The organism is Micromonospora sp. NBRC 110038, from assembly GCF_020884815.1.
In the GTDB taxonomy this organism is placed as follows: domain Bacteria; phylum Actinomycetota; class Actinomycetes; order Mycobacteriales; family Micromonosporaceae; genus Micromonospora; species Micromonospora haikouensis.
In genome coordinates this window covers 793,888-851,558 of record NZ_BBOL01000001.1, presented here as the reverse complement: position 1 = coordinate 851,558, position 57,671 = coordinate 793,888, and the positions used below count along the sequence as shown (strand labels likewise).

At 73.0% G+C, this 57,671-nt stretch carries 39 protein-coding genes, 1 pseudogene and 2 CRISPR repeat arrays (2 of these 42 only partly in view); of the genes and pseudogenes, 10 read left to right on the top strand and 30 right to left on the bottom strand.

Features of this window, described 5'->3' with window-relative positions; all coding sequences use genetic code 11:
* From LPU61_RS03590 to LPU61_RS03550, 9 genes are all read right to left on the bottom strand, one after another.
* On the bottom strand, positions 1-2,332 hold the 5' portion of the coding sequence (locus tag LPU61_RS03590; protein WP_229404113.1) for a SpoIIE family protein phosphatase. It extends 1,400 nt beyond the left edge of the window; 2,332 of the gene's 3,732 nt are visible here — the first part of the coding sequence; it begins with the start codon at positions 2,330-2,332; its stop codon lies beyond the left edge, outside the window.
* A gap of 150 nt (positions 2,333-2,482) precedes the next feature.
* Positions 2,483-3,031, bottom strand: a complete 549-nt coding sequence (locus tag LPU61_RS03585) for a pyridoxamine 5'-phosphate oxidase family protein (RefSeq protein ID WP_091277450.1) — start codon at positions 3,029-3,031, stop codon at positions 2,483-2,485.
* A 93-nt stretch (positions 3,032-3,124) separates the two neighbouring features.
* Positions 3,125-3,892 carry a 3-oxoacyl-ACP reductase gene (locus LPU61_RS03580; protein ID WP_043962399.1) on the bottom strand — a complete coding sequence of 256 codons (768 nt, stop codon included), beginning with the start codon at positions 3,890-3,892 and terminating at the stop codon, positions 3,125-3,127.
* Position 3,893: 1 nt separating this feature from the next.
* Positions 3,894-5,240: an aldehyde dehydrogenase gene (locus tag LPU61_RS03575; protein WP_043962398.1), complete on the bottom strand. Its 1,347-nt coding sequence runs from the start codon at positions 5,238-5,240 to the stop codon at positions 3,894-3,896.
* A 135-nt stretch (positions 5,241-5,375) separates the two neighbouring features.
* Positions 5,376-6,740 carry a glutamine synthetase family protein gene (locus LPU61_RS03570; protein WP_229404112.1) on the bottom strand — a complete coding sequence of 455 codons (1,365 nt, stop codon included), beginning with the start codon at positions 6,738-6,740 and terminating at the stop codon, positions 5,376-5,378.
* A 23-nt stretch (positions 6,741-6,763) separates the two neighbouring features.
* Positions 6,764-8,356, bottom strand: coding sequence for an amino acid permease (locus tag LPU61_RS03565; RefSeq protein WP_043962395.1), 1,593 nt, complete (start codon positions 8,354-8,356; stop codon positions 6,764-6,766).
* Between the two features lie 67 nt (positions 8,357-8,423).
* Positions 8,424-8,708 carry a hypothetical protein gene (locus LPU61_RS03560; RefSeq protein ID WP_043962394.1) on the bottom strand — a complete coding sequence of 95 codons (285 nt, stop codon included), beginning with the start codon at positions 8,706-8,708 and terminating at the stop codon, positions 8,424-8,426.
* On the bottom strand, positions 8,701-8,973 hold the full coding sequence (locus LPU61_RS03555; protein ID WP_043962393.1) for a hypothetical protein: 273 nt from the start codon (positions 8,971-8,973) through the stop codon (positions 8,701-8,703). The genes LPU61_RS03560 and LPU61_RS03555 overlap by 8 nt, the downstream gene beginning before the upstream one ends.
* The gene (locus LPU61_RS03550; RefSeq protein ID WP_144420198.1) at positions 8,970-9,200 is read right to left on the bottom strand and encodes a hypothetical protein; all 231 of its coding nucleotides are present in this window, start codon (positions 9,198-9,200) and stop codon (positions 8,970-8,972) included. Before LPU61_RS03550 ends, LPU61_RS03555 begins: the two co-directional genes overlap by 4 nt.
* Positions 9,201-9,464: 264 nt before the next feature.
* Between LPU61_RS03550 and LPU61_RS03545 the strand changes: the two genes are divergently transcribed.
* Positions 9,465-10,274 carry a helix-turn-helix transcriptional regulator gene (locus LPU61_RS03545; protein ID WP_229404558.1) on the top strand — a complete coding sequence of 270 codons (810 nt, stop codon included), beginning with the start codon at positions 9,465-9,467 and terminating at the stop codon, positions 10,272-10,274.
* Positions 10,261-10,449 (top strand): DUF397 domain-containing protein, encoded by a 189-nt coding sequence (locus LPU61_RS03540; RefSeq protein ID WP_043962390.1) that lies wholly within the window; start codon positions 10,261-10,263, stop codon positions 10,447-10,449. Before LPU61_RS03545 ends, LPU61_RS03540 begins: the two co-directional genes overlap by 14 nt.
* A 144-nt stretch (positions 10,450-10,593) precedes the next feature.
* Positions 10,594-10,867: direct repeats of the CRISPR family, unit length 29 nt; unit sequence CTGCTCCCCGCGCACGCGGGGGTGATCCC.
* 128 nt (positions 10,868-10,995) lie between these two features.
* Positions 10,996-11,328: a CRISPR direct-repeat array (repeat unit 28 nt; unit sequence GGATCACCCCCGCGTGCGCGGGGAGCAG).
* A gap of 786 nt (positions 11,329-12,114) precedes the next feature.
* On the opposite strand, the gene LPU61_RS03535 is transcribed toward LPU61_RS03540, so the two are convergent.
* From LPU61_RS03535 to pcaF, 4 genes are all read right to left on the bottom strand, one after another.
* Entirely contained in the window at positions 12,115-12,615 is a 501-nt protein-coding gene (locus LPU61_RS03535) for a DUF456 domain-containing protein (RefSeq protein WP_043962389.1), read from the bottom strand.
* Positions 12,612-14,807 carry a bifunctional diguanylate cyclase/phosphodiesterase gene (locus LPU61_RS03530; protein ID WP_229404557.1) on the bottom strand — a complete coding sequence of 732 codons (2,196 nt, stop codon included), beginning with the start codon at positions 14,805-14,807 and terminating at the stop codon, positions 12,612-12,614. The genes LPU61_RS03535 and LPU61_RS03530 overlap by 4 nt, the downstream gene beginning before the upstream one ends.
* A 105-nt stretch (positions 14,808-14,912) precedes the next feature.
* Complete coding sequence (locus LPU61_RS03525; protein WP_043964169.1) at positions 14,913-15,725, bottom strand: SAM-dependent methyltransferase; 813 nt, start codon at positions 15,723-15,725, stop codon at positions 14,913-14,915.
* 180 nt (positions 15,726-15,905) lie between these two features.
* Positions 15,906-17,111: a 3-oxoadipyl-CoA thiolase gene (gene pcaF / locus LPU61_RS03520; RefSeq protein ID WP_043962388.1), complete on the bottom strand. Its 1,206-nt coding sequence runs from the start codon at positions 17,109-17,111 to the stop codon at positions 15,906-15,908.
* A gap of 337 nt (positions 17,112-17,448) precedes the next feature.
* On the opposite strand from pcaF, the gene LPU61_RS03515 reads away from it, so the two are divergent.
* Complete coding sequence (locus LPU61_RS03515) at positions 17,449-18,792, top strand: dicarboxylate/amino acid:cation symporter (RefSeq protein ID WP_229404556.1); 1,344 nt, start codon at positions 17,449-17,451, stop codon at positions 18,790-18,792.
* Positions 18,793-18,813: 21 nt separating this feature from the next.
* Entirely contained in the window at positions 18,814-19,881 is a 1,068-nt protein-coding gene (locus LPU61_RS03510) for an NADH:flavin oxidoreductase/NADH oxidase (protein ID WP_043962387.1), read from the top strand.
* A 59-nt stretch (positions 19,882-19,940) separates the two neighbouring features.
* On the opposite strand, the gene LPU61_RS03505 is transcribed toward LPU61_RS03510, so the two are convergent.
* A complete protein-coding gene (locus LPU61_RS03505; RefSeq protein WP_229404110.1) occupies positions 19,941-23,474 on the bottom strand; it encodes an ATP-binding cassette domain-containing protein in 3,534 nt (1,177 codons plus the stop codon).
* A 131-nt stretch (positions 23,475-23,605) separates the two neighbouring features.
* Positions 23,606-24,445: a GNAT family N-acetyltransferase gene (locus LPU61_RS03500; RefSeq protein ID WP_043964165.1), complete on the bottom strand. Its 840-nt coding sequence runs from the start codon at positions 24,443-24,445 to the stop codon at positions 23,606-23,608.
* Between the two features lie 173 nt (positions 24,446-24,618).
* Between LPU61_RS03500 and LPU61_RS03495 the strand changes: the two genes are divergently transcribed.
* Entirely contained in the window at positions 24,619-25,224 is a 606-nt protein-coding gene (locus tag LPU61_RS03495) for a PadR family transcriptional regulator (protein WP_043962385.1), read from the top strand.
* Positions 25,225-25,300: 76 nt separating this feature from the next.
* On the opposite strand, the gene ispG is transcribed toward LPU61_RS03495, so the two are convergent.
* The 6 genes from ispG to LPU61_RS03465 form a co-directional block, all read right to left on the bottom strand.
* The gene (ispG, locus tag LPU61_RS03490) at positions 25,301-26,473 is read right to left on the bottom strand and encodes a flavodoxin-dependent (E)-4-hydroxy-3-methylbut-2-enyl-diphosphate synthase (RefSeq protein ID WP_043962384.1); all 1,173 of its coding nucleotides are present in this window, start codon (positions 26,471-26,473) and stop codon (positions 25,301-25,303) included.
* A gap of 9 nt (positions 26,474-26,482) precedes the next feature.
* Positions 26,483-27,733 carry an RIP metalloprotease gene (locus tag LPU61_RS03485; protein WP_043962383.1) on the bottom strand — a complete coding sequence of 417 codons (1,251 nt, stop codon included), beginning with the start codon at positions 27,731-27,733 and terminating at the stop codon, positions 26,483-26,485.
* Entirely contained in the window at positions 27,733-28,992 is a 1,260-nt protein-coding gene (dxr, locus tag LPU61_RS03480; protein ID WP_229404108.1) for a 1-deoxy-D-xylulose-5-phosphate reductoisomerase, read from the bottom strand. The genes LPU61_RS03485 and dxr overlap by 1 nt, the downstream gene beginning before the upstream one ends.
* A gap of 52 nt (positions 28,993-29,044) precedes the next feature.
* Positions 29,045-29,665: a Uma2 family endonuclease gene (locus LPU61_RS03475; RefSeq protein ID WP_229404106.1), complete on the bottom strand. Its 621-nt coding sequence runs from the start codon at positions 29,663-29,665 to the stop codon at positions 29,045-29,047.
* 124 nt (positions 29,666-29,789) lie between these two features.
* Positions 29,790-30,197: a hypothetical protein gene (locus LPU61_RS03470; protein WP_229404104.1), complete on the bottom strand. Its 408-nt coding sequence runs from the start codon at positions 30,195-30,197 to the stop codon at positions 29,790-29,792.
* Between the two features lie 227 nt (positions 30,198-30,424).
* On the bottom strand, positions 30,425-30,850 hold the full coding sequence (locus LPU61_RS03465; RefSeq protein WP_229404101.1) for a GNAT family N-acetyltransferase: 426 nt from the start codon (positions 30,848-30,850) through the stop codon (positions 30,425-30,427).
* 51 nt (positions 30,851-30,901) lie between these two features.
* Here LPU61_RS03465 and LPU61_RS03460 point away from each other — a divergent pair, with 51 nt between their 5' ends.
* Positions 30,902-31,741, top strand: a complete 840-nt coding sequence (locus LPU61_RS03460; protein WP_229404099.1) for a YhjD/YihY/BrkB family envelope integrity protein — start codon at positions 30,902-30,904, stop codon at positions 31,739-31,741.
* A 72-nt stretch (positions 31,742-31,813) separates the two neighbouring features.
* Here the strand turns inward: LPU61_RS03460 and LPU61_RS03455 are convergent, their stop codons facing one another.
* Together LPU61_RS03455 and LPU61_RS03450 are read right to left on the bottom strand one after the other, a co-directional pair.
* Entirely contained in the window at positions 31,814-31,993 is a 180-nt protein-coding gene (locus LPU61_RS03455; RefSeq protein WP_229404555.1) for a DUF397 domain-containing protein, read from the bottom strand.
* Positions 31,994-31,997: 4 nt separating this feature from the next.
* Positions 31,998-32,879 (bottom strand): helix-turn-helix transcriptional regulator, encoded by an 882-nt coding sequence (locus LPU61_RS03450; protein WP_229404097.1) that lies wholly within the window; start codon positions 32,877-32,879, stop codon positions 31,998-32,000.
* A 467-nt stretch (positions 32,880-33,346) separates the two neighbouring features.
* Between LPU61_RS03450 and LPU61_RS03445 the strand changes: the two genes are divergently transcribed.
* The gene (locus LPU61_RS03445) at positions 33,347-33,616 is read left to right on the top strand and encodes a hypothetical protein (RefSeq protein ID WP_229404095.1); all 270 of its coding nucleotides are present in this window, start codon (positions 33,347-33,349) and stop codon (positions 33,614-33,616) included.
* Positions 33,617-33,796: 180 nt separating this feature from the next.
* On the opposite strand, the gene LPU61_RS03440 is transcribed toward LPU61_RS03445, so the two are convergent.
* From LPU61_RS03440 to LPU61_RS03430, 3 genes are all read right to left on the bottom strand, one after another.
* Positions 33,797-34,123 carry a hypothetical protein gene (locus tag LPU61_RS03440; protein ID WP_144420196.1) on the bottom strand — a complete coding sequence of 109 codons (327 nt, stop codon included), beginning with the start codon at positions 34,121-34,123 and terminating at the stop codon, positions 33,797-33,799.
* A gap of 285 nt (positions 34,124-34,408) precedes the next feature.
* A complete protein-coding gene (locus LPU61_RS03435; protein WP_229404094.1) occupies positions 34,409-34,723 on the bottom strand; it encodes a hypothetical protein in 315 nt (104 codons plus the stop codon).
* On the bottom strand, positions 34,720-42,477 hold the full coding sequence (locus LPU61_RS03430; RefSeq protein WP_229404092.1) for a ricin-type beta-trefoil lectin domain protein: 7,758 nt from the start codon (positions 42,475-42,477) through the stop codon (positions 34,720-34,722). The genes LPU61_RS03435 and LPU61_RS03430 overlap by 4 nt, the downstream gene beginning before the upstream one ends.
* A gap of 520 nt (positions 42,478-42,997) precedes the next feature.
* On the opposite strand from LPU61_RS03430, the pseudogene LPU61_RS31790 reads away from it, so the two are divergent.
* Positions 42,998-44,533, top strand: a pseudogene (locus LPU61_RS31790) (hypothetical protein); the annotation flags it as partial.
* 1,698 nt (positions 44,534-46,231) lie between these two features.
* On the opposite strand, the gene LPU61_RS03420 reads toward LPU61_RS31790, so the two are convergent.
* Both LPU61_RS03420 and LPU61_RS03415 read right to left on the bottom strand, forming a co-directional pair.
* Positions 46,232-47,416, bottom strand: a complete 1,185-nt coding sequence (locus LPU61_RS03420) for an alkaline phosphatase PhoX (RefSeq protein WP_043962375.1) — start codon at positions 47,414-47,416, stop codon at positions 46,232-46,234.
* Between the two features lie 66 nt (positions 47,417-47,482).
* Positions 47,483-49,708, bottom strand: coding sequence for an efflux RND transporter permease subunit (locus tag LPU61_RS03415; protein WP_229404090.1), 2,226 nt, complete (start codon positions 49,706-49,708; stop codon positions 47,483-47,485).
* Positions 49,709-49,818: 110 nt separating this feature from the next.
* Here LPU61_RS03415 and LPU61_RS03410 point away from each other — a divergent pair, with 110 nt between their 5' ends.
* Together LPU61_RS03410 and LPU61_RS03405 are read left to right on the top strand one after the other, a co-directional pair.
* Positions 49,819-50,577, top strand: a complete 759-nt coding sequence (locus tag LPU61_RS03410) for a TetR/AcrR family transcriptional regulator (RefSeq protein WP_043962373.1) — start codon at positions 49,819-49,821, stop codon at positions 50,575-50,577.
* Positions 50,578-50,588: 11 nt separating this feature from the next.
* Positions 50,589-52,214 (top strand): NAD(P)/FAD-dependent oxidoreductase, encoded by a 1,626-nt coding sequence (locus LPU61_RS03405; RefSeq protein WP_043962371.1) that lies wholly within the window; start codon positions 50,589-50,591, stop codon positions 52,212-52,214.
* A gap of 45 nt (positions 52,215-52,259) precedes the next feature.
* Here LPU61_RS03405 and LPU61_RS03400 read toward each other — a convergent pair whose 3' ends face one another.
* A complete protein-coding gene (locus LPU61_RS03400) occupies positions 52,260-56,228 on the bottom strand; it encodes a CHAT domain-containing protein (protein ID WP_229404089.1) in 3,969 nt (1,322 codons plus the stop codon).
* On the bottom strand, positions 56,225-57,671 hold the 3' portion of the coding sequence (locus LPU61_RS03395; RefSeq protein ID WP_229404087.1) for a caspase family protein. Its footprint extends 536 nt past the window's final position; only the last 1,447 of its 1,983 coding nucleotides appear in the window; its start codon lies off the right edge, out of view; its stop codon occupies positions 56,225-56,227. The genes LPU61_RS03400 and LPU61_RS03395 overlap by 4 nt, the downstream gene beginning before the upstream one ends.

Below are 57,671 nucleotides of genomic sequence, written 5' to 3'. Positions count from 1 at the left end.
GGGCCCGCAGCCGCCGGATGATCTGCCCCCGGAGCTGGCCCAGCTCGACGTTGGCCCGGACCCGGGCGATCAGCTCCTCGCCGGAGAAGGGTTTGGTCAGGTAGTCGTCCGCGCCGACGGCGAGGCCGGCGACGGCCTCCGCCGAACCGGCCCGGGCCGACAGCAGCACGATGGGCACGTGCCGGGTACGCGGGTCGGCGCGCAGCGCGGTCACCAGGCCGAAGCCGTCGAGCCGGGGCATCATCACATCGGTGAGCACCAGGTCGAAGGGTGCCTCCACGGCCCGGCGCAGCGCCTCGACGCCGTCCGGCACGGCCACCACCTCCCACGACGGGCGCAGCAGCCGGGTGACGTGTTCGCGCAGGTCGGCGTTGTCGTCGGCGAGCAGGATGCGGCCCGCCGCGGCCCGCTCGCCGCCGGTCGACCCGGCCGCCTCCCCGGCTCCGGGCCGACCCGGCGCGCCGGTCCACAGCGCGGTCTCGGCCGCGAAGAGCCGGGCCTGCCCCAGCTCCGGCGGCGCGGCCGGCGCGTCGGCCGCGACCCGGTCGGCGGGCAGGTGGGCGGAGCCGAACGGCACGGTCACGGTGAACGTGCTGCCCCGGTCGGCGACGCTGGTGGCCTCGGCCCGGCCGCCGTGCATCTCCACCAGCTCGCGGACCAGCGCCAGCCCGATCCCGGTGCCCTCGTGGGTGCGGGAACGGACGCCGGGCACCCGGTGGAACCGCTCGAAGACGTGCGGCAACTCTTCGGGCGCGATGCCGACGCCCGTGTCGGCGACCTCCAGCCGGGCCGCGCCGTCCACCGCCCGGACGCGGACCCGCACCTCGCCGTCGAAGGTGAACTTCACCGCGTTGGCGACGAGGTTGAGCACGATCTTCTCCCACATGTCCCGGTCGACGTACACCGGCGCGGGCAGCGGCGGGCAGTCGACGACCAGTCGCAGGCCGGCGCGTTCGGTGGCCGAGCGGAAGGTGCTGGCCAGCCGGGCGGTGTAGTCGGCGAGGTCGGTGGGCTGGTAGTGGGCGGCCAGCCGGCCGGACTCCAGGCGGGAGAAGTCGAGCACGGTATTGACCAGCTTGAGCAGGCGCAGCGCGTTGCGGTGCATCATGGTGAGCCGGTCGAGGTGGGGATCGGGCAGCGTCGGGTCGGCGAGCAGTTCCTCCAGCGGGCCCAGCACGAGGGTCAGCGGGGTGCGGAACTCGTGGCTGACGTTGGCGAAGAAGTTCGTCTTGGCGCGGTCGAGCGCGGCCAGTTCGGCGGCCCGGTCCCGCTCCTGCTCGTAGGCCCGCTGCCGGCCGACGGCGCGGGAGAGCTGGGCGGCGATCAGGTCGAAGAAGGTGCGGTACTCGTCGGTGAACGGCAGCCGGGCGGAGACGCCCACGACGAGCGCCCCCACCGGCTCGTGGGTCGCGGTGACCGGCAGCACCAGCGCCTGCGCGGCGGCGCCGGCGTCGAGATGCGGCAGCAGGTCGGCCACGTCGATGGTGGTGGCGGACCCGCCGTCGGCGACCCGGCTCACCGTCGCGGTGGCCGCCTCGCCGAGCGGCAGCGGCGCGACCGCCCCGTCGGCGTCGTCGGCGCCGCCGCGCCCGGCGGGGGCGGGCAGCCCGGTGCCGCTGCGCCCGGCGAGGGTGAGCTGCCCGGCGTCGTCGCGCAGGTAGAGCAGGGCGAACGGCACGTCCGCCCGGTGCCGGTCGAGCACCCCGGCGGCGGCCCGGCCCAGGGCCGCGACGTTCTCCGCCTCGGCCAGGTCGGAGCCCAGCTCGGCCAGGGCGCGCAGCCGGCGCTCGCCGAGCACCCGCCCGGTGGTCTCGTTCACGAGGCAGAGGACGCCGTCGATGCCGCCGTCGGCGGCGCGGATCGGGTCGTACGAGATGTCGAAGTAGACGTCCTCCAGGAAGCCGTGCCGGTGCAGCACGAAGGGGTGGTTCTCGCCCCGGTACGGCTCGCCGGTCTTGTGCACCGAGTCCAGCAGGGGCCCGAGCACGTCCCAGGTCTCCCGCCAGTGCTCGTTGGCGGGCTGGCCGATGGCGTGGGGATGCTTGTCGCCGATGGTGGGCAGGTAGGCGTCGTTGTAGAAGGCGCGGTGCTCGGGGCCCCAGAACATGACGATCTGCGCCCGGGAGGAGAGCATCATGGCGACCGCGTGGCACAGCGCCGGCGGCCAGCCGGACGGGGCGCCGAGCGGGCTGGCCGCCCAGTCGAAGCGGAGCAGGCGTTCGCCCATCTCGCCGCCGGCGGCGCACGCGGCCGTGAGCAGCGGCGGGAACGTCTCCGCGACGGTCCCGACGGACGGATGCTGCCCGTCCTCGCCCCCCTGGGCCGAGCTCATGCATCCTCCCGCGCCGGCCGTCACCCCCGGCGACCGCATGATCGCCGCCGCCGTGCCCCGCCTTGTACCCAGACGGACCAGCAACGTAACGCATCCCCGCCGTGATGCGCTGGTTACCCGCGTCTCATCCGCACGGGACGCCGCCGGGGGTCAGAAGACCGACAGGCCGTCGATGCTCGCGGCGTTCTTCGTGGCCCGGTAGGTCACCAGGTCCTCGGCGGTGCGGCGGGAGTGCGCGCGGATCAGCAGGTCCCGGTCGCCCTCGTACCGCATCAGGGGGACGGCGTACCCGCAGGAGTCGCTGACCCGGTCGACGTCGACGGTGATCACCGCGCGGGCGGAGTGCAGGTCCGGCGGGTCGGGGAAGTCGGCGAGCCGCTCGGCGAAGCCGGCGTCCTCCACCGTCACCGCCGTGCCCCGGCCGTGCAGCCGGACGATGTTCGGCGGCCCGGCGAAGGCGCAGAACATCAGCGTGATGCGGCCGTTCTGCCGCAGGTGGGCGATCGTCTCCGCGCCGCTGCCGTGGAAGTCGATCCACGCCACCTGGTGCGGGCCGAGGATGACGAAGGTGCCGCGCATGCCCTTCGGCGAGACGTTGACGTGCCCGTCGGCCCCGGAGGGCGCGGTGGCGACGAAGAAGACCGGCTGCTCCTCGATGAACTCGCGCAGCCGCCCGTCGATGGCCTCGTGAACCTTCATGTCGCCATCCTGGCACCGCCTACCGAAAAGTGGGACAGCACTTCCCGCATGACGGGACGGCGGGGCCGGGACGCGTGCCGGCCCCGCCGCGCCTCACAGCGGGGTGACGTACGCGCCGGTGATCCCGCCGTCGACCACGAACTGCGCCGCCGTCATGAACGAGGAGTCGTCGCTGGCCAGGAACGCCACCGCCGCGGCGATCTCCTCCGGCTGGCCGAACCGGCCCATCGGCACGTGCACGAGGCGGCGGGCGGCCCGCTCCGGGTCGGCGGCGAACAGCTCCATCAGCAGCGGGGTGGCGATCGGCCCGGGGCACAGCGCGTTGACCCGGATGCCCTCCCGGGCGAACTGCACGCCCAACTCCCGGGTCATCGCCAGCACCCCACCCTTGCTCGCCGTGTACGCGATCTGCGAGGTGGCCGCCCCCATCAGCGCCACGAACGACGCCGTGTTGATGATCGAGCCCTTGCCCTGCCGGCGCATGTGCGGGATGGCGTACTTGCAGCACAGGTAGACGCTCGTCGTGTTGACCCGCAGCACCCGCTCCCAGGCGTCGAGCCCGGTCTCCAGGATCGAGTCGTCGTCGGGCGGGGAGATGCCCGCGTTGTTGAACGCCACGTCCACCCGGCCGTGCCGCTGCGCCACCCCGTCGAACAGCTCCCGCACGGCCGCCTCGTCGGCCACGTCGCAGGCGACGAACTCGCCGCCCACCTCCTGCGCGGCCCGCTCGCCCGCCGCCGCGTCGACGTCGACGCAGACCACCCGCGCCCCCTCGGCGGCGAACCGCCGCGCCGTGGCCAGCCCGATCCCGCTGCCCGCACCGGTCACCACCGCGACCCGGTCCTGAAGCCGTCCCTGCATCTCACTCCTCCGTGCTGATGAACACGTTCTTGACGTCGGTGAAGGCGTGCAGCGCGTCCGGGCCCAGCTCGCGGCCCAGCCCGGAACGCTTCATCCCGCCGAACGGGGTCCAGTACCGCACGGAGGAGTGCGAGTTGACGCTGAGGTTGCCCGCCTCGACCGCCCGCGCCATCCGCAGGGCCCGGCCCACGTCCCGGGTCCAGATCGAGCCGGACAGGCCGTACTCGGTGTCGTTGGCCAGCCGGACCGCGTCCGCCTCGTCGTCGAAGGGGAGCACCGACACGACCGGGCCGAAGATCTCCTCCCGCCAGTGCCGGTCGGCCGGGGAGTCGGCGAGCAGCACCGTCGGGGCGTACCAGAAGCCGGGGCCGTCGGGGCGGGAGCCGGTGAACGCCACCCGCGCCCCGTCGACGTACCCGGCGACCCGGTCCCGCTGGGCGGCGGAGATCAGCGGGCCCATCTCGGCCGTCTCCCGCGCCGGGTCCTCCACCCGCAGCGCCCGCACGGCCGGCTCCAGCAGCTCCAGGAACCGGTCGTACGCGGGGCGCTGCACCAGGATCCGCGAGCGGGCGCAGCAGTCCTGGCCGGCGTTGTCGAAGACGGCGTACGGCGCGGTGGCCGCCGCCCGCTCCAGGTCGGCGTCGGCGAAGACGACGTTCGCGCTCTTGCCGCCCAGTTCCAGGGTCACCCGCTTCACCTGGGCGGCGCAGCCGGCCATGATCCGGGTGCCTACCTCGGTGGACCCGGTGAAGCAGACCTTGCGTACGGCCGGATGGGTGACGAACCGCTCGCCGACCACGTCGCCTCGGCCCGGCAGCACGGTGAACACGTCCTCGGGCAGGCCGGCCTCGCGGCCCAGCTCGGCCAGGCGCAGCGCGGTCAGCGGGGTCAGCTCGGCCGGCTTGAGCACCACCGTGTTGCCGGCGGCGAGCGCCGGGGCGAACCCCCAGGCGGCGATGGGCATCGGGAAGTTCCACGGCACGATCACCCCGACCACGCCCAGCGGCTCGTGGAAGGTGACGTCCAGCCCGCCGGGCACGGGGATCTGCCGCCCGGTCAGCCGCTCCGGCGCGCCCGCGTAGTAGTCGAGGACGTCGCGGACGTTGCCGGCCTCCCAGCGGGCGTTGCCGATGGTGTGCCCGGAGTTGCGCACCTCCAGCAGCGCCAGCTCCTCCAGGTGCGCGTCGACCAGGGCGGCGAACCGCCGCAGCAGGCGCGCCCGCTCCCCCGGCGGCATCCCCCGCCAGCGCGGAAACGCGGCGGCGGCCCGCGCGATGGCGGCATCGACCTCGCGCTCCCCCGCAGCGACGACCTCCCCCAGCACCGTTGCGCTGGCGGGATCGACCACCCGCGTCACGTCCCCCACCCTGCCCCCTCCCTCTCCAGCTCCTGCGATCTTGCAGTTTCGGCCCCCGCAAATGCCGCCAAGCTCCCATACCAGGGGCCCCAACTGCAAGATCGCGGGAGGGAGAGCGGGCGGGGGTCAGAGGCGCTCGAAGCCGCGTTGGAGTTCCCAGTCCGTCACCGCGGCGTCGAAGGCGCGCAGCTCCACGCGCGCCATGTTGGCGTAGTGGGCGTGGACCTCGTCGCCGAAGACCGCGCGGGCGATCGTCGAGGACTCCCACAGGCCCAGCGCGTCGCGCAGGGTGCCGGGGACCCGCTCCGCGGCCGGATCGTCGTACGCGTTGCCGGTGCACTCCTCGCCCAGCTCCAGCTCCCGCTCGATGCCGTGCACCGCCCCCGCCACCAGGGCGGCGATCGCCAGGTACGGGTTGACGTCCGCCCCCGGCACCCGGTTCTCCACCCGCATCCCCTGGCCGTGGCCGACCAGCCGCAGCGCGCAGGTGCGGTTGTCGGTGCCCCAGCGCAGCGCCGTCGGGGCGAACGACCCCGGCTGGTAGCGCTTGTAGGAGTTGACGTTCGGGGCGAACAGCAGGCTGAACTCGCGCATCGTGTCGAGCAGCCCGGCCAGCACCCGCTGCCCGGTGACGCTCAGGTGCGCGGGCCCGTCGCCGAGCATCGCCGAGCGCCCGTCGGCGTCGCGCAGCGAGAAGTGGATGTGGCAGGAGTTGCCCTCCCGCGCGTTCGGCTTGGCCATGAAGGTGATCGACATGCCCTCCTGGGCGGCGATCTCCTTCGCCCCGTTCTTGTAGATCACGTGGTGGTCGGCGCAGGCCACCGCCTCGTCGTAGCGGAAGGCGATCTCGTGCTGGCCGAGGTTGCACTCGCCCTTCGCGCTCTCCGGGGTCAGGCCCGCGCCGGCCATCTCGGTGCGGATGCGCCGCAGCAGCGGCTCCACCCGGGAGGTGCCGAGCAGAGAATAGTCGATGTTGTACTGGTTTGCCGGGGTCAGCTCGCGGTAGCCGCGCCGCCAGGCGTCCTCGTACGAGTCGCGGTAGAGGACGAACTCCAGCTCCGTGCCCGCGTACGCGGTCAGGCCGTGCGCGGCGAGCCGGTCGAGCTGACGGCGCAGGATCTGCCGGGGCGAGGCGTCCACCGGGCCCGACCCGTCCAGCCACGCCAGGTCGGCCAGGAGCATCGCCGTCCCCGGCTGCCACGGCACCCGGCGCAGCGTCTCCAGGTCGGGCACCATGGCGAAGTCGCCGTACCCGCGCTCCCAGCTCGACATCGCGTAGCCGTCGACGGTGTTCATGTCGACGTCGACGGCGAGCAGGTAGTTGCACCCCTCGCTGCCGTTCTCCACCACCTGGTCGAGGAAGAACGGCGCGTGGAACCGCTTTCCCTGCAACCGGCCCTGCATGTCGACCAGGGCCAGCACCACGGTGTCGAGCTTGCCGGCGGCGACCGCCGCCCGTAACTCTTCGAGGGACAGCGGTGCTCTGCTCATGCGCGGGCCTCCATCACCAAGGTCTACTGCCTGACCGGATCACCGTCAATGCCCGCGCCGGAGCCGTCGGCAAACCCCTCGACCGTACGGCGGGGGCCGGTGAACCACTTGCGCGCCGAGGCGTACCACCAGACGGCGACGACGAGCAGCACCCCGCCCACGGCGAGCGGCGCGTAGTTGACCGCCGACCAGCTGAAGTCGGCGTGGCCGGGCACCCCGGCGGGCACGATCGGCAGCACGAAGTAGACCGAGATGATCGCGATCTCGACCACCGCGACCCAGCCGAGCACCTTGTAGCGGCGGCCGAGCGTCCACGGGCCGGGGGTGAACCGGTCGCCCATCCGCAGCCGCAGCACGATCGGGATGACGAAGGAGAGGTAGAGCCCGATCACCGCGACCGAGACCACCGCGTAGAAGGCCACCGGGATGCCCGACGGGCTCTCGTAGAGCGCCGGCAGGGTGAGCACCAGCCCGGCCACGGTCGCGCCGACGATCGCGTTGACCGGGGTGCCGTTGCGGTCCACCTTCGACCAGAGCCGCCAGCCCGGCACCGCCCGGTCCCGGCTGAACGCGTACGCCATCCGCGACATCGACGTCACACAGCTCATGCCGCAGAAGAACTGCCCGATGGTGGAGACGATGATGACGGTCTTGAAGAAGAACGGGGTGAGCGCCGTTTCGAAGATCGCGCCGGAGAAGCCGCCGGCCGCGTTGATCGCGTCCACGTCGGTGGCGGCGAACAGGAACGCGAGCAGCAGGATCCAGCCGCCCACCGCCGAATAGAAGATCGACCGCCACAGCCCCTGCGCGGCGGCCTTCGACGCGCCCCGGGTCTCCTCCGACACGTGCGCGCAGGCGTCGAAGCCGGTGATCGTGTACTGGGTGAGCAGGAAGCCCAGCGGCAGCACGTAGAACCAGAAGGTCCACCCACCGGTGCCGCCGTCACCGAAGCCGGAGTTGTCGAACCGCTCGGTGAAGACGAACTGGAAGCTCTGGTGCTCCTCCGGGACGAACACCAGGATGGCGACCACCGCCGCCGCGCCGGCCACGTGCCACCACACCGAGACGTTCTGGAGTACGTCGATGATCCGGTGCCCGAAGATGTTGATCAGCCCGTGCAGCGCCAGGATGATCACGAACAGCACGAACGCCTGCCGCAGCGTCCCCGCCCAGCCGTCGAACAGCGCCGACAGGGTGAGATTGAGGAACGTGGCGCAGCCGTAGTCGACCGACGCGGTGACCGCCACCAGGCCGATCAGGTTGAGCCAGCCGGTGAACCAGCCGTGCACCGGCCGGCCCATCTTCGCCGCCCACCAGTAGATGCCGCCCGCCGTCGGGTACGCCGACACCAGCTCGGCCAGGCAGAAGCCGATGACCAGGATGAACAGCGAGATCAGCGGCCAGCCCCAGGAGATGGCGACCGGCCCGCCGTTGTTCCACGCCTGGCCGAACGTGGTGAAGCAGCCGGCCAGGATCGAGATGATCGAGAACGAGATCGCGAAGTTGGAGAAGCCGCTCCACTTGCGGCGCAACTCCTGCTGGTAACCGAGTTCGGCGAGCCGGCGGGCGTCGTCGTCCATCGGCTGTTCGGCGGTCGGCGCGGGCGTCGTGGCCACTGCACACCTCCTGGCGAGGATTGCCGGAAACGCGTGCGCCCGAGTCTCGTCCCGCCGATCACGATGGTCAATACGCCACGGCCTGCCGCCCGGGGCGTGCCGCCGCCGGGCGCGGGACGCCGGCCAACCGGCGCAGCCCCGCCGGCTGCACGTAGATCGAGCGGCGGGCCACGGCGTCGCCCCGCGCGTCCACCTCGTAGCCGTCCAGCCACAGCCACCCGTGGTAGGTGTGCCAGTCCTCGTGGACGCGGATCACCCGGAAGAAGATCGGCCGGACGAACTGCACACTGGCGGCCCGCGTGACGTGCAGCAGGTCCCCGCAGGCCGGCTTCCTCGACGTCGTCTCAGCCATCGCCGCCCCGCTGCTCGCCCCGCGCCGGCAGGACCATGTCGAGCCACCCGAGGTGCCGCGCCTCCAGCTCCGGGTCGAACGGCAGGCCGCGCCGCCTGCGCTCCTCGACCCCGAGCCGATACCAGTCACCCATGTACGCCACGAGCAGGTCCCCCATGCCGGCGAACTCGACGAGGCTCGCCACCTGCCGCTCGAAGCACGGCCACGGCCTGCCGCAGGTGAAGCAGGGACCGCCCGCGTACCTCGGTGGGTGCTGGCCCGTCACCGCCCCCGCACCTCCGGCCCCGGGCGGACCGGCGGGGAGTCGCGGATCGCCTGCACCCGGACCATGACGACGCGCTCCCGGCCCGGCGTGCCGTCGGGGCGCAGCTCCAGCCCCTCCAGCCGCACCCACCGCGACGCCAGGAAGTTCGCGTACCGGGGCACGTAGGTGACCTTCAGCCGCAGCACCACCTGCCCGATGCAGTAGTCACACGGCTGAAGCGTCAACACGTCACCCACCATGACCAGCGGATTCACTGTGGACACCCCGAGTGCCGCCCGCCACGATGCCTGCGCATGCGCCCTCCCTGACTCGAAGACCGGGCGGGCAACACCCTGCACACCGGCCCGCCGGGTGACAGTCTGCTGATCGCGGAACTACGCTGAGAAGCCATCGCGCCTGGTCCCGGTGCACGTCTGGAATCACCTCGCCGCGCTCGGCAGCCCTCGACGACGCCCGGCAGGACCGGGCGACGCCTGGCGATCACGACGAAGATCTGGAGAAGGCATGGAAGCGAACAGACCGCCGATCTGATACGCACGCAACTCCGTCGCATCCGGACAGCCGCCGGCCTCAACCAGAAGGAACTCGGCCGACGTGCGAACTACTCCGCCTCGACGATCTCGGCCGTGGAGACCGGCACCCGGCCGCTCGACAAGGCGTACGTCAAGCGAATGGACGAGGTGCTCGACACGGGCGGCCTGTTCGAGTCCCTGCTGCGAATGGCCGAACGGGACGGCCAGCCCTCGTGGTTCCGCCCCTGGCTGGAGGCCGAGCGCAACGCCACGCAGCTCCGATACTTCAACCCCACGCTCGTCCCCGGCTTGCTCCAGACCGAGAACTACGCCCGCGCCGTGCTGCGCTTCGACGACACCAAGCCCGAGGCGGAAGTCGAGCGGCAGGTCGCGGCCCGCCTGGAGCGACAGGAGATCCTGGTACGCGAACACCCGCCCCAAGTGATTGCCGTGATCGACGAGGCAGCCCTACGCCGCACCGACGCCATCATGGCCGAACAACTCGCCCACCTGCTGCGAATGGCCGACCTCCCCCACGTCCACATCCACGTCATCCCCGCCGATGCTGGCTTGCATGTCGGGCTGTCCGGTCCGCTCGCGTTGGCAAGATTGGCAGACGGTAGCTGGGTGGGACATATCGACAATCAGCTTGGCGGCTCAGTGGTCAACGGGGACGAAGGAGTGGCTACCCTTCTGACAAGGTGGGAGGGCGTTCGGGGACTCGCCCTTCCGCGCAACCTCTCGGGTGCCCTGGTGAAGGAAGTAGAGAGCCAACATGGACCTCAGTAGCGCAAACTGGAAGAAGTCCACCCGAAGCAACACCGCTGGCGGCGAATGCGTTGAGGTGGCCGACAACCTGACCGGTGTGGTCGCCGTCCGCGACAGCAAGGACCCGTCGGGTCCAGTGCTCGCCTTCTCCCCGCAAACCTGGCGCGCGTTCGTCGAGCACACCAAGCACCCCTAGCCTCGCCCTGGCCCGCGCGCGAGGCCGCCCGCTGACAGCGCAGCCTCGCGTGCGCCGCCGAACGGTCGCAGCCAGGAGGCGATCTTGTGGTGCAAAGTGAAGGAAAACGAGGTAGTTGATCTTTAGCGCCCCAGGTCAGCAAGCCTGCTCCCCGCGCACGCGGGGGTGATCCCAACAGCGACGCGTCGGTGTCCGGTGGGATGGCCTGCTCCCCGCGCACGCGGGGGTGATCCCGCCACCCCGGAGGAGTTGGCGGCGGCGGCGGCGCTGCTCCCCGCGCACGCGGGGGTGATCCCTGGCCCTGGGCGTCGTAGACGGTGATGCCCAGCTGCTCCCCGCGCACGCGGGGGTGATCCCGACCGGCCGGCTGGGCAGGGCTGCATTTGGCCCCGCTCCGCGCGCAGGCGGTGGTGATTCGAGCGCCACGGCAGCCGCGCACCGCTCCACCGGCTACTCCCTGCGCCGCCGAGGTAATCCGCAAGAGTCCATGTCATCTAGCACCCACGCAGGAACAACTGGCTAGACCAGCCAGGCGGGCCGCTGGAAGATTAACCCCCGCGTGCGCGGGGAGCAGGTGTCCGTCGCCAACGGCGTGAGGGAAGTGACCGGATCACCCCCGCGTGCGCGGGGAGCAGCACTGGGCGGTTGCCACCATGGCGCCGCGTCCGGGATCACCCCCGCGTGCGCGGGGAGCAGTCCACCGCCCGGTTCAGCGCGTGGTAGCTGCGGGGATCACCCCCGCGTGCGCGGGGAGCAGTTCTTCGCGGCCTGGGCGGCCTTGCCGGTGCCGGGATCACCCCCGCGTGCGCGGGGAGCAGTGGCCCCGGTGGGCCGGGCGGCGGGCCGCCGCGGGATCACCCCCGCGTGCGCGGGGAGCAGGCTTCCTGACCTGGGGCGCTAAAGATCAACTACCTCGTTTTCCTTCACTTTGCACCACAAGATCGCCTCCTGCGAGAGTCGACTTCTGAGGCAAGTAGAGCGAAGACAGCCTAACGGGCATGTCGATGTCTGGGAGAAGCACAGCACCCGCCCTCAGACAGTAGGCAGCAGGATCGCCGCCACCAGAGACGGATCGCGTCGCTGCCGACAAGCGAGGTCCACATAGATCTTGGAAGATTTGGGCCCTCAGAGGGGCCACCTTCTTCCAAGATCTCGCAGTTCCGGCGTCGGACGGCATCCCGAAGCCGCCCTTGGGCGGGGCAAGCTCGCAAGATCGTGCTCGATCCACGAAAGTGTGGCTTCCCACCGGCAGTATGGGGACTCTTTCCCTGATCGAGCACGATCTTGCTCCCCGGCTGCCAAGCCCGCCGCCAGAGAGTGCTCGTACGGACCGCAAGCACGTCAGGGGTTCGCCGGGGCCCGCCCGCGCAGGGATCAAGCCTGACCGCCCGGAGCGGGCGGGCCCCGGCGAACCCCCACCACGACGCACCGCAACGAACACACCCCACCACGACGCACCGCAACGAGCTCGCCCCACCCCCGTACCCAAGTAATCGCCTTGCCCCGAGCGGGCCGTCACGCGCATCCTTGAGCCTGTGACCAGGCCCGATCCGGACGGGCCCCACCGGGCGCTCGGCAACGCCCGGCCGCGGCGGCGCGGGGCGTTCACCTCTCTCTCACACGCGGCGCACCGCCCCGCGCCGCCGCACCGGCCACACCCGACGTTCACGCGAGGATCAGGCCACCCACCCAGAGCGCGGCGATCACCAGCCCGGCGAGAAACTCCACCAGCATCGACAGGCCGGCGGCCTTGAGCGCGTGCACCGTCGACGGCCAGGCGAGCTGGTTGCTGCCCAGCCGCAGCCGCTCGGCTCCCCAGATCCCGCCGACGAAGCCGACGACCAGGCCGACGACCGGGATCACGAAGAAGCCGACCAGCCCCAGCACCCCGCCGGCCAGCAGCGACGACGTCGGCACGCCGGCATTCTTCAGGTTGCGGCCCGGCCACAGGTACTTGACGACGGCACCGCCGACGGCGACGACCGTGGCGGCGGCCAGCACCAGCCAGCGGCCCGCCCCGGCGGTGCCGAAGATCGCCCAGACCAGCACCCCGCCCCAGCACAGCGGCAGGGCGGGCAGGCCCGGCACGATCACCCCGGCGAGCCCGGCCAGGATGGCCAGCGCGGCCACGATCGACACCACCGCCTGCGAATCGGTGAGACTCACGGTGCCCCCTCCGCATCGTCGCGCAGCCGAGCGGTGATCTCGGCCGCCGGCACGGGCGGGCCGAACCAGCGCCCCTGCCCGGTGTCGCAGCGCAGCGACCGCAGCCGTTCCGCCTGCGCCTCCGTCTCCACCGCCTCGGCGGTCACCCACAGCTCCAGCGCGTGCGCCAGCCGCACCAGCGCGTCCACGATCCGCTCGTCGCGGTGGTCGGTGGAAGCAGCGGAGACGGAGGCGGCAGCGTCCGTGGCCAGGCCCGCGTCGCCGGGCCGGATGCCCTCCACGAACGGCCCCGCCAGCTTGAGGCAGTGGATGGGCATCCGCCGCAGGTACGCAAGGTTCGAGTATCCCGTGCCGAAGTCGTCGATCGCCAGCCGTACGCCCAGGTCGGCGAGCTGGTGCAGCGCGCGCAGCGGCTCACCGGCGGTGCCCATCACGGCGCTCTCGGTCAGTTCGAGCTGGAGCAGCGCGGCCGGGAGGCCCGTGCGGCCCAGCGCGCCCGCCACCGTCTCGACGATGGCCGGGTCGTTGGCCTGCCGGGCGGCCAGGTTGACGCTGACCACCAGCTTCGCCTCGGGGAACGCGCGACGCCACGCCTCGGCGTCGCGGCACGCCTGCCCGAGCACCCACTCGCCGAGGCGGACGATCAGCCCGGTCTCCTCGGCCAGCCCGATGAACTGGTCCGGCCCGACCAGGCCCAGCTCCGGGTGTTGCCAGCGGACCAGCGCCTCCACGGCCACCATCGACGAGTCGAGCAGCGACACGATCGGCTGGTAGTGGACCACGAACTCGCCCCGGTCCAGCGCGGCGGGCAGGCCGGCGACCAGCGCGGAGCGGGCGATGTCGCGGGCGCTGCGCTCGGGGTCGTAGACGGCCCACCGGCCCCGGCCCTCGGCCTTCGCCCAGTAGAGGGTGGTGTCGGCGGCCTTCATCAGCTCCGACGCGCTGGTCTCACCGGCCGGGCACTCGACGATGCCGATGCTGGCGGAGACGGCCAGCTGCTGGTCGCCGACGTGCACGGGGGCGGAGACCGCGGCGAGGGCCATCTCGGCGACGCCCACCGCGTCGTCGATGTCCTCGCCGCCGTCGACGAGGATGACGAACTCGTCGCCGCCCATCCGGGCGACGAGGTGCCCGTGCCCGGAGACGCACTCGGCCAGCCGCCGGGCGATCACCACCAGCAGCCGGTCGCCGAGGTCGTGCCCGAGGCTGTCGTTGACCGCCTTGAAGCCGTCGAGGTCGAGGAAGCAGACCCCGATCCGGTGGTCGGGGCCCGCGTCGGCGAGGACCTGGCCGAGGGTCTCGAAGAACAGCGTACGGTTGGGCAGGCCGGTCAGCGGGTCGTGCAGCGCCTGGAAGCGCAGCCGCTGTTGCAGCTCGTACCGCTCGGTGATGTCCTCGATCATCGCCACGGTGAAGCGCGGCCGGCCGTCGTCGTGCCGGATCAGCGAGACGGCCAGGTCCGTCCAGACGATGCTGCCGTCCTTGCGGTAGTAGCGCTTCTCCACCCGGGCCGCGTCGTGCTTGCCCTCGATGAGCGCCTGGTAGAGCTCCCACATGCCGGCGGCGTCGTCGGGGTGGAACAACGACGCCACGTTCGTGCGGCGCAGCTCGCCGACGCTGTAGCCCAGCATGTCGGCGAACGCCTGGTTCACCTCGATGATCTGCCCGTCGACCCCGGCGATGCCGATGCCGATGGCCGCCCCGACGAAGACGGCCCGGAACCGCGCCTCGCTGTCGCGCAGCGCCTGCTCGACGAGGTCCCGGGCCTGCCAGGCGCTGCGGGCGATGCGTTCCTGCTGGGTGAAGGTGCGGTCGCGCAGCGCCCGGGCGAACCCGGCGGCGAGCCCACCCTGGAGGGCGGCGACCCGCTGGGCCGTGCCGGGGCGGCCCGCCCGGTCGGGCAGCACCTGGGCGACGAACCGGTCCCCGAGCGCCGCGACCGACCAGTCGAGCAGGCCCGGCTCGGCCAGGTGCGCCTCGACCAGCGCCCGGCCGACGCTCTCGGCCGGCCGGGCGGTGAACGCCTCGGCCAGCAGCGCCCCGGCCAGTTGCTCCGTGTGGTCGAGGAGCAGCCGCTCGGCCTCGGCCGCGCTGAGCGGCACGAAGCCGAGCCGGCGGGCCGCGCGGGCCCACGCGGCGGCGTACGACTGGGCGCCGGCCCGGCTGAAGCCCCCGCCGCCGGTTGCCGGCAGGGCGGTGGCGTCACCGCCGGTTGCCGGCCCGGCTGTCGCGTCGCCTCCGGGCTCCGGCAGGGCTGTGGCGTCACCGCCGGGTTCCGGCACGGCTGTCACGACGGCCTAGCCGGCGGGCTGGTCGTACCGGGCGACGCCGCCGAACGCGCCGAACCGCTCGGGGTGTGCGTCCACGTCGGACGGCGAGTCGGGACGCCAGAGCGGCATGTGCACCACGCCCGGCTCCAGGATCGTCCAGTCGCCGAAGAAGCCGGTGATCTCGGCGCGGGAGCGCAGCGTGATCTCGGTGGCGGTGCGCGCCGAGAGCCGCTGGGCGTCCAGCATCTCCTGCGGCTGGTCCTCGAACGTGGAGTGCGAGACGACCAGGAAGCTGCCCGGGGCGGCTGCCGCCCGCAGGGTGGCGAGGAGGTCGGCGGGACGGTCGGCGTCCGGTACGAAGTGGACCACCCCGGCGAGCAGGATGCCGACCGGGCGGTCGAGGTCGAGCAGGCCCATGGCCCGGCTCGCGGCGAGGATCGCCTCGGGCTGCCGCAGGTCGGCGTGGATCACCCCGGTCAGGTCGTTGCCGGCCAGCAGCTCCCGGCTGTGCGCCACCGCCACCGGGTCGATGTCGACGTAGACCACCCGGGCCTTCGGGTTCGCCGCCTGCGCCACCTCGTGGACGTTGCCGACGGTGGGAATTCCCGAGCCGATGTCGAGGAACTGGTCGATGCCGGCGTCCAGCAGCGCCCGGACCGCCCGGCGCAGGAACTCCCGGCCCGCCCGCATGGTCGCGGCCAGGTTCGGCGTCATGCTCGCGATCTGCTCGGCCAACTGCCGGTCGATCTCGAAGTTGTGCGCGCCGCCGAGGAAGTAGTCGTAGACCCGGGCCGCGCTCGGTCGACTCAGGTCGATCTCGGTGGGAAGTCCGTCCGTCATCCTGTGTCGCTCCCGCCAGTGGTCGCCGCGCCACAGGCCGTGCCGGTCGTCGGACACGGCACGGGGACGCCGGGCACGCCGACCGGCAGACCCGCAGGTCTGTGGTGTTCCACACTCTAAGCCGCAGGTTCCACCATTCGCGAGGTCTGTTTCCCGACCGGGCCGTGGCCGGGCGGCCGGTCAGCCGGCTGACTCCAGCATCAGCGCGATGCCCTGCCCCACCCCGACGCACATCGTCGCCAGCGCCCGACGGGCGTCGCGGCGGCGCAGCTCCAGGGCGGCGGTCAGGGCCAGCCGGGCCCCGCTGGCCCCCAGCGGGTGGCCCAGGGCGATCGCCCCACCGTTGGGGTTGACGTGCTCGGCGTCCTCGGGCAGGCCCCACTCGCGCAGCACCGCCACCGACTGGGCGGCGAACGCCTCGTTCAGCTCGATCACATCGACGGCGTCGAGGCCGACGCCGAGCCGGTCGAGCAGCCTACGGGTCGCCGGCACCGGCCCGATCCCCATGATCCTTGGCGGCACGCCGGCCGCCGCCGCCCCGGTGACACGGGCCAGCGGGGTGAGACCGTACCGGGCCACCGCCGCCTCGCCGGCCACCAGCAACGCCACCGCGCCGTCGTTGACCCCGGAGGAGTTGCCGGCGGTCACCGTTCCGCCGTCGCGGAACGGGGTGGGCAGCGCGGCGAGCTTCGGAAGCGTCGTCTCCCGGGGGTGCTCGTCCACGTCGACCAGCTTCGTCTCGCGCCGGCCCGCCGGCACGGTCACCGGCACGATCTCCTCGGCGAACCGGCCGTCGGCCTGCGCCTTCGCGGCCCGCTGCTGCGACCGGTACGCGAACGCGTCCTGCGCGGCGCGGTCCACGCCGAATTCGGCGGCCACGTTCTCCGCCGTCTCCGGCATCGAGTCGATGCCCCAGCCCCGCTCCATCAGCGGGTTGACCAGCCGCCAGCCGATCGTGGTGTCGTACACCTCGGCGGCGCGGGAGAACGCGGCGGTGGCCTTCGGCATGACGAACGGCGCGCGGCTCATGCTCTCCACGCCGCCGGCCACGACCAGCTCCGCCTCGCCGGCCACGACCTGCCGGGCGGCGGTGGCCAGGGCGTCCAGGCCGGAGCCGCAGAGCCGGTTGACGGTGCTGCCGGGCACCTCGCCGGGCAGCCCGGCCAGCAGCGCCGCCATCCGGGCGACGTTGCGGTTGTCCTCGCCGGCCTGGTTGGCGCAGCCGAGGACCACGTCGTCGACGCGGGCCCAGTCCACCGACGGGTGGCGGGCCACCAGCTCCCGGATCACGTGCGCGGCGAGGTCGTCGGGGCGCACCCCGGCGAGCGCGCCGGCGTACCGGCCGATGGGGGTGCGGACACCGGCCACGAGATATGCCACGGTCATCGACGTAGTCCTTCGGGGTGGGAAGGCCGACACTCAACGGGCCCGCCGGGTCGCGGCGGGCGGCCCCAGGATATCCGCGCCGCGACCCTCCCCCGCCGCCCCGCCCGCCGCATCGACGGTTGACTGTGTAAGGAGCCTCACGCAGGGCGGTCCTTCCACCCGGCGAGCGGGTGGGCGTATCGTCGGCGGGCGATGACCAACGTCTGGGACCTCACCGTCCGCCTGTACGTCGACCTCCGACGGCAGGCCAGCGGCGTCTGTCCGGCGCGGCCCGTCTCCTCCTGACGCCCGCCCGACCGCCGTCTCTCCCCGCTTGGACGTTCCCATGGCTTCCGCCCTGCGCAAGTTTCCCTTCTCCCTCCAGATCCTGCTCGGCCTCGTGCTCGGCGTGGCGCTGGGCTTCGTCGCCCGCGCCAACGACCTGAGCTGGCTGGCCAGCACCCTCGACACCGTCGGCGGCCTCTTCGTCCAGCTGCTGAAGCTGGCCGTGCCGCCCCTGGTCTTCACCGCCATCGTGGTCAGCGTGGTCAGCCTGCGCGGCGTGGCCAACGCCGCCCGGCTGGCGCTGAAGACGCTGCTCTGGTTCGGCGCGACCGCGCTGATCGCGGTGAGCATCGGCATCGGCATCGGCCTGCTCACCGACCCCGGCCGGGGCGTCACCCTCGACGTGGGCGCCGCCGCCCCGCCGAAGACCACCGGCTCCTGGACCGACTTCCTCACCGGCATCGTCCCGACCAACCCGGTCGGCGCGTTCGTCGAGGGCAACGTGCTCCAGATCGTCTTCCTCGCCCTCGTGGTGGGCGCGGCGGCGCTGCTGGTCGGCGACGCCGCCGAGCCGTTCGTGGCGCTCAACCGGTCGCTGCTGAGCATCGTGCAGAAGGCGCTGTGGTGGGTGATCCGGCTCGCCCCGGTCGGCACCGTCGGCCTCATCGGCAACGCCGTCGCGTCGTACGGCTGGGACCTGCTGGCCCCGCTCGCGAAGTTCACCACCGCCGTGTACGTCGGCTGCGCGATCGTGCTGTTCGTGGTCTACCCGCTGCTGCTGCTCGCCGCCGGCCGCCTCAACCCGCTGCGCTTCTTCGCCGGGGCGTGGCCGGCCATCGAGCTGGCGTTCGTCTCCCGCTCCTCGGTCGGCACCATGCCGGTGACCCAGCGTTCCGTCGAGCGCCTCGGCGTCCCCCGCGAGTACGCCTCGTTCGCGGTGCCGTTCGGGGCGACCACGAAGATGGACGGCTGCGCCGCGATCTACCCGGCCCTCGCGGCGATCTTCGTCGCGCAGGTCTTCGGGGTGGACCTGGGCGTCGGCGACTACCTGCTCATCGCGTTCGTGTCGGTGGTCGGCTCGGCGGCCACCGCCGGCCTGACCGGCGCGATCGTGATGCTCACCCTGACTTTGAGCACGCTGGGCCTGCCGCTGGCCGGCGCCGGCCTGCTGCTGGCCATCGACCCGATCCTGGACATGATCCGCACCGCCACCAACGTGGCCGGCCAGGCCGTCGTGCCGACCATCGTGGCCGCCCGCGAGGGCACCCTCGACCGGGCCGCCTACGACTCGGCCGGTCGCCGCGACCTCACCGACCCCGAGCCGGGCGACGCCGGCCGAGGCGGCCCCGCCGACCCCGGGACGGGCGACGCCGGGCGACCCGCCCGCGCCGGGGAACCGGCTCCCGTCCCCGCCTGACAGCCTCCGGAGGATCACGAGATGAGCAGCCTGTTCACGCCACTGGCGCTGCGCGCCGTCACCCTGCCCAACCGGGTCGCCCTGGCCCCGATGTGCCAGTACAGCGCGGGCCCCGACGGCCTGCCGACCGACTGGCACCGCGTACACCTTGGTTCCCGCGCGGTGGGTGGTGCGGGCCTGGTGCTCACCGAGGCGACCGCCGTGGTGCCGGAGGGCCGGATCAGCCCGCAGGACGTCGGGCTCTGGTCCGACGCGCACGTCGACGCGTGGCGGCCGGTCACCGCGTTCGTCGCGGCGCAGGGCGCGGTGCCGGCGGTGCAGCTCGCGCACGCCGGGTTCAAGGCGTCGACGTACCGGCCGTGGGCGCCCCGGCGCGGCGGGGTGCCCGACGCCGAGGGCGGCTGGACGCCGGTCGGCCCCGGCGCGGAGCCGTTCGTGCCGGACTACCGGGTGCCGACCGCGCTCGACGAGGCGGGGATCGCGGGGGTGGTGGAGGCGTTCGCCACCGCCGCCGGCCGCGCGGTGGACGCCGGTTTCGCCGCCGTGGAGATCCACGCCGCGCACGGCTACCTGCTGCACGAGTTCCTCTCGCCGCTGACCAACCACCGCACCGACGGCTGGGGCGGGGACCGGGCGGGCCGGATGCGGCTGGCCCTGGAGGTGGCCCGCGCGGTGCGCGCGACGGTCGGCGAGAGCGTGCCCGTGCTCACCCGGATCTCCGCCACCGACTGGACCGAGGGCGGCTGGACGGTCGAGGACAGCGTGGTGCTCGCCGGGGAGCTGGCGGCGGCCGGCGTCGACCTGGTGGACGCCTCGTCCGGGGGCGCGGCTCCCCGGGCCACCATCCCGGTCGGCCCCGGCTACCAGGTGCCGCTCGCGGCCCGGATCCGCCGGGAGGCGGGCGTCGCGACGGGCGCGGTCGGCCTGATCGTCGAGCCGGAGCAGGCCGAGCAGATCGTGGCCGGCGGGGAGGCGGACCTGGTCCTGCTGGGTCGGGAGCTGCTGCGCGACCCGTACTGGCCCCGCCGGGCGGCGGCGAAGCTCGGCGCGACGCCCGACTGGCCCGCCCAGTACGAGCGCGCCTTCTGACCCCACCCGCCGCGCGCCCCGGGCCCGGGGCGCGCGGCGGGCCCGTAGGCGCGGGCGGGTCAGCCGGCCAGGTGGCCCCAGTCCCGTTCCAGGTCCCGCCAGGGGCCGTGGGCCGCGACCGTGCCGTCGACGAGCACCACCACCTGGTCGGCGCGGACCAGCGCCGCCCGCTTCGACGTCGAGCCCACCACCGTCACCCCGTGCTCGCGCAGCGCCGCCCACAGCTCCAGCTCCGTGGTGACGTCCAGCGCCGAGGACACGTCGTCGGCGACCAGCAGCTCCGTACGCGGGGCCAGCGCCCGGGCCAGCGCCAGCCGCTGGAGCTGCCCGCCGGACAGTCGGGTGCCCTTGTGCCCGATGAGCAGCCCCAACCCGCCCTCACCGACACCACCGGCCGCCGCCAGGTCGTGTTCGAGCTGGGCCGTCGACACCGCCGCGGCGGCGTCCACGTCGTGCCCGAGCGCCACGTTGTCGGCGACGGTGCCGGAGAGCACCCGGGGCAGCTGGCCGACGTAGCCGACCTGCTGGGGACGCAGGAACACCTCCGGCTCGGTGACCGGTTCGCCGTTCCAGCGCAGGGTGCCGGTGTGGTGCACGATCCCGGCGAGGGCGCGCAGCAGCGACGACTTGCCCGACCCGACCGGCCCGACGACGAGCACGAGCTGCCCGCGTTCGACGGTCAGGTCGACGTCGTGGGCAGCGAGCGTCCCGTCGGTGTGCAGCGCGCCGAAGCCGGCCAGCTCCAGCCGGCGCAGCGGACGCCGGGGCGGGGGCTCCGGCGCGGGCGCGGTGCCGGCGGTCAGGTCGACCCCGGGCACCGACGCCGAGTAGGCACCGACCCCGGCCATCGCGACCGTCCGGCGCGTCCACACCCGGGCGGACGGCAGCTGGGACACGAGCGACGCCGTCGTCCAGGCGAACCAGCGGGCCGCGCCGAGCGTGGAGACCGCGACCAGCGTCGCCCCGGCGGACAGCCCGCCGCCGAGGTAGAGCGCCCAGGCGCCGATCGGCAGCAGGCCGCTGGCCAGGGCGGGCGTCGACCGGGCCCAGACCTGCACGGAGATCTCCCGCCGCTGCCGCTCGCTGCGGGCGGTGTCGAGGTCGGCGAGGTGGCCCAGCACCGGCCGGGTCGCGCCGGCCAGCTTCACCGTGCGGGCCGCCGACAGCGACGACACCAGCGCGGTGGCGAACGCCGCCCGCGCCGCCACGGTGGCCCGCGCCGAGCGTTCCAGGCGCGGCCCGAACAGCGTCGCGGCCAGCCCGGAGACGACCATCGTCCCGGCGAAGAACAGGGCCGGGACCCAGCTGCCGGAGACCAGCGTCATGGTCACCACGATGAGCACGGAGATGGCCTGGTCGAGCATGTTGTCGGCGAGGATCACCACCCGTTCGGTGTCGCCGCCCTGGGCGACCACCTCCGCCGGGGTGTGCCCGCTGATCCGGCGCGGGCCGGTCTGCCCGTGCACCAGCCGCAGGCTGATCCGCAGCATCTGCCGCACCCACCAGTTGGGGAACATGGTGCTGGTGAGGTAGGGCACCGGGGTCGTCACCAGCAGCGCGGCGACGATGCCGACCGCCGGCCACCACGGGCCGCCCACCCCGTCGACCAGGTCGGCCCAGAGCCAGGGCAGGACCGAGCCGTCGAGGCCGAGCAGGCCCCCGAGCCCGAACAGCGTGATCGCCGCGAGGCCGTACCGCGGGTTGTTGGTGGTGAGGCGGAGGATCTCCCGCATCGTGCGGGTGCTCGGGGCCGGCGGCAGCTCGGGCGGCTCGACCTTCACCCGCGCGGTCCCGACGGGCGCGGCGGACCTTGCGGGGCCGCCGGGCGCGTCCGACGGCGGCGGGTCGGTCAGCACGGCGGCGCCGCCGGCCCGCCCGCCGACGCCCGCGCCGGCCCCGACACCCGCTCCGGCGTACGCGGAGGCGTGGCTGACGGCCAGCAGCTCGGCGAACCGTTCCGAGGCGTGCAGTGGCCCCGCCTCGACGACCGCGCCGTCGGCCAGCACCACCACCTCGTCGCAGCGGCGCACCGAGGAGAGCCGGTGGGCGATGACGATGCCGATCCGGTCGGCGAGCAGCCGGTCGGTGGCCCGCTGCACCAGCGTCTCCGTGACCGGGTCCAGCCGCGCGGTGGCCTCGTCGAGGATCACCACGTGCGGGTCGCGGACCAGGATCCGGGCGAACGCGACGAGCTGCTCCTGCCCGGCGGACAGCACGTGCCCGCCCTCGCCCAGCCGGGTGTCCAGGCCGTCGGGCAGCCCGGCGATCCAGCCGGTCAGCCCCAGCTCGTCCAGCGCCCGGGCGGCGTCGGCGAGCAGGTCGGGGTCGAACAGCGCGACGTTCTCGGCGAGGGTGCCGGCCAGGATCTCGGTGCGCTGCGGCACCACGGCGATCCACCGGCGCAGCAGCTCGACGTCGAGGTCGAGCAGGTCGGTGTCGCCGAGCAGGACGGTGCCGCGCGGCAGGTCCACGGCCCGGGTGAGCACCTTGGCCAGGGTCGACTTGCCGGATCCGGTGCGGCCGACGAGGGCGTACGACCGGCCCCGGGCGAACGTCAGCGAGACGTCGCGCAGCGCCGGCGCGCGGTCGCCGTCGGAGCCGCCGGCCGGGTAGCGGTAGGTGAGATGGCGCACGACCAGGTCGCCGTCGACGGGCTCCCGGCCGCCGGCCGGCTCCTGCGGGGCGTCCTGGAGCAGCTGCACCCGCCCCCAGGCGCCGAGCGCGTACTGCAGCTCGGGCACCATCCGGCTGACGTGCTCGACGGTCGCGCCGAACGCGAGCACGAGCAGCCACACGGCGGTCAGCCGGGCCGCGTCGATCCGGCCGGCGGCCAGCGCCCACGCCCCGCCGAGGACCACCCCGACGATGCCGACGCGGATGACGCCGGCACCGGTCGCGGTCACCCACGCCGACATCCGCCACACCAGGTTGCCCCGGGCCAGCACCGTCGCCGCGCGGCGGGCGAAGAGCCGCAGCACGTACGGCCGGGCGAGGCTGGTGCGCACGTCGTCCTGGCCGTGGACGGCCTCCTCCATCACGGCGGCGAGGTCGGTCCAGGCCTCCTCCTCGGCCATCCGGGCCGGGGCGATCCGCCGCGTCGGGCGGCGCAGGACGAGGGCGAGCAGCGCGGTCAGCGCGAGCATGCTCACCCCGGCCGGCCACCAGACGAACATGGCCACGACCGTGGAGAGCAGGCCGGTGGCGCTCATCTGGGCGATGCGTACGCCGTGCCCGCGCACCTCGGAGGCCACCTGGTAGACGTCGCCGTCGATGCGGTCCAGCAGCTCGCCGACCGGGGTGCCCTCCAGGGTGGGCAGGTCCTGCCCGAGCGCCACCCGGCACAGCCGCCGCCGCACGTCTGCCGACCAGTCGGCGGTGACCCCGGCCATCACGAGCCCGATGGTGAGGTCGGTGACGACGGCCGCGCACAGCGCCACGGCCAGGACCGCGAACAGGAGGCCCGAGCGGTGCACCAGCACCGGGCCGGCGAGCGCCGCGGCGGCGGCCTGGCCGGCGGCGCCGAGCACGATCAGCGTCGCCACCAGCGTCATCCGGCGCGCCGAGGTGGCCCACAGGTCACGGAAAAGGCGCATGTCGGTCCCTCCGGACACTCGGGTGGCGGTGTTTCCACCCTCCGTGATCCGGCCGACGCCTTCAACGCATTTACCGTCCGCGCCACCCGCCCGGGTGTCGGGGCCTCGGGCTCTCCGCGCTCCCGCGCACGTCAGAAGAGGACGGTGGCGAGGGTGCCGACCGGGCGGAACCCGCAGCGTTCGTAGACGCGGCGGGCCGGCAGGTTGAAGTCGTTGACGTACAGGCTGACGGTCGGGGCGACCCGCAGCAGCGCGTCCCGGGTGACCGCCGCCATCGCCGCCGTGGCGATCCCCCGGCCGCGCCACTCCGGGGCGACCCAGACCCCCTGGACCTGCGCGGTGTGCCGGGTCACCACCGCCAGCTCGGCCTTGAAGACGACCTGGCCGTCGACGAACCGCGCGTACGCCCGCCCGGCCCGGACCAGGTCGGCGACCCGCCGCCGGTAGCCGCGCCCGCCGTCCTCGATTAGCGGCGAGACGCCGACCTCCTCGGTGTACATGGCCACGGCGGCGGGGAAGAGGCGGTCCACCTCGTTGCCGCGTACCAGCCGCACGTCGGGGTCGATGACGACCGACGGGAGCGCGTCGGTGGCCAGCAGCGGCTGGTTGGGCCGGACGTCCCGGGCCGGCCCCCAGTGCCCGCAGAGCCGGTCCCAGAGGCCGAGCACCGCGTCGGCCCGCCCGACGATCGACGAGCAGAGCCGTTCCTCGGCGGCGAGCAGCTCGGCGTAGGCGGCGACGGCCGACTCCGAGGCGAGCACGGGGGTGAGGTTGCCGCCGAGCCAGCAGATCGACTCGAGGTGGCGGCGCGCGCCGTAGCCCAGGATGCGCGCCTCGGCCCGCCACCAGGCCAGCCCGCGCGCGGTGACCCGCTCGGCGACCTGCGCCCCCGCGAACGGGTCGAGGTCGAGCAGCCGCTCGACCGCACGCCGCTCCGACTCCCCGAGTTGCCGCACCGGCGCCGTCAGCACGCCTCCAGCCTGCCAGATCGGCCGCCCGCCCCGCCGGCCGAGTACGGAGTCCGCCGCGGGCTGGGCCGGGGTCGCGCCGGCCCGGCGGCCGGCGGCGCACAAACGAGTTGTTGCCGATCCGTTGGCGATATATCGTTGATGCATCAGCGACAAGACTTCGAGGGGAGAGAACCATGGGGTTCCACCGACGGACACACATGCACGAGGCGCGGATGCGGGGCTTCGGCTTCCCGCCGTTCCCACCCGGTCCCCCCGGCCCGCCCTTCCCGCCGGTCCCGCCCGGGCACGGGGGCCCGCACGGCGGCGGGCGGGGTGGCCACCGGGGGCGAGGCCGGGGGCGGCGACCCAACGTCCGCGCCGCCGTGCTGGCCCTGCTCACCGAGCGGCCGATGCACGGCTACGAGATGATCCAGGAGATCGACTCCCGCACCGGCGGGGCCTGGCGGCCCAGCCCCGGGTCGATCTACCCGACCCTCCAGCTCCTGGAGGACGAGGGCGTCGTCGCCGCCACCACAGAGGAGGCCGGCGGCGGGCGCAAGCGGTTCACGGTCACCGAGGCGGGCCGGGCCGAGGCCGACGAGGCGGCGCAGGCCCCGCCGTGGGGCGAGTTCGCCGAGGACACCGTGGCGAGCTGGCACGACATCCGCGACGCCGGCACGCAGGCGATGCACGCGCTGCGGCAGGTGATGATGACCGGCACGGACGACCAGCGGGAGCGGGCCGCGCAGGTGCTCGCCGAGACCCGGCGCAAGCTCTACGCCATCCTCGCCGAGGGGTGAGGGAGGGCACACGACAGGGGGCCGTTCCCGGCGGAACGGCCCCCTGTCGGCGCGTGGTGCGGCGTGGTGCGGCGGGTCAGTGCACCGTGACGGTGGCCCCCGGGAGCAGGTCCCGCAGCTCCTCGGGCAGCTCCGCGCCCATCTCGTCGGCGATCCGCAGCGCCTCTTCGATCAGCGTCTCCACGATCTGCCCCTCAGGGACGGTCTTGACGACCTTGCCCTTGACGAAGATCTGCCCCTTGCCGTTGCCCGAGGCGACGCCGAGGTCGGCCTCGCGGGCCTCCCCCGGACCGTTGACGACGCAGCCCATGACGGCCACCCGCAGCGGCACCGGCAGCCCCTCCAGGCCGGCGGTGACCTCCTCGGCCAGCTTGTAGACGTCGACCTGGGCCCGCCCGCAGGACGGGCAGGAGACGATCTCCAGGCCCCGCTCGCGCAGCCCCAGCGACTCCAGGATCTGGTTGCCGACCTTGATCTCCTCCACCGGCGGGGCGGACAGCGACACCCGGATCGTGTCGCCGATCCCCTCGGCCAGCAGCGCGCCGAAGGCGACCGCCGACTTGATGGTGCCCTGGAACGCCGGCCCGGCCTCGGTGACGCCGAGGTGCAGCGGGTAGTCGCAGCGCTCGGCGAGCTGCCGGTACGCCCGGATCATGACTACCGGGTCGTTGTGCTTCACGGAGATCTTGATGTCACGGAAGCCGTGCTCCTCGAACAGCGAGCACTCCCACAGCGCCGACTCGACCAGCGCCTCGGCGGTGGCCTTGCCGTACTTGGCGAGCAGCCGCTTGTCCAGCGAGCCGGCGTTGACGCCGATGCGGATCGGCACCCCGGCGTCGCCGGCCGCCTTCGCGATCTCCTTGACCTTGTCGTCGAACTGCCGGATGTTGCCCGGGTTCACCCGGACGGCGGCGCAGCCGGCGTCGATCGCGGCGAAGACGTACCTGGGCTGGAAGTGGATGTCGGCGATCACCGGGATCTGCGACTTGCGGGCGATCGCCGGCAGGGCCTCCACGTCGTCCTGCGAGGGCACGGCGACCCGGACGATCTGGCAGCCGGACGCGGTCAGCTCGGCGATCTGCTGGAGGGTGGCGTTGACGTCGGAGGTGAGGGTGGTGGTCATCGACTGCACCGACACCGGCGCGCCCCCACCGACCGGCACCGAGCCGACCATGATCTGGCGGCTGGCCCGGCGCGGGGCGAGCGCGGGGGGCGGCGCGACGGGCATACCGAGACTGACTGCGGTCACTTCAGGCACTCACCTTGAGAAGAGCGTGATCGGGTTGACGACGTCCGCGGTGACGGTCAGCAGCGTGAACACGCCGCCGATCAGGATCACCACGTACGTGATGGGCATGAGCTTGAGATAGTCGACGCGGCCCGGGTCCGGGCGGCCGAACCGGGCGAAGACCCAGGACCGGACCCGCTCGAACCAGGCGATGGCGATGTGCCCGCCGTCGAGCGGCAGCAACGGCAGCAGGTTGAACACGCCGATGAAGAAGTTCAGCGACACGAACAGCATGAAGAACACCAGCCAGGCGTTGTTCTCCACGGCCTCACCGCCGAGCCGGCTCGCGCCGACCACGCTGATCGGGGTGTCCACGTCCCGCTCGCCGCCGCTGATGGCCGTCCAGAGGGCGGGCACCTTCTGCGGGATGCGCTTCATCGCCTCGTACGTGCCGACGGCCATGTCGCCGGTGAACCGGGCGGTCCCGCCGAGGGCGGCGACCGGGCCGTACTGGACCCGGGTGGGGGTGCTGAACTGGAGGCCGATGCCGAGCGCGGCGACCGGGCCGACCGCGCCCTTCGGGTCGTCCAGGGGCGGGCGCTGGGTCTGCGCGAGCACGGTGCTCGTGGTGCCGGGCTGGCCGTCGCGGACGTACCCGATCTGGGCGGTGTCGCCCGGCTTGGTGGCCCGCAGCGCGGTCAGCAGCTCGCCGTAGTTGTTGATCGGGGTGCCGTTGAACGAGGTGATCCGGTCGCCGTCGCGCAGGTTGGCCGTCGCGGCCGGGCTGGCCGGGTCGCTCGTCGCGCACTCACGCACGGCGTTCTCCGGCACCACGCACCTGGCCAGGGCGATGACCGCCGGCTCCTGGCGGGCCTCGGCGTCGGTGGTCGGGAAGTCCGGGTTGGGCAGGCCGGCGGAGACGGCGATGATCCAGGTCGCGACGAGGGCCAGCGCGAAGTGGGTGACCGACCCGGCGGACATCACGATCGTCCGCTTCCAGACCGGGTAGCGCCACATCGCGCGGTGCTCGTCGCCCGGCTCGACGTCGTCGTCCTGCGGCGTCATTCCGACGATCTTGCAGAAGCCGCCGAGCGGGATGCCCTTGAGGCCGTACTCGGTCTCGCCCCGCTTGAAGCTCCAGATGGTGGGGCCGAAGCCGACGAAGTAGCGGGTGACCTTCATCCCGAACGCCTTGGCGGTGAGCATGTGCCCCGCCTCGTGCAGGCTGACCGAGACGAGGATGGCCAGGGCGAACAGGACCACCCCGAGCAGGTACGCCATCAAGCTCCTTCCACCGATGCCGATGCCGACGACGCCGCCGAGACCGACGACGACGCCGATGGTGACGCCACGATGATCTCCTGCGCGTGCGCGCGCGCCCACGACTCGGCGGCGAGCACGTCCTCGACGGTACCTGGTTCGGCGAAATCGGGAGCGTCGTCCAGCACCCGCCGGAGGGTGTCCACGATGCCGAGGAACGGCAGCCGGCCGGCGACGAACGCCGCGACGCACTCCTCGTTGGCCGCGTTGTAGATCGCCGGGCGGCAGCGCCCGGCCTCCCCGGCCGCCTTGGCCAGCGCCACCGCCGGGAACGCCTCGTCGTCGAGCGGGGTGAACTCCCAGGTGTGCGCCGTGGTCCAGTCGACGGCGGCGGCGGCGTCCGGCACCCGGTCGGGCCAGCCGATGCCCAGCGCGATGGGCAGCCGCATGTCGGGCGGGCTGGCCTGGGCCAGCGTCGACCCGTCGGCGAACTCGACCATCGAGTGGATCACCGACTGCGGGTGCACCATGACGGTGATGTCGGTGTACCGCACGTCGAACAGCTCGTGCGCCTCGATCACCTCCAGCGCCTTGTTGACCATCGTCGCCGAGTTGATCGTGACGACCGGCCCCATGTTCCAGGTCGGGTGCGCCAGGGCCTGCTCGGGCGTGACCTGCGTCAACTCGTCGCGCCGCCGCCCCCGGAACGGCCCGCCGCTGGCGGTGACCACCAGCCGGCGCACCTCGCCCCGGGTGCCGCCGCGCAGGCACTGGGCCAGCGCCGAGTGCTCAGAGTCGACGGGCACGATCTGCCCCGGCCGCGTCACCGCGGCCTTCACGAGCGGGCCGCCGGCCACGAGCGACTCCTTGTTGGCCAGGGCGAGGGTACGCCCGGCGCGCAGCGCCGCGAGCGTCGGCGCGAGCCCCAGCGAGCCGACCACCCCGTTGAGTACGACGTCGCAGGGCCACTGCGCCAGCTCGGTCATCGCGTCCGGCCCCGCCACGATCTTGGGCAGCTTGAAGTCGCCGCTGGACCAGCCCCGCCGGCTCGCCTCGGCGTAGAAGGCGAGCTGGAGGTCCTGCGCGGCCGACGCCTTCGCCACCCCGACCGCCTCGACGCCCAGTTCGAGGGCCTGCGCGGCGAGCAGCTCGACGTTGCCGCCCCCGGCGCCGAGCGCCACCACCCGGAACCGGTCGGGGTTGCGCCGGACGATGTCGATGGCCTGGGTGCCGATCGAGCCGGTCGAGCCGAGCAGCACAAGATCGCGGGGAGTTGTCACCCGTCCATTCTTCCCCAGCCGGGCTGTGCGCCCGCCGGGAGCCTCACCGCCGTCAGGGCGCCTCGTCGTCGAGCAGGTCGGCCGGGTCGACCGTGAATTCGAACGGGCGGCTCATCGTGAACGTGCTGCCGGCCGCGGCGGCGGCGAGCGGGCGGTACTCGCCGTCGACCAGCTCGTACAGCGCCAGCGTCGGCACCCGGTTGCGCAGGTCGACGCGGAGGAAGAACGGCACTGCGGCGGCGGCGTACTCGCGGGGGCGGTCGATCACGTCCTTGCGCCGGTTGCCCGGTGAGACGATCTCCCCGAGCAGCACGGCGTCGCTGATCTTCATCGTCGTCCGGCCGCCGCCCGAGGCACGCAACACGGCGATGTCGGGGATGAACAGGTCGTCGCCCGAGACGATGTTGACCTCGTGGTAGAGCCAGAGCCCCGCCCGCCGGGCCGCCTGCTTGAGCAGGTAAGCCAGGTCGAGTTCGACGTTCTGGTGGTCGAAGCCGGCATGTGGTGTCACGATCACGCTTCCGCTCAGGACCTCGACCTTGGGGCCGTTGGTCTCCGGCAAGAGGTCGAGGGCGAGCCGCGCCGTCCACGGCTCGTCGTGCCACCGGAGCACGTCGAAAGACGGCTCGGGCCGCTGCGACGCCGGCTCGGGCGCAAACGCTGCCTGGGCCATCGGGCTCACCCCCTCAGCGCGACATTCTGCTCAGGTCAGCCTAGCCGTCGCAGCCCTCGGCACAGCGCATCGCACAGCCTGTCCGACGGGAGTCGGGCCTGGGTGAGCGTGCGGCCGGATCACGTCACCAGCCGCTGAAGGCCACCAGAAAGCCGAGCCCGAGCCCGCCGAGGACGAACAGGTAGCCCAAGCCGATGAAGACCAACCGGCGGTGCCGCAACGGCAACGGCAGGAACCCGGCGAGAGCGAGCAGCACCCCGAGCACGGCGCCGCCGGTCGGTGCGAGCACCACCAACTCACCGGCTGACCCGCAGATCATCAGCCCCTCGGTGCCTTCGGTGCCGCAGGCGTCTGCGGCCATCGGCAGGAACATCCCGACCAGTGCCACGACCAGGGCGAGCACGACCAGCAGCACGACCGCGACCACGGCGGCGGCGGTGGCCGCCACACTCCCCGGGCGGGCCCCCGTTGCACCCGGGCGGGTGCCCGCCGACAGCGGGGCATAGCCCTGGGGACCGCCCGGCACCACCATGTTCGTCCTCCTGCTTGTCGCAAACCCCGGCCTGCCGACGTTGCCTGGGATCTCCCAGGGGTGGCTGGCGCGGGCACGAGCGTAGGCCGCCGGCAACGGCCCGGCAACGGCTGACCAGGCGAAGTGTCGGCACCGACCAGCGGGGTGCGTTCCCGGGGTCCGCGCGACGGTGTCGCCAGCGTCGTCGGCTGCGGTGACGCGCCGCCGGCCGGTGTCGCCAGGCGCTGTCAGGCGTCGGCGCGCAGGACGAAGGCGTCCAGTTCCTCGCCGCCGTACCAGTCGGTGCGCCGGCCCACGTACGCCATGCCGAGCCGCCGGGCGACCGCCGCCGACGCCGTGTTGCCCGGCGCGACCACCGCCCACACCTGCGGGGTGCCCGTCGCCAACTCCCGGGCCACCAGGGCGCGGGCCGCCTCGGTGGCGTACCCGTGGCCCCACGAGTCGGGGTGCAGGTGCCAGCCGACCTCGATGTCGGTGGTCGGCACGCGCTCGTCGCGGCCCGGCAGCGGCTTGAGCAGCACCGTCCCGACGATCCGCCCGTCGGCGAGCGTCTCGATCGCCCAGGTGCCGTACCGGTCGCCGTGGGCGGCGTGCCGCTCCCGCCACCAAGCGAGCCGGTCGGCGCTGAGGCGTTCCGTGGTGAGCACGGTCATGACGCGGGATCGTAATGCGTACCGGGGAGCGGGGCGGGGAAGAAGGTCGCGGTGGCAGACGGATGGCAGCGGACGAAGCGGATCATCAGCGCCGCGTTCCGGCCGGTACGCGGGCGGGACCTGTCGCTGCACGCTGCCGCCATCACGTTCTACGGGTCGATCGCCGTGGTGCCCGTGGCGCTGCTGGCCATCTGGACGACGGGGCTGGCCGCCGGGGCGGACCGGGTGCGGCGGCTCACCTCGTACGCCATCGAGACGCTGCCCACCGACATCGGCGCGCACCGGGCGGTGGCCGCGCTGCTGGAGGCCGGGCTCGGCCTGACCCCGGCGCTGGCCCTGGCCTCGCTGCTGCCGGCGTCGCTGTACGGCGAGGGGCTGCGCCGGGCGTTCGTGTCGGTGGCCGCCCCGCGCGAGCCGGGCGGGGCGCTGGTCGGCTGGCGGGGCCGGCTGCTGCTGCTCCCGCTGCTCGCGCCCGCCCCCGCGCTGCTGCTGTCGATCCTGCTGGCGCTGCCGGTGACGACCCACCTGGTGCGCCAGGGCGGCTGGCGGGGCGCGCTCGGCGTGGTGCTGTCGTTCCTCGGCGTCTGGCTGGTGCTCACCCCGGTGCTGATGTGGGTGTTCCGGGTGGTGGGGCCGGCGTCGCCGGACTTCCTGTCGACGCTGGCGATCGGGTCGTTCACGGCGGCGAACCTGTCGGGCTTCCTGCACGGCTTCGTGCTGTTCGCCTCGCTGCCGCTCGACCTCGGGGTGCCGTTCGGCGGCTTCGACGCGATCGGCGGCGGGGTGGCGGTGCTGCTCTGGCTCTACCTGTTCCACGTGATCGTGCTGGCCGGGTACTCGGCGACGCTCGCCCTGTCGGACTGGCGGTCCCGCCGCGCCGCCGCACGATGAGCATGCGCGAGGGCGCGGCGGGCCTCCTGCCCGGGTGTCGCTGGCCCCGGGTGTCGCTGGGCTAGGGTGTCGCTAGGGGCGGTCGAGCACGCCCGCCCGGGTCGCCTCGACGAAGCCCGCCCAGGCTGCCGGGGCGAAGCTCAGCGCCGGGCCCTGCCGGTCCTTGCTGTCGCGCACGCCCACCGCGTCGGCGAACGCCGCCACCTCGACGCAGTCGCCTTCCCCGCCGGAGCGGGTGGACGTGCGCCACACACCGTCACGCTGCACTGGACATCTCCTTCGCTGTCGATGCGATCAGCTCGCGGGACTCGGCCCCGCTCAGCGCCCGCTCGGCGAGCGAGCGCCAGGCTTCCTCGTACGTCTCGATCTCGTGCGGCCTGTCCAGGTAGACCGCGCCGCACGGCCCGTCGGAGTAGATGGTGGTCGGCTCGGGCTCCCGCACCTGCTGCGGGAAGTCGAGCATGGTGAACGTGCCCGCCTGCGACCAGCGGACCAGCCCGGCGTCCAGCGGCAGCACCCGGACGCTGACGTTGTGCTGCTCGCCCGTCACCGTCAGGGCGTCGAGCTGGCGGGCCATCGCCGCCCGGTCGCGCAGCGGCCGGCGCAGCACCGCCTCGCTGATGATCACGTCGAGCTGCGGCGCCCGGGGGATCGCCCGGACGAGCAGCCGCTGCCGGCGCAGCCGCACGTCCACCTTCGCCCGGCGTTCCGCCTCGCTCAACTGCGGGCAGTCGGTCGCGATCACCTCGGTCATGTACTCGACGGTCTGCAACAGCCCCGGCACCAGGTCGGCCTCGTACTTGCGGATCCGCGTCGCGGCGGACTCCAGGCCGACGTACAGCTTGAACCAGTCCTTGATCGCCTCCCCGTAGCTGTGCCACCAGCCGTGCGCCTTGGTCTCCCGGGCCAGGGCGCGCATGGTGTCGATGGTCTCGCGTGACGCGCCGTAGACCCGGCACATGGCCTCCACGTCGTTCGGGTGCATGGAGACCTGACCCGTCTCGTAGCGCCAGATCCGGGGTGCCGACCATTCGAGTTCCTTGGCCGCCGCCGCGACCGTCACGTACGCGTTCTCGCGAAGCTCCCTCAGATACCTGCCGAGCTGCCTACGCGGGACGGTGCTGCCCGAGTCGTCCACGTCATCCCCTTATCTGTCGTCGCGTAAGGCACCTCATCCCTTGGTCCGCATTCTTCTCCGAAGCATTGCTCACCGCCAGCAACGAAACGAGCATCATCCGTGACCACCGCTTCGCGGCGTGGTCCCCCCGAGGGGGCAGGAGCCTCCCCCGACCTCATCCCGGCTCCTGCCCCCACCCCCATGAACCGACCCGACCCGGAGGCGCACGTGGGCATCCCCGGAAGACGCCGCACCGACCGGCCCGTGCCGCTGGGCCCGACGCACCGCCGCGATTGGTCCCGCTGGGGGCGGCACTGCGTGTGCGGCCTGCGCTGGCCCTGCCCCGACCGCATGCTGTGCCGGCCCGACCCGGACCGGCTGGCGGGCAGGCGGTGCACCGGCCGCGCCGCCCCGACCGCCCGGCCGATGGCCCCGGCGACCGCGCCGCACCGGGCCGCCGGGCCCCTGCGACGGGGCGAGCGACGACCATGAGCAGCGGGTACGGGGTGTCGCTGGCCGAGCTACGCCGGCACGTGGCGGCCCGCCCGACGTGGCGGTGTCGGGTGTGTGCTGCGCCGTGGCCCTGCCAGCCGGCGAAGCTCTGCCTACGCGTCGAGTACGCACGCGACCGGGTCGGGCTGGCGATCTATCTGTGCGTGCTGATGCACGACGCGATCGCCGACCGGCTGCGCACCCATCCGAAGGAGGTGGATCCGGCGGACTACTTCGCCCGCTTCATCGGCTGGACCCGCCACTGACCGCCCAAGAAGCGGAACACAGCAAGGTCCAGGGTCTGCAACAAGTTGTCGCCGAGCCACACGTTGCGATCACCCCGCACGTTACCTGGCCACGCTAAGCGCATGACGTGTCCACCCAGACCGCCACCGACGTCGACCTCAAGCCGCATTGCTTGCTCACCTCCGGCTCAACTCACCGACTCAGACACCACCCTTTTCACCAACACTTTTAGCCGCATCCCAGAGAACCCAATGAAGCAGTCGATCGCGATCGACTGCGGCAGCGTTACGCAAGCTTTGGAACTCATCTATCGCCACGTCAAGGCGGGAGTAATGCAGCTCGACCCGCTCAACGCCGGATGCTTTCGTGGGATTCTTGACCGCCGCCACAACGCACATCCAACACGGCACAGGAGACGACTCTTGAAGGTAGGGCAGGAGATAGTAGCACCAGCCCTCTTGGACCACGAGACCGCTGCCCTTACGACTTAATCCAGAGCTTTTGGCGGCATCGACAAGCGTGGACATCTCACGTGACGAGACCTCCTTGGCAACCCGGGGAACAGGCCATCCGAAGCGCGACCTGATCATACCTTCACGCCACAGCCTCCTCATCACGATCACCCCTCTGACACGGCCACACATTCAAGAAGGGAGGGCCCTCGGCTCGAAGCCAGGTTGGCCAAACTGACGGCAACCGTGACGGCAACCCCTATGGACAAGGGCAGCTATCCACCAACCGCCGCCACCCAGCGTAGTCGCGCGAAAGGAGGAACGAACCTCGGACCGCCTGCTCTCAGCAGGCTTAAACTACTACGTAGGCGATCCGCGACTCCAGGAAAGGGCCAAGCCCAGAACGCGTTTCAAATCATCACCCGAACCGACTTGACAAAAGCTTTCAACCGGATCGGATCCCGATGCATAGTCTACAGTTGATAACTGACACTCACCGGACTCCCAGAGCGTCAGAAAACTGCCTCGCTCACCCAGCTGGAGATAGACACCAATGGAAGGTTTCGGCCTTCCCGGCGGAGAGACAGAAACATCAACAGTGAATCCCTCTTTGACGAGTTCTGGCCGAGCTTCTTCAACCCAATAACTAAAGCTCTTCAACAGCTCAGCGCTCATTTCACGGTTCCGTCCCACCGAATATTCGTTGCGTCTGGCATTTGCGGTCGAGGTACTCCCCGCCGATCAGCAAGAGGACCATAAATTGGATGATTCGGCCCTGGGATTTGAGCCCAACCCGGTTCTCCGGCTGGTTTTAGACACGAGCAAGGAACATCAAACTCGACATATCGGGTTCCAGGTGCGGCCTGCCGCCGATACGCCTCCGGATTCGCGGGGCGTGCGACGTAGGTCGACGTACCCCCGCTGCCTGCCTGGACCTTTCCTGTATCAATCATGGCCTGATGTTCTTCCGGCGACATCCACCGACCGACAGTGGTCATCTCGCCCTCGCCGCAGTTGTGGACGAGGACTGGCGTGCCTGCGGCCATCACATAGTACGTGTGGGTGTTGGCGATGGTGAGGTTGTGGACGGTGGCCCAGTTGGTGACGTGTCGTTGGATCGCGGTGATCTGGACGCGGGTGCCGGCGCTGGTCTGGAGCCACTGGCCGGCCTGGAGGTCGGTGGCGTCGACCCACTGCCGAAGCTCGGGCACCCAGAAGGGGTGTCCATCGGTCGCGGTGATCTTGCTGATGCCATCGTCGCCGTCCCCGTCGCCCTTGCTCGGGGCGTCGCTGGTGGTGATGGTGACGAGGTGTTTGGTGCCGGTGCCGGTGATCGTGGCGGTGACGGTTTCGACTTCGGTTTGGCCGGTGTCGGGGTTGGTGGCGAGGACCTTGTCACCCGGCGTGATGTCCTCGATGGGTTTGGTGGTGCCGTCGGCCATGAGGACCTTGGTGCCGGGGGTGAAGCTGTTGTCGGTGTTGCAGTCTGGGGTGCTGTTGGCTTTGCCGGAGCCGCCGCCACCGCTGGAGCCACCGCTGGACCGGTTGGAACCGCCCGAGCTGCCGCCGGGTTTGGAGCCCGTTGACTTTCCGCCGCCACTGTTCCTGGTGGTGGCTGCGGTGGAGCCCTTGGGATTGGCGCGGGCCTGAGCCTGCTTCTGGACGGGGTTGCCGGTCTTCTTGGCCTGTTCGGTGGCGCGGTTGCTGACCGTGTTGACCTTGTCCTGAACCTTCTTCTTCGCAGCTTGGGCGGCCTGCTTGGCGCGTTCGATGGCAAGTTTCTTGGCGTTGAGGGCGGCCGTTTCGGCGGCCTTGGCAGCGCGCAGGACGTTCTCGGCGGCGCGTTTGGCGTTCTGGAGGGCACGGATGGCGCTGAAGGTGCGTTTCACCGCGCTGGCGATCTTCAGCGCGCTCCTGGCGGCCTTCCAGCCGGGGTTCAGGCTGGTGACAAGGTCGATGCAGGACCAGACGCTGCCGCCGAAGCAGCCGAGGGCGGCGTTGATGCCGAGGAAGTCCTTCAGGACGTCCCAGGCGACGGACAGGATGACCGAGGTGACGGACTTGCCCATGATGGCCTGGGCGTCGGCGACCTGGGCCGCGGACAGGCCCGCGCCGGCGAGGGCGGCGGCGGTCTCCGAGGGGGTCAGGGAGATGGACAGGCCGGAGGGGTCGGTGTGGGTGGCCGGGTTGTTGTGGGCGTAGGTGTAGCCGTTGGACTGCAACGGGTCGGCGGTGTCCAGCACCGGGTCTGCGGAGAGGAACCGGCCCACGCTGGGGTCGTAGAGGCGGGCACCCAACGGCACGTACCCGGAGGGGTCGTCACGCCGGGCACCCAGGAAGCCGGTCGGGGTCTGCATGTTGGCGGCCAGGGCGGCGGTGCCGCGCTGGTTGCCGAACGGGTCCTGCTTGCGGATCCGGGTGGTCATGGTGCCGTCGAGGGTCACCTCGGCGTACGGGGTGCCCTGGTGGTCACCGACGACGGCGGCGAGGGCGGACGGGTTGGTGCCGTGGGCGTAGCGCAGCACCGACCCGCCGGGGGCGGCGTACGAGCGCTGGCTGCTCACCAGCGCGCCGCCCTGCTGCGTGGTCACCTGCGACTCGCCCAGGTGCAGGGTGGCCTGCCGGCCCTGCACGGTCAGCAGCCGTGAGCCGCCCGGCCCATAGATGTGCCGCGTCTCGTTCTGCGCCTGCCACTGCTGCGCCGCCGTCCCGCCCGCGCACGCGGCCAGCACGATCGGGGTGCCGTCGGCGGTGGCCGCGTCGCGCACCGCGAGGCACAGCCCCGACGAGGTGTGCCGGAGTTGCCCGGTCGACAGGCGCTCCACCCGCTGGTCGGCGCCACCGTCACACGCGCGGATCTGCGCCGCCGACCCGACGGTCGTGCCGGTGGGCTGCACGCACCACGTGTCGTAGATGGACAGGGTGCCCAGGTTGGGGTCGGGCTGGCCGCCGGCCGGGGTGAACGCCCACTTCTGCGCCACGGTGTCGTTGCAGGCGAACAGTTGCACCGGCTGACCGGCCGTCGCGCGACCGGCGTTCAGGTCCAGGCACTTGCCGCCCAGGCCCACGTACGGGGTCCGGCCCTTGCTGCCCTGCCCGGTGATCCGCTCGACCTGACCGTCGTACGTCCAGGTCAGGGTCTGCTCGTCGCCGTTCTGCACCGAGGTGACCGACTTCGTCTCGCCGGTCAGCTCGTACAACCGCTGGGCGGCGGCGGTGATCGCGGCGCCGGCCGGGGTGACGTAGTTCTTCGTGACCGTGGTGAGGGTGCGCGGCTGGCTGCCGTCGGCCTTGCCGTAGGCGTAGGTGGTGGTGGCGTCCTTGGCGGTGTCGCCGGTGAGGTCCTTCTCCACCAGCTTCGTGCGGTTGCCGAGCAGGTCGTACTCGTACTCCTGCCAGTAGCCGGAGCCGTCCGCGCCGGCCGCCACGTTGAGCACGCCGCCGGTGCCCGCCGGGCCGGGTGCGCAGGACGCCTGGTCGGCGGCGGTCCACGCCCGCTTGAGCTGGCCGAGCGCGTCGTACTGGAAGCACTGCCGTTCCTGGATGCCCCCGGCCTGCTCGCGGATGGCCAGGACGTTGCCGGCGTTGTCGTACCAGTAGTGGCGGTTCGACACCAGGTTGCCGCCCACGACGCCGGTGTCGCCGGCCTTCTCGCGGTAGACCTGCTGGCTGGTCAGGGCGCCGCTGGCGTCGTCGTACGAGGCCATGGCCCAGACCCGGTGCGGCTGCGCGCCGAGCGTCGAGCGCAACACCTGACCGTACGGCGAGTAGACCGTCTCCGCGCCGTACCAGTCCTTGCCGGAGACCGACAGGGGCAGGCCGTCCTTGGTGTAGCGAACCAGCACCTTCTCGCTGGGCAGCGCCCCGACGCCGGGCAGCACGGTCGACTCGGGCATCCCCGTGTCGGTGTAGGTGTAGCCGTACGTGTAGGAGGTTTGCAGCCCCCAGGTGCTGGCGATGGTCGCGGGCAGCGTCAGCGTGGTCGACGTCGGCTGGTAGTCGTCGGTGTAGCCGCCGATGCTCTGGGTGTACGGCAGCCCGTCGGTGTAGCGGGTGGCGGTCGCCGGCAGGCCCTTCCCGCCGGGCACCGTGTCGTAGGTGTACTCGCCGAGCAGGGTGCCGCTGCTGCCGCCGAGCCGCTGCTGGACGGGGCGGGACAGCTCGTCGTAGCCGTTCCACACGGTGACGCCCCGGGCGTTGGTGCTGGTGACCTGCCGGTCCCGGTGGTCGTAGGTGAGGGTGGTGACGCCGGTGTCCGGGTCGGTGGCGCTGACCGGCCGGCCCCGGTGGTCGTAGCTCCAGGTCCACTCCTTCGGGTTCTCGGAGTGGGTGGCACGCGTCAACTGGCCCTGCGGGTCGTACTGGTAGCGCATGGAGACGAAGGCGCTGCGGTCGCCCTTGGTGTAGGTGTCGACCCGCGCGGTGCGGCCCAGGGCGTCGGTGAACAGCCGGTACGAGGCCGCGCCCGACGGGTTGAGTACGGTGGAGTGGTCCGCGCCGTACTCGTAGCGGGTGGACCGCAGCGGCACCTCGACGCCGTTGTGGACGGGCATCTCCTCGACGACCCGCCCGAGACCGTCATAGGTGTAGCGGGTGGCGTTGGGGACGGCGGTGTCGGCGGCCGGGGTGAACAGGGCGCCGCTCGGGTTGCCGTCGGCGTAGTAGGCGTTGCGGGTCTGCCCCACCTCGCCGGCCCGGTTGTAGAGGGTGTCGGTGATCAGTCGTCCGCCGCCGACGGCCTCCTGCTGGCTCTGCCGTTCCCGGCCCAGGCCGTCGTAGATGGTGACCGCGGTCTCCACCCGGTTCTCGTGGCTGCGGGCCTTCGTGGTGACGTACGGGGGCTTGCCGGCCTCGATGGTGTACTCGGCCCGGAAGTCGGGGATCGCCCCGGCCGACGGGGTGCGGCCGGCGGCCCACGCCTCGACGAGGCGGCCCAGGGCGTCGAACTTCGACTCGCTGACCCGGTCGTTGAGGTCGGTGCTGCGCACCACGACCCCGCGACCGGGATCGAACTCCTGGATCTGCCGGTGGTTGAGGGAGTTCTTCTCCTCGATCTGGAAGGGCTGGCCTGTGGTCGGGGTGTAGGTGGTCGTGGAGGTCTTCAGGTCGGGGTCGGTGCGCGAGATGACCCGGCCGAGGGCGTCGAAGCCGACGGTGCCGTCGGACTGGAAGCCGGAGCCGTCGCCCTTGAGCGACCAGGTCTGGGTGACCAGGGCGCGGGTGTTCGTCCCCAGGGCGGTGCCGTACGCCGCGCCGTCGTAGGCGATCCGGCTGGCGGAACTCAGCGACGCCAGGTTCGTCCAGGTGGCGGCGGCGCAGGTGGTGGGGCTGGTCAGCATCTGCTGGGTCAGGCCGACCAGGTTCCGGTCGAGCCGGTGCAGGTAGGTGAGCTGGGTGCACGTCTCGTCGCCGGTCTTGCCGGTGTCGCCCAGCGACTCGATCTGCGTCGGCAGGCCGTGCGTGGCGTCGTAGCTGGTCTTCGTCTCGACCTTCCGGCTGGTGCGGGTGTCGTCGCCGGTGCCGGAGGAGCGGCTGTGCGCGACCACCCGGGATTCGGTGACCCGCCAGGCGCGCAGCGGGCTGAGCCCGTCGTCCCGGTTGCGCCGGCCGAGTTCCTCGGCCTCCGGGTAGGTGACGCTGCGGGTGAGCCAGTCGCCGGCCGCGGCGTCGGCGGTGGGGTAGGTGAGTTCCTCGGCGATGCGGCCGGCGAACGGCTCGCGGTCCTTGGCGATCTCCTGGCCGGCGGCGTCCTCGACGGACACGTCGTCGCCCATGCCCCGGAAGTAGCGGGTGACGGACTTGGTCGCCACGCTGCCATCGCCGTGGTCCGCGTCGGTCTCGCCGGTGCGGACGGTGACCTGCGCGAAGCCGGCGAACTGCGAGTACGTCCGGGCCGACTTCTTGGTGAACTCCTGCTCGGCGAGCTTCCACCCGGGGTCGGCGTAGCTGTAGCGGGTGAGGGTGCTGACCGCCGGGCCGTCGATGGCGGGGAGTTCCTCGACGCTGTCCACCACGTACTTGTGGAACCAGTCGATCTCCTCGGCGCTGGGGTCGGGGTGCCAGAAGGACGGGTAGCAGAGCCGGTTGTTGTTCTTCAGCGCGGTGGTGTCCGTCTTGCCGGGCAGTCCGGTGCCGGTGGCGCAGTCGCCCGTCGGCTGCTTGTAGCTGACGACGGTCTCGCCGCCGTACTCGTTGATGATGCGGGCGATGCGCAGCCGGGAGAAACCGGGGCGGTCGTCGTTGCGCACCCGGTTCGGCATGTCCTCGGGGTTCGCCTCGAAGCGCACCGGGTTCAGGGTGATCTTGTCGGTGCCGCCGGTGGGCCCGTACCCGGTGCGGGTGATCGACTCCAGCCACAGCGCGGTGTTCGGCCCGGTCCGGGTGGTGGGGAACGCCTGCGCGAGCTGGTACTCGTCGACCACCTGACGCGCGGTGTTGCCGGGCTGCCGCTGCGCCGAGGTGGTGATCTTGTCGAGCCGCTTGCGGGTGAAGAAGGACGGGGAGGCGTTCCAGCACTTCTTGTCGTCGCCGCAGCGCAGGTCGGCCGGGGTGTCGTACCAGATGCGGTACTTGGCGGGGTCGCTGCTGGTGAAGTTGGCCTCGGTGCAGGTGACGGTGCCCTCGGCGAAGCACCGTTCCGCCACCGTGAAGGTGATCTGGGCGGCCGGGGCGGCGGAGAAGATGGTGTTGGCGCGCTGCCCGTAGTCGATCCGGGTGAGATAGCCGCCCCGGTCGTACGGGACGGGGGACTTGAAGTTGAAGTTGCGGGCGTAGTGGTTGGTCTCCTTGGCCCACCACAGGCTCATCGCGTTGCCGTGGACGTCCTCGACGTAGTCCAGCGACCAGCGCCAGGCCTGGGTGCAGACCGAGCCGGCCCAGTTGCCCGACTGGTAGCAGTCCTCGCCCGCGTGGTTGCCGTAGACCGGGACGGTCAGCACCGAGTTGGTGACCGGGTCCCCGGTGGACCAGCCGGGGAGGCGGTGCAGCCCGAAGTGGTGACGGGTGCCGTCGCGGGTGGTGACGATCCAGTACTCACCGTCGGCGTCACCGTTCGCCTTGCCGGTGTCCTTGACCAGCTCCACCCGGGAGCCGTCGCCGTTGGCGGTGAACCAGGTGTTCTCGTCCGCGTCCCAGACCAGTTCGGTGGTCATGCCACCGAGGGAGAGGGTGGCGTTGTCGGAGCCCCAGCAGAGGTCGCCGGTGCGGTGCGTGGCATTGTTCGCACCGGACTTCTTCGAGTCCTGGGTGCAGTTGGCGTAGCTACGGGTGATGGACCCGGCGCTGTAGTCCCAGCCGTCGCCGATCCAGGATGCCTGGTTGTTGGTGGCCGAGGTCCGGCCGTCGACCGACTGCGAGGAGTAGCCCAGGTTCACCCGGGGCATCAGGCCGCCGGCGGTCTCCGGCACCTGCACCTGGTAGCCGTAGGTAAACGCGCCGGAGGAGGCACCGGCCGCCCACGAACCGGAGGACAGCAGCGGGGTGGCCGTGAAGTCGCCGCCGGCTGAGGCCCCGGTGTCGAGCACGCCGACGACCCCGGCGCCGGCGGCGCTCGCCGCGCTGCGCGCGCTGGCGGAACCGGTCGGCCCGGCGAGCAGCGACCCGATCGAGACGCTGCCGTTGACGATCCGGCGGGTGCCGTCGTCGTCGGTCGCGGTCGGTGCCTCGTCGGCCGGCACCAGCTCCGTCTCGCTGGAGACGGCCGCCCCGGCGTCCGGGCCGGGTGCCTGGTAGGGGGCGAACGACGGGGGCGGCGCGGCACCCGTGTCGGGGGCGCAATCCCCGCCGTCCGGGTCGTCGTAGACGCAGCTGGGCAGGAGCACCAGGCCGAACCGGTCGGCGGCCTGCGGGCCGTACAGGTCGGCGAAGGGCGTGTAGTCGACGGTGAGGGCCACCTCCGCGTCCGGGTCGGCGGTCACCGGCGGGGTGATCTTCATGATCAGGCCGGGGGCCCCGACGGCCTGGGACGCCTCCGGGCCGGAAAGGTCGACCTTCCAGGTGCCGGCCAGGTCGGCCGGGTCGCCGCCCTCGGGTACGCCGAGGGCGACCGGCAGGTCCTCGACCGGCAGCGGAGTGCCGGGGGTGGCGGCCGTCAGGTCCACCTCGCCGCTGTCCTGCTGCCACGGGGTGACCGCCTGCGGCTCGTACGGGTCCACCGGCACCTCGTCGGCGGTGGTCAGCTCCGTCTCCGCGTCCGCGTCGTGGTCGACGTGCTTAATGGTGGGGATGTCGGGCAGCTCGACCGGCATCCCGGTTCGGCTCATCCCGGCACCCGGCACCGCCCACGCCTGCGCGGGCGCGAGCGCCACCAGCAGGTTCACCGAGAGTGCCAGCGCCAGGGCCCGACGGGTGGGCGACCACCGCCGGCGGCCCGTGACCGGTCGGGCGGGTCGGCCGGGACGCCGTCGGGACAGCAATCCGGTACCAGGCATACGTCGGCTCCCACCCAGGCGCGAAGACGGAAGAGATCGCGGTACGACCGCGACGGCACGGCACGCGCCGGGCGTGGCACGCCTGAGCACTGTGGATCAACTCGCGCCCTCACTCAAGGTGACTAGACGTAATCAGAGCGGCGCAGCAGTGATCTCCATCACCGGTCATTCACTCACGAAGGCTGGCAAATGATCCAAGCCCGCCTTGATCGACTGATCGGCACATGCCCTTTACGTTCGGCCAACAAAAGCCACATAGGTCAGATCTCGGTCGTAACTTGTGAGGGCCAGAGAGGCCAGGTCACGGATTCATAACGGCGATGGTGTGACGGGATGCCCACTCACTGTGCGATCGTGTGCCCGCGCTTGCTGCCCCGTGGCCCTCCGCCGGACGGGATCGCTCGTCGTTGCCGCCGCCCTGTCCGCCCGGCCCCCACGGGAGTAGACCGCCGTGACCGTGCCTCGCCTGCTCAGCCCCTTCGTGCGTACGCGTACCCGGCAGCTCTGCACCCTGGGCTTCATGCTGGTCGCGCTCCTCGTGGCCGGGCTGCCGTACTGGCTACGCGCCGACGACAGCCGGCCCTCCCGACCGCAGCGGGCCACCGAGGCCGCGCCGGTTGACACCGCCGGCCGGGACTACGCGGCCGCGATGGCCGAAGCCCGGCGCACCGGTCAGGAGGTGCCGGTCGACACCGCCACCACCGCCACCTCGCTCACCTGGGCGCGCCCGGACAGCAAGCTCCGCACCACCTTCCACGCCGTGCCCCAGCGCGCGAAGACCGCCTCCGGGCAGTGGGCCCCGATCGACACCACCCTCGCCCGGGCCGGCAACACCCCCGCCGGGCTCGATGTCACGCCGGCCAACGCGCCGGTGCCGGTCCGCTTCTCCGCCGGTAGCCCCCCGGCGGCGAAGCGCGGCGGGCAGTCGAGCGGGAGCGGCACCAACTCCCTGCGGCTCGCCCCGGCCGCCCAGCCCGGAAGTCCCGCCGAGACCGCCCTCGCCGAGGTGCAGATCGACGGCCACACGATCACGTACCTGTGGCCCGGCCTCCTGCCGGAACCGGTGCTGGACGGGCCCCGCGCGCTCTACCCCGAGGTGTTGCCCGGCGTCGACCTGCTCGTCGTCGCCCGCGAAGAGGGCGGGTTCGGGCAACTGCTGATCGTCAAGAACCGCAACGCCGCCACCCTCGACGCCGTCGACACCCTGACCTACGGGCTGCGGTCCGCGACGGCCGTCTTCCGCCACCAGCAGCCCACCAACGGGGTACAGATCCTCGACCCCGTCAGCGGTGCGGAGATCGGCTCCATCCCCAGCCCGTTCGCCTGGGACTCCGCCGGCCGGGAACCCACCTCCCCCGAGACGCCGCTGCGCACGGCAGTGGACACCAGCGCCGACGTGCTACAGCTCTCCGGCCTCAGCGGCGCCGAGCCCGGTTCCCGTCAGGGCCCGATGCCCACCCGACTCGACGGTGAGGACACCGGCGAGGCCCGGTTGCACCTGGACGCCGCCGCCACTGGCCTGCTCACCGATCCCGAGGCGCTCTTCCCGCTCTTCCTCGATCCGACCCTCAAGACGGGGCTGCAGTCCTGGGCCACCGTCTACAAGCAGAGCCCGAACACCAACACCTACCACAGCACCAACTTCAACAGCGGCACCTCCGACGCCCGGGTCGGCTATGACGAGGACACTCCCCTGACGACGCGTTCCTTCTGGCGGATGGGCTTCGACAGCAAGATCAAGGGAACGGTGGTCAGCGAGGCCGGCTTCCGGGTGCTGAACAACCACTCCTGGTCCTGCACGGCCCGGGAGATGCAGCTCTGGCTCACCGGCGCCATCTCCTCCAGCAGCACCTGGCAGAAGCAACCGGCCTGGGAGTCCCTGCAGCAGAAGCGGTCCTTCGCCCACGGCTACGGCAGCAGCTGCGACGACGAGTACGTCCGGTTCGACGTGCTGGGCGCGGCCCAGGAGGCCGCCACCAAGGGCTGGGGAAGCATCACCCTCGGCATGCGCGCCACCAGCGAGTCCGACACGCTGACCTGGCGCAAGTTCAAGGCCAACACGGCCGAGCTGGAGGTCGTCCACAACCGTCCCCCGGGTGAGCCGACGGACGGCCGAACCTCGCCCGGCGGCGCTTGCGTGCCCGGCCCCGGCGGCGGCGCCACCATCGCCCGGACCACGATCTCCCTGTCGGCGAAGGCCATCGACCCGGACGGCAACCTCAAGGGGCTGCGCTTCCGCTTCTGGCGGACCGGCACGACGGTGCCCACCGGCACCCTCGTCACCAACTCCAGTGACGGCAAGGCCAGCCTGACGATCCAGGTCAGCAGCCTGGAGGACGGGGTCACCTACTCCTGGGACGTCCGCGCCGAGGACCACTCGAACGCCTCGTCCTCGTACTATCCGCCGGGCACCGAACCGTGCCGCTTCACCATCGACGCCTCCGCGCCGCCGGCACCCGACGTCGCCAGCGACGTGTGGCTGGAGGCGACCCCGGACGGCACCACCTGGTCCACGGTCAAGTTCGGGCAGACCGGCCCGGTCGAGTTCAGCGCGGCCGGTGCCGCCCAGTTCAGCTACTCGTTCGAGAGCATCAACCCGATCACGGTGCCGGCCGTGGGGGGCAAGGCCACCGTGACCGCTCTGGCACCCCGGCACGCGGGACCGAACACCCTGCACGTGTACGCCTTCGACGCGGTCGGCAACCGCAGCGTCCGCACCGACTACACCTTCTACGTGCCGCCCAGCGAGACTGCCGACAAGCCCGGCGACGTCACCGGCGACGACCTGCCCGACCTGCTCCTCGTCGATGCCACGGGCAACCTGCGCACCTACGCGGGCGACGAGGGCGGCGAGTTGTACTCGTGGCTCGCCGCCTCCTACACCACCGGCAACGAGCTGAACCCGCCGGGACACTGGTGGGACGCGGGTGCCGCCAAGGCGGCCCTGATCGCCAAGTACGACGACGCCTACCCGGGCGACGGCATCACCGACCTGTTCGCCCGCACCCCCGACGGCCGATTCTGGCTCTACCCCGGCGACGGATACGGCAGTTTCGACGTCAACCGCCGGCTGCGGGTCCTGCTGCCGCCCGGCGCGCCGGATCCGGGCACCTGGACCCAGATCAAGGCCGTCGGTGACGTCACCGGCGATCAACGGCCGGACCTGGTGGTGCGGGCCGGGACGGCGTTCTGGATGCTCGGTGGCTACACCGGGGCGAGCTTCCAGGAGGCGACCCTGATGGAGGGGTCCGCCTGGGGGCGCCGGGACATCGTCAACGTGGCGGACGTCGACGTCGACGGCACCCCCGACCTGCTCTGGCGCAACCTGGACAACGGCAACATGTACGTCCGCCACGGCCTGCCCGGGGCGGCAGCGGGCAGCGTCGACCTGCACTCGCTCAAGCAGGCCGCCAACTCGCGCGACGGCGACGTCTCCTATGGCACCGGCTGGACGGAGGCGGCGATGAGCTCGGTGATCGCGATCCCGGACGTCAGCGGCGACCAGGTGCCCGACCTCTGGGTCCGGTACGGCTCTGACGGCCAGATCCGGGTCTACCACCCCTCCGCCACGAGTGCCGGCTCCCCGGTGAAGGTCGTGCTGGGCGCGGACTGGAGCACGATGAAGTCCTTCGGCTGATCCACCTGCGGGCGGGCCGGGTCACGTCAGCGACCTCCGGGTATCCGGTGGCGCAGCCGTTCGGAGGGCAATCGTCGGCGGCCCGGCGGCCCGGCGGTCAGAGTCAGGGGGCAGGGGTCAGCGGCGGAAGGGGCCGGCGATCTCGTACGTGATGCCGTCGGAGCCGGTGACCGCCCCGCTGACGCCCCGCTGCGACGAGAAGTAGAGGCGGCTGCCGTCCGGGGAGAAGGCCGGGCCGGTCAGCTCCGAGCCGGACTGCCCGAGCAGGCGCAGGAACGGGGTGACCACGCCGGTCGGGGTGATCATGTTGATCTCCATGTTGCCGCCGTCCTCGGCCACGTACAGGTCGCCGGAGCGGGTGCCGGTGATGTTGTCGACGCCGGTGAGCGGGGCCGCCCCGGCGGGCACCAGCGAGTCGTCGTACGCGAGGTCGAGGCGCTGGTTCGCGGCGTCGTACGCCCAGACCCGGTTGTCGCCCTTGGTGGTGAACCAGCAGGTGCCCCGGTCGTACCAGCAGCCCTCGCCGCCGTCGAAGTGCTGGGCCGCGCCGACCTGGCGGCGGGTGGGCACGGGGAAGCCGTCGCGGTCGGGCACGTCGGCCCAGGTCACCGGGCCGGTCACCTGGCCGGTCGGCGCGCAGAGCACCTGGAGCCGGCCGGTGCGCAGGTCGCCCCAGGTGTCGGGGACGAACCGGTAGAAGCAGCCGTCCTCCTCGTCCTCGGTGAGGTAGACGACGCCCCGGTCGGGGTCGCAGGCGGCGGCCTCGTGGGTGAACCGGCCCATCCGGGTGCGCTCCTCGGCGGCGCGGCTGCCGTCGGGCCAGGTTTCCATGACCCGGCCGAGCGGCGCCTCCTCGCAGGAGAGCCAGGTGCCCCACGGGGTGGCCCCGCCGGCGCAGTTGAGGTTGGTCCCGCCGAGGATCCGGTACGCCGAGGCGATGCTGCCGTCGGCGCGGAACCGCACGGCCGACGTGCCCCCGGCGAGCGGGATCTCGGAGTTGGAGACGTAGATCCAGCCGTCGGGGGCGGGGAAGCACGCGCCGCCGTCGGGGGCCCAGTGCCACAGGTAGGAGGTGCCGGCGACCCGCTGCCCGGAGCGGGCGACCACCCGGCTGGTGAAGCCGGCGGGCAGTTGGATGCCGTTGGCGTCGGCGGCGAGCAGGTCCCCGTACGGGCCGGGGCCGGGCTGGGCTGGCCCGGCGGCGAGGGCCGGCGCGGAGAGGGCGGCGGAGGCCCAGAGGCTGCCACAGAAGGCGGCGGCCCCGCCGGCGACGGTGGCGCGCAGGACGGTACGACGGTCCATCGGTTACCTCCCGGTAGGGTCGATGCCCCACCGACGGTAGAGCCGGCGAGGCATCGACACCAGTGACTACCCGATGAACGCGGGGTGACGGCTCTCCGGCCCGGCGGGCTCCGGTTCGACCGCGTCCGGCGCGCCGCCGGCCCCGGGTCCGGCCGGGTCGTCCGACTCGCGGATGCCGAAGCGGCGGTAGACCGCGCCGAGCGGGCCCGGGGCCCACCAGTTCCAGCGGCCGAGCAGGCGCATGGTGGCCGGCACCAGCAGCGCCCGGACCAAGGTCGCGTCGACCACGATCGCCACGATCATGCCGATCCCGATCAGCTTGATGTACGCCATCGCGCCGGTGGCGAAGCCGGCGACCACGATGACCAGCAGCAGGGCGGCGGCGGTGATGATCCGGCCGGTGCGTTGCAGCCCGGCGGCCACCGACGCGGTGTTGTCGCCGGTGCGGTCCCACTCCTCGCGGACCCGGGAGAGCAGGAACACCTCGTAGTCGGTGGCCAGCCCGAACAGCACGGCGAGCATGAGAATCACGTTGCTCGGCTCGATGAACCCGGTCGAGGTGAAGCCGAGCAGCCCGGACAGGTGCCCGTCCTGGAAGATCCAGACCACCACGCCGAACGACGCGCCGATGGAGAGCAGGTTCATCAGCACCGCCTTGACCGGCAGCACCACCGAGCCGAACGCGAGGAAGAGCAGCAGCAGGGTCGCGCCGGCCATCAGCAGGGCCATCCAGGGCAGCCGGTCGCCGAGGCTGTCCAGCAGGTCCCGGTCGACTCCGGGCCGGCCGCCGACGAGCACCCGCGCGCCGTCCGGGGCGGGCAGGGCGCGCAGGTCGCCGACGAGGTCCCGGGCGGCGTCGCCGGTCGGTTCGCCCGGGTAGGCGACGGCGAGCAGCGTCGAGGCCCCGCGGGTCGCGGCGACCCGCACGCCGGTCACCCCGGGCACCGCCGCGATCCGGTCGGCGAACGGCCCGACCGCGTCGGCCGGCACGCCGGTGACCAGCACGTCGATCGGGGCGATGGTGCCGCCGGGGAACTGCGCGGCGATCCGCTCGGAGACCACCCGGGGGCCGGCGTCGGCCGGGAGCACCCGCTCGTCGACGCCGCCGAACTCGGCGCGCAGGAACGGGGTGGCCAGCAGCCCCAGGATCAGGGCCACCCCGGCCAGGTAGGGCACCGGGCGGCGCATCACGCTCCGCGCGATCCGGGCCCAGGCGCCGCTGGTGTCGGCGTGCGCCGGCCGCCCACGGCCCGCCCCACGCCGCCACGGCACGGGTACGCGCACCGCGTCGACCCGGCGGCCGAGCACCGCCAGCAGGGCCGGCAGCACGGTGAGCGCCGCGAGCATGGCGACCAGCACGGCGGCCATCCCGCCGAGGCCCATCGAGCGCAGGAACGGCTGTGGGAAGACCAGCAGGCTGGCCATGGCGAGGGCCACGGTGAGCCCGGAGACGAGCACGGTGCGGCCGGCGGTGGCCATGGTGCGGCGTACCGCCTCGGCGGTGTCGCGGCCGGCGGCGAGTTCCTCGCGGAACCGGCTGACCACGAACAGGGCGTAGTCGACGGCCATGCCGAGGCCGATCAGGGTGATCACGTTGATCGCGAAGATCGACATGTCGGTGACCATGTTGAGCAGGCGGACGGCGACGAACGCGCCGAGGATGGCGAGCCCGCCGACGAGCAGCGGGGTGGTGGCGGCGACCAGCCCGCCGAAGATCAGCACGAGCAGGAGCAGCAGCACCGGCATGGAGAGCAGCTCGGCGCGGGTGATGTCCTCGGTGGTCTGCTCGTTGGCGTACCGCTGGAAGGCCACCGCGCCGCCGAGCTCGGTGCGCAGGCCGGGGGCGTCGAACGCGGGCCGCACCGCGTCGTACGCCTCGGCGCGGGCGTCCTCGTCGACACCGTCGAGCTGGACGAGGGCGTAGGTGGCCCGGCGGTCGGTGGACACCAGGTGGGGCGCCGGGGCGTCGTAGAAGGTGGTCACGCTGTCGATCTCGGGGCGCTGGCGCAGCGCCGCGACGGTGGCGGCGACCGGGTCGCGGAACGCCGGCTGGTCGACGGTGGCGGTGTCGCTGGACCAGAGCACGATCACGTCGGCGCCCTGCCGGCCCAACTCGGCGGTGATCCGCTCGGCCGTGCGGCTGGACTCGCTGGCCGGGTCGGCGAACCCGCCGCCGCTGAGCTGGCCGAAGACGCCGGTCCCCCAGGTAGCGCCGAGCGCCATGAGCGCCACGGCGGCGGCCAGCACGGCCCAGCGGGCCCGCACCACCGCCCGCCCCCACCAGTCGAACATCGCATTCCCCCTCACCGACCGTTTAAGGTCGTGGTCAGTAACCATGGCTCTCAGAAGTGAACGCCGTTTACTATGACTACGGTGTTCGCTCCAGTCAAGGGGGTTCACGCATGTCCGCACCGACCCGCCGGGAACGGCTACGCGCGACCACCCTGTCCGAGATCAAGGACGGGGCGCGCCGGCTGCTCGTGACCGGCGGGGTCGAGGCGATCTCCCTGCGCGCCATCGCCCGCGACATGGGGATGACCGCGCCCGCCATCTACCGCTACTTCCCCAACCTGGAGGCCCTCGTCGGCGCGCTGGCCGGCGACCTCTACGACGAGCTGCGCGGCATCGTCGAGGCGGCCCGGGACGCCGCCGGCGGGGAACCGGTCGACCAGCTCACGGCCATGTGCCGGGCGATGCGCCACTGGGCCGTCGCCCATCCCGCCGAGTTCAGCCTGATCTTCGGCAACCCCGTCCCCGGGCTCGCCGCGTTCACCGACGCCTGCGCCGACGCGGAGCGCCCGGGTGCGCGGTTCGGGGCGGTCTTCCTCGCCCCGTTCCTCACGCTGACCCGGGGCGCGGCGCTGCCCGGCCCCCCGGCCGACGTGCTGCAACAGCAGCTCGGCTGCCACCTCGCCCCGCTCACCGCCAAGCACGGCGAGCTGCCCGTCGAGGTCGCGTACGCGTTCCTGTCGGCCTGGACCCGGCTCTACGGCCTGGTCGCCATGGAGGTCTTCGGCCACCTCACCTGGGCCGTGGACTCCCCCGAGGCGCTGTTCGAGACCGAACTCGCCGCGCTGCTCGGCCAGCTGCGCGGGGCACCCGACGGCGGCCCGCCGACCGGGAACGGCGACGGCCCCCCGGCCGGGTCCGCGCGGCACTAGGCTGCCCCAGCATGAGCGAGCACAGCGGCACGACCGCGACGAGCAACGCGAGTGACCTGCCGACCCGCGCCGACGTGGTGATCGTCGGCTCCGGGCACAACGGGCTGGTCTCGGCGATCCTGCTGGCCCGCGCCGGCCTCGACGTGCTGGTGCTGGAGGCCGCCGGGGTGATCGGCGGGGCCACCCGCACCGAGAACCCGTTCCCGAAGGTGCCCGGGCTGCGCCACTCCACCGGGTCGTACCTGCTCGGGCTCATGCCCCCGGAGCTGCTCGCCACGCTCGACGTGCGCATCCCCGTGCTGCGCCGCGACCCGCACTACTTCCTGCCCACCCCGGGCGGCCCCGGGTCGCCGTACCTGCTGATGGGCAGCGACACGGCCGCCACCCGGCGGCAGCTCGCGGAGTTCTTCTCCCCCGCCGACGTGGCCGCCGACGACGCCATGCAGGCCGAGCTGGCCCAGCTGCGCGACGACCTGGCCCCCGCCTGGCTGGCCGAGCCGCTGCCGGCCGAGGAGATCGCGCAGCGGCACGTCCGGCCCGCCCTGCGGCAGGTCTTCGTCGACCTCGTGCGCGGCTCCGTCGCCGACTACCTGGCCCGCTTCGACTTCCGCTCCGAGCTGCTGGTCAGCATGTACGCGGTCACCGACGGCCTCTCCGGGCTCAACGCCGGCCCCGACGACCCCGGCACCGGCCACAACTTCCTCGTCCACAACATGTGCAGACTTCCCGGGTCCGACGGCACCTGGATGATCGCCGAGGGCGGGATGGGCACCGTCTCGCGCACCTTCGCCGACGCGGCCCGCGCCGCCGGGGCCACCATCCTGACCGACGCCCCGGTCACCGCGATCACCCTCGACGGCGGCGCGGCCAGCGGCGTCACCCTCGCCGACGGCCGGCACGTGGCCGCCCGGGTGGTGCTCGGGGCGTGCGACCCGTACCGGCTGATGGACCTGCTGCCCGACGGCGCGCTCCCGGCGGAGCTGGGCGCGCGGATGGCGGCCGTCCGCCGGCCCGGCACCACCCTCAAGGTCAACCTGGCGCTGACCGGGCTGCCCCGCTTCTCCTGCCTGCCCCCCGGCGCGCCCAGCCCGTTCGGCTCCACCATCCACCTGCTGCCCGGCTCGGCGTCGCTGGTCGGCGGCGGGGGCGAGCCGCCGATGGCGGCGCTGCGCGCCATGTGGGCCGACGTGCAGGCCGGGCGGCTGCCCGCCGAGCCCACCATCGAGTGGTATTTGCACACCACCGTCGACCCGTCGTTGCAGGACGAGGCCGGGCACCACTCGTCGGCGCTGTTCGTGCAGTCGGTGCCCTACGCGCTCGCCGACGGCACCTGGGACGCGGCCCTGCCCGGCTACGTCGACCGGCTGATCGGCATCTGCGAGCGGTACGCGCCCGGCACCGGTGACCTGATCGCCGACGCCGTGCCACTGCCCCCGCCCGGCATCGAGGCGCACTTCGGCATCACCGGCGGGCACATCCACCACGTCGACAACACCGTCTCCTTCACCGACCGGATGCCGTACGCCACCGGCGTCGACGGCGTCTACGCGGGCAGCGCCGGCTGCCACCCGGCGGGCAGCGTCATCGGGGCGGCCGGCCACAACGCGGCCCGCCGCATCCTCGCCGATCTGGGGTAAGGAGGGACCCCCTGTTGACGCATCCGGTGGAGAGAGGTTCCCCTCTCACCACCCGAGGTGCGTGAACGCGGCCCAGGACACCGGTTGCGCCAACGACGCCTCGCCGCACGCCGCGGCCAACTCGGGGGGCATGCCGACCGGTGGCCGCCGGTCCGGGTCGAGCATCCACAGCTGGGCCCGGTGCAGGGCGTCGGCCGGCGCGTGGCCCTGGCGCAGCAGGTGGTGCACCACGTACATGAGCAACGACGTGCCGTCGTCCGGCACCCGCCACAGCGACCCGAAGACCGTGTGCGCGCCGGCGGCCAGGAAGGCGGTGGCCAGGCTGAACGCCTCGTCGTGATCGCCACCGGCGACATTCGTGGTGCAGGCTGCCAGGAACACCCGGCCGAGGTCGAGCGCGGCCCGGCGGGACACCTCCAGCAGCTCCCGGGCCGGCAGCGGCCCGTCGGCCAACACCAGGTGGGCGTCCGCCGGCAGGGCCGGCTCCACCCGGCCGTGACAGGCGAAGTGCAGCATCGAGGGACCCGCCCCGGCGGTACGCAGCCACGACAGCACGTTCTCCCGGGTGGCCCGCCGCCCCGGGTCGGGATGCGCCGCCCCCAGGTAGTCGCCGTCGGGGTAGAACCGCTCGAACACGGCGTGGGCCTCGACACCGGCGTACCGCAGGTCGCCGAGGGGATCCCCGACGACGAGGGCGGACCGGACGGGACGGGACGGTCGCGCCGCCGTGGCACAGAGCATCCGGGCCGACGGCGTGTACGAGACCACCAGGTCGCGCATGGCGTACCGCCGGCCGGTCGCGGTCTGCTCGTACGCGGCGTGCCAGGGGACCAGCCCGAGCAGTCCCATCGGCACCAGCGCCACCCGGGCGGGCCGGCCGGGCCGCAGCGCCCGCAGGTCGTCGACGAGCCGGCCGAGCACCGCCCGCCACGCCCACCGGCACAGGTCGTCGATCCGGGTGGCGGCCACGTCGGCCCCGGCGTCGCCCACGTCGCCGCCGACCGGTCCCGCCACCCGTGGTCCGGTGCCGGTCGGTCCCAGGGCCGCCGACAGCAGCCGGCGCACCGGCGCGCCGGGTGCCACGGTCAGGGCGGGGAACTCCTGCGGGAGGATCTCACCGGTGGCGGGCACCAGGACCGCGAGCCCCGGCACCCCCGGGGCGGCCGGCACCAGATAGACCAGGGCGTCGAGGTCCAGGGCGCGGAGCGCGGCCCGCACGTCGTCGGGCCTCAGTGGAGGCAGCAGGTCGTCGAGGTAACCGGCGTCCTCCAGCGCGCGCAGCACCCGGGGACGCAGATCGTCCGGGACCTCGCTGGCGGCGACCACCGCGCCGAGCAGGTCCCCGGTGACCTGGTCGCGGCCCAGGCCGCCGGACTGTTCCCACTCCGCCGCCAGGTCGGTGCGGCCGGCCCGACCCAACAGCTCCGGGACCGTGCGGCCGGCGGCGGATGCCTGCAGGGTCAGGCTCCGGCCCGCGTCGAGGGCGGCGAGCAGGTCGTCGTCGGCCTCGTCCTGCAGGCACCACCGGATCACCCGGGTCGCGGCGTCGGCGGCCGACCGGGCCGCCTCCAGGGCCTGATCGGTGCCGGACTGGAGCAGGACGTCCCGGGCCCGGGCCCGCAGCCCGGCCAGCCCGAGCCGCCGCGCCGCCGCCCGGTCCGGATCCCCGGACCGGCGCAGCGCCTCGGCGTGGTCGCCGACCAGCTCGGCCCAGAGCGATCCCGCGGAATCGGGGCCGGCGGCACGGGCCCGGGCGAGGTACCGGGCGGCCCGGGCCGCGGCGGCCCGCTCCCGCAGCGCGGCGGCCCGCCAGAGCTCGGCCTTGGCGGCGAGGGACAGCAGCACGAGCGACATCCGGTCCGCCGGCTCCAGCCGGTCGGCGGCCCCCGCCAGGTGGTCGGCCCAGCGCCGGAGCAGCTCGTGGTCCGCCCACCGACGGGCCACGGCGAGCTGGACCGCCGCGTTCATGGCCATCGTCGCCACGGTCCGGATGGAAAGCCGCCCGGCCGGCAGTGGCACCGGCGCCCCGGCGGGCGGCAGCGGGCCATGGGTGTTCATGGCGTAGAGGCTCCGGCCGGCGTCGAGCATCGGGTCGACGATCTGGCGGACCACGCGCGACGGACCGATCCGGTCGCGCAGCCCGTCGGCCCTGCGGATCGCCTCCCGCATGGCCACGAAATCCCGCCGGGCGCCGTGCCGAATGACGTGGAAGGCGACCTCGACGAGTTCGGACTCGGCGTCGGTACGTCCGGCTTCCCCCTCCACGGCGTCGGACGCCCCGTCCAGCCGGGCGGCACCGGCGCGGAAGCTGCGCACGTCGCCGAGCCGGGCGCCCCGGGAGAGCAGCGCCAGCCTGGTCAGCCCTCGAAGGGCGGCGGGCTCGTCGAGGTGACGGTCGTTGAGCGCGGCGGCGAACCTGGTGACCCCGAAGTCGGAGGCGGACTCGGCGCTGCTGCTCGCGGCGGCGTCGTCCAGAACGCCCTCGATGAGGTCCATCGCCCCGGTGAATCCCGGCGGCGGGTCGGCGTCGGCGGTCCTGGCGATCGCGAGCAACGACCGCAGGTGGGGCAGGTCGGCGTCGTCGAGCATGATGCCGATCACAGTGCACTCCGCGTAGAGGATCAGACCGGCCAGGGTGGCCCGCTCGGTCGGCGTGGCATCGGTCGCGGCGTGCAGCGCGTCGGTGGCCTCCTGCACGACTCGGCGCAGCCGGCCCAGGCCCGGCGGCACCGAGCCCGGTTCGGCCGTCTCCTGGTGGCTCGTCGTCTCCCAGGCGGCCACGAGCCGGGTCCGGTGCACGGCGAACACGGCCTCCGCCGGCAGGCCGCCGCGCAGCGCCCGGTCCAGGCAGTCGCCCGCAGCCGCCAGACTGCCGGGTTCCCGGCCCCGCTGCCAGCGCAGCAGGTGGATCTCGCCCAGCCGCTGCCAGACCGGCCCGGCCTCGGCCGCCTCCGGCAGCGCGCCGGCGAGCAGCTCGACGGCCTCCGCGAGACCGTCGGACTCCTCGGTCAGCTCCGCGCGGCTGTGCAACAGCTCGGCCAGGGCCACCGCCGAGGCGGGGTCCGGGTCCTCCGCCCGCACCGTACGCCAGCAGTGGATCGCCGCCGCGACGTCCGCCGGGTCCCGGTCGAGGTCCCATCGGGTCGCGTATCCGGACGCCTGGCTGCGGTGCAGGCTGAGCCAGCCGGGTTGGCCCGGCCGCGCGGCCCGGATCGCCCGGTCGCCCACGGCGATGGCCAGGTCCAGGCAGTTGCGGTCCTCGTCGAGGCCGGTGAGTTCCAGGTATCCGGCGACCAGTTCGTCGGAGGCGACCGCGTAGCGGGGGGTCTCCGGAGGCAGGGCGGCCAGGGCGTCCGTGAGCTGCGCGACGCCCTCGTCCAGGTCCGGACGCCGCCCACCGGCGTAGTCGTAGCGGGCCAGCCGGGCCAGGCCGCCGAGCATCCGGGCGTACCGGGCCCGGTGCGGGTCGGTGTCGCCGACGACGACCTCGGCCATGGCCCGCACCATGCGGTGCACCTCGGCGTGGGCGGCCGGCGAGTCCGGTTCGAGGTCCAGGACGTGCCACTGGAACCGGTCCCAGACCTCGTCGAGCAGCTCCACGGCCACGGCGTCCCGCTCGGGGTCGTCGGACGGCCAGGCCCGGTAGGCGGCGGTCAGGTGAACCACCGCCCGGTCCTGGCTCACGGCTGGCCCCTCGGGCCGCTCGGTGGAGCCGGCGAGCACCGCTGCCACCGCACGCCGGGCGCGCTCACCGTGGGCCAGCCCCAGCCCGTAGTGCCAGCCGGCCGCGTCGGCGTGGTGCGGAGAGCCGTGCAGGGCCCGGGTCAGCTGCTCGATCGCGGTGGCCAGGTGCGCGTCGTCCGGCTCGTCGGCGTACCGCTGCAGGAACGCCTCGCCGATCAGCCCCGCCAGCCCGGCCGGATCCGCGTCCGGCGGTGGGTTCTCCTGGTGCCGCAGCAGCAGGTCGATCCACTCGTCCGGCGGCGGCTGGTCGGGGTCGTGCGGGCCGGTCACGTCGCCACGGCCTGCCCGTCGTCGACACCGCCGGCGGGCACCGTGGCGCTGCCGGGGACCTCGGTCACGATCGGCAGGGTCAGGGTGAACCAGTCGCTCGCGGGGCCGTCGACGGCCCCGGCGTCGCGGTGCGCCGCCGCCAGGCCCAGTCGACCGAGCAGCCCGGTCACCCCGCGCGGCACCCGGCCCCGGCCCGACCCCGCCCCGGACAGGGCCGGCAGCTCGAACGCCGCCGAGCTGAACTCCTCCTCGGCGGCGAGCAGGATCAGCCAGTCGCGGGTGCGGGCACCCGGGGTGACCGGCTGGTCGTCGGGGAGCCGCAGCTCCACCGGGCGACCGTGCAGGGCGGCGGCGGCCCACCGCGGCGCGACGTGGTCGCCGGAAAAGAGGCCGGTGTGCACCCGATGGCCCTCGGTGACGTTCAGCAGGACGAAGTAGAGCTGCCGGGAGCTGTGGTTGTGCAGCCGGACGAAGACCGTCGGCGCGACCCACCGGCCCCGGTCGCGGCGGTAGCGCAGGTGGATCGCGCCGTCCGGGCCGGGCAGCAGCGCCGGCCGGTGCGCCGGAGCGGTCACCTCCGTCGCGCGGGCCTCGACGAGTTGCAGGGACACCGCCCCGGCCAGCCCGGACACCGGGTTCGTCAGCGCCCGGACCCGGCGCACCCGGGCCAGGTGTTCCACCGTGGCGACCAACCGCCGGGCTCCGTCGCCGGACACGTCGGTGGCGTCGGGACAGATCGGGGCGTCGTCCCGGTCCCGGATGCCGACCCGGCCCGGCTGGTCGGCTCGCAGCCGCAGCTGGGGCCCCTCTGCGGAGGCCGCACCGGGGACCGGTCGGACGTACGGCGACGGACCGCCGGTGGGACCGGCCGTGCCCAGCGCCGTCAGCACCAGCTCGACCGTGGGGTGATGGTCACCCTCGACGGCGACGGTGACCTGCGGGATCGGCACCCGGCTGAGCACCACCGGGTACTGCGTGTCCTCGTCCGGCTCCCAACCGATCGGGGCCACGACGCTGTGATTCGCCCCCACCCGCAGGATCCGCGCCTCGTTCTTTGTGCCGGCGACGGCCACGCGGGTGTCGTCGCCGTCGGCACCGGTCGACAGGCCGTGGCACGAGCCTGCGTCGATCCGCCACTCGTGGCGGGACCGGCGCAGCCACATCCCCGTGGCCGGTGGACGGACCCGGCCGCCGAGGAACGGCTGGTCGGCGATGCCCGGCGTCACCGGATCCAACTGCGGCACCTGCCGGGACGAGTACTGTTCCACCTCGCACCGGGCGGCGGTGAGCAACTCCCGGTAGGTCGCCGCCGGGCCGAGCCGGCGCATCGCAGCGAGCAGCCCCCAGCTGAACAGTCCGTGCCACCGGCCGTCGAGCCAGTCCTCGGTCGCCGTCTCGAACGACCGGCAGGCGGCGAGCGAGACGTACTCGACCGGTGGGCGG

Bases quoted from the DNA above. Each gene is read 5' to 3' on its own strand.
- LPU61_RS03525 (WP_043964169.1), bottom strand. From the start codon at position 15,725: ATGACGGACGGACTTCCCACCGAGATCGACCTGAGTCGACCGAGCGCG.
- LPU61_RS03485 (WP_043962383.1), bottom strand. From the start codon at position 27,733: ATGGCGTACCTGCTCGGGGTGGTCCTGTTCGCCCTGGCCATCCTCGTC.
- LPU61_RS03475 (WP_229404106.1), bottom strand. From the start codon at position 29,665: ATGGCCCAGGCAGCGTTTGCGCCCGAGCCGGCGTCGCAGCGGCCCGAG.
- LPU61_RS03505 (WP_229404110.1), bottom strand. From the start codon at position 23,474: ATGCGCCTTTTCCGTGACCTGTGGGCCACCTCGGCGCGCCGGATGACG.
- LPU61_RS03470 (WP_229404104.1), bottom strand. From the start codon at position 30,197: ATGGTGGTGCCGGGCGGTCCCCAGGGCTATGCCCCGCTGTCGGCGGGC.
- LPU61_RS03415 (WP_229404090.1), bottom strand. From the start codon at position 49,708: ATGTTCGACTGGTGGGGGCGGGCGGTGGTGCGGGCCCGCTGGGCCGTG.
- LPU61_RS03430 (WP_229404092.1), bottom strand. From the start codon at position 42,477: ATGCCTGGTACCGGATTGCTGTCCCGACGGCGTCCCGGCCGACCCGCC.
- LPU61_RS03405 (WP_043962371.1), top strand. From the start codon at position 50,589: ATGAGCGAGCACAGCGGCACGACCGCGACGAGCAACGCGAGTGACCTG.
- LPU61_RS03540 (WP_043962390.1), top strand. From the start codon at position 10,261: ATGGACCTCAGTAGCGCAAACTGGAAGAAGTCCACCCGAAGCAACACC.
- LPU61_RS03560 (WP_043962394.1), bottom strand. From the start codon at position 8,708: ATGGCTGAGACGACGTCGAGGAAGCCGGCCTGCGGGGACCTGCTGCAC.
- LPU61_RS03445 (WP_229404095.1), top strand. From the start codon at position 33,347: ATGAGCAGCGGGTACGGGGTGTCGCTGGCCGAGCTACGCCGGCACGTG.
- LPU61_RS03495 (WP_043962385.1), top strand. From the start codon at position 24,619: ATGGGGTTCCACCGACGGACACACATGCACGAGGCGCGGATGCGGGGC.
- LPU61_RS03410 (WP_043962373.1), top strand. From the start codon at position 49,819: ATGTCCGCACCGACCCGCCGGGAACGGCTACGCGCGACCACCCTGTCC.
- LPU61_RS03440 (WP_144420196.1), bottom strand. From the start codon at position 34,123: ATGTCCACGCTTGTCGATGCCGCCAAAAGCTCTGGATTAAGTCGTAAG.
- LPU61_RS03420 (WP_043962375.1), bottom strand. From the start codon at position 47,416: ATGGACCGTCGTACCGTCCTGCGCGCCACCGTCGCCGGCGGGGCCGCC.
- LPU61_RS03580 (WP_043962399.1), bottom strand. From the start codon at position 3,892: ATGCAGGGACGGCTTCAGGACCGGGTCGCGGTGGTGACCGGTGCGGGC.
- LPU61_RS03585 (WP_091277450.1), bottom strand. From the start codon at position 3,031: ATGAAGGTTCACGAGGCCATCGACGGGCGGCTGCGCGAGTTCATCGAG.
- LPU61_RS03510 (WP_043962387.1), top strand. From the start codon at position 18,814: ATGAGCAGCCTGTTCACGCCACTGGCGCTGCGCGCCGTCACCCTGCCC.
- LPU61_RS03570 (WP_229404112.1), bottom strand. From the start codon at position 6,740: ATGAGCAGAGCACCGCTGTCCCTCGAAGAGTTACGGGCGGCGGTCGCC.
- pcaF (WP_043962388.1), bottom strand. From the start codon at position 17,111: ATGACCGTGGCATATCTCGTGGCCGGTGTCCGCACCCCCATCGGCCGG.
- LPU61_RS03435 (WP_229404094.1), bottom strand. From the start codon at position 34,723: ATGAGCGCTGAGCTGTTGAAGAGCTTTAGTTATTGGGTTGAAGAAGCT.
- LPU61_RS03465 (WP_229404101.1), bottom strand. From the start codon at position 30,850: ATGACCGTGCTCACCACGGAACGCCTCAGCGCCGACCGGCTCGCTTGG.